This window comes from Sediminispirochaeta bajacaliforniensis DSM 16054, from assembly GCF_000378205.1.
In the GTDB taxonomy this organism is placed as follows: Bacteria; Spirochaetota; Spirochaetia; order DSM-16054; family Sediminispirochaetaceae; genus Sediminispirochaeta; species Sediminispirochaeta bajacaliforniensis.
Genome location: NZ_KB899409.1, coordinates 1 through 57,671, shown reverse-complemented (window position 1 = coordinate 57,671; position 57,671 = coordinate 1). Strand labels below are relative to the sequence as shown.

Below are 57,671 nucleotides of genomic sequence, written 5' to 3'. Positions count from 1 at the left end.
TCTTCAAACTCCAGGGTACAGATTGAATGGGTGATGCCCTCGATCGCGTCGGAAAGGGGATGGGTGAAGTCGTACATGGGGTAGATACACCACGCATCACCTGTCCGGTGGTGGTTGACCCTTCGAATTCTGTACAGTGCCGGATCACGCATATTCATGTTGCCGCTTGCCATGTCGATCTTTGCCCGCAGCAGCATACTTCCGTCGGGGAATTCCCCCTTTCGCATCCGCTCGAAAAGATCGAGGTTCTCTTCGATGCTGCGCGTTCTGTTCGGACTCTCTTTTCCCGGTTTCGTTAGGGTCCCCCGATATTCACGCATCTGCTCGGGGCTGAGATCGTCCACATAGGCCTTTCCCGCCTTGATGAGCCGTACCGCGCGTTTATACAGCTCTTCAAAATAGTCCGAGGCATAATACTCATGTGTTCCCCAGGAAAATCCCAACCACTGTACATCGCGCTTGATCGATTCGATATATTCCAGAGATTCTTTTTCCGGATTGGTATCGTCGAAACGAAGATGGCAACGTCCGCCATATTTCTTGGCAAGCCCAAAATTGAGGCAAATGGACTTTGCATGTCCGATATGTAAATAGCCGTTCGGCTCCGGCGGAAAACGGGTTACGACTTGAGAATGCTTCCCTCGGGCAAAATCATCTTCGATGATTCGTTCAATGAAATTGAGGGACGATTTTTCCGCATCAGCCATTGCATGTTCTCCTTAATAGTTCTACCAAGTATTTCCAGCTATTCTAGCAAAAAGAAAGCATTTGCGCCAGTATCCGCTTATGACTTCAATTGCTGGGCCTTATAAAGAAAGCCGGGATTATAGATTGTTATTTGGTTGCGGCCGTTGTTTTTCGAGATATAGAGGGCCTTATCCGCCTGTGCGATGAGTTCGTTTTCGCTCGCAAGGCGGCCGGCGTTGACATGGTTGACCCCAATGCTGATTGTCAGCTTCAGGATAAAATCCTCATACTCGATCCTCATCTTCTCCACCTCCGATCTGATTCTTTCGGAAACCTGGATTGCCCGTGTGAGGCTATTGTCGGTCAGAAGCACGAAAAACTCTTCTCCCCCGAAACGGGAAAGGACATCCTCTTCTCTCAGTGTGCGTTCCAGCGTTCTTGCAAGGGCAAAAAGTGCTTTATCGCCTGCCAAATGGCCATGCTTATCATTGATCACCTTGAAATGATCGACGTCGATGGCAAGTATGGAAAAGGCGCTGGCGTAGCGCTTCACCTTGGCAATCTCCTCCTGCAGACGCCGCATGAAATAGGCATGGTTGAAAAGTCGTGTTTTATAATCGGTTACCGAGCTTGTGTAATAAATTTTATTCTGAAGACTGATGGAGGCAAACTTCATCAGCTTGTCCAAAAGGATCATCTCTTCGGGACTATACTCTTCTCCCAAAACTTTTCTGCCGATGACGATTAAACCGAAAAGGCCATCCATGCCAATGAGGGGCACGATAATTGCCGGGTCGAGGATCTTTAAGCGATTTGCTATTGCTTTCTGTTCCACGGTATATTCGAAAAGATGGAAATCGATGGGGTTGGGATAGCGTGAGAAAAAATGACGATAGTCGTCCAGAGTTTTGAGAACAACCTTCGATTTTACAGGCCGCAGCTGCTCGAAACAAAGGGTCGTGATCGGATCATCATTTTTATGATTCTTGAAAAAAAAGGCGAGATGGGAAGGAATAAATTTATCAACGATACAGGAGATAAGGAAGTGAACCAATTCGTCGGGGCTTCGCTGATTGAAAATCTCGACCGCATTCGACAAAAGCTCTTCCAATTCGTGGATACGATGCTGCTGGGCGTTGATCTGTTGGAGTATCCCCGTTTCCTGGAGAATGTCGTAATGCTTAAGAAATAGTTCGTTTGCAGGGATTTCTTTCACCTTTTTGGCTCCGGCATCTTATACTATGTGGCTCTTCTTTCCTGGTCAAGCATAAAAGCCGTTTCAAGTAATCTTCTGGTGTACTCCTGTTGTGGTTCTTTCATGACCTGTTCGGCATCTCCCTGTTCGACAAGGACTCCCTGCTTCATGACGCCGAGAGAACGGCAAAGGGCGCGGACGACCTTGAGGTCGTGGCTGATGAAGAGATAGGTGAGTCCATGTTCGGCCTGGATGTTCAAAAGCAATTCAATAACCTGAAACTGAATGGACCTGTCGAGGCTTGAGGTGGGTTCATCAAGCACCAAAAGATCCGGCTTGAGAACAAGGGCTCTGGCAAGGGCGATGCGCTGCCGCTGTCCTCCGGAAAACTCGTGGGGGTATCGCTTCCCGATCCCTGGATCGAGCCCCACCTCTTCCAGGGCGGAGGCAACTCGTTCTTGTCGTTCCGGGATGCTCAGGTTTTCATGAACACGTAATCCTTCTCCGACAATATCGGTTACGCACATTCTGGGGGAGAGGGTTCCGAAGGGATCCTGAAAGACCGGCTGCATCCATCTGCGAAGAGGACGAAGTTCATCGTTTTTAAGGTTATGAACAGGCTGTCCCTTTAAGAATATCTCTCCATTACTGGGAATAAGGCGCAAAAGGGCTCTTCCCAGACTGGTCTTTCCCGAGCCGCTTTCTCCCACCAGACCGAAGCTTCCGCCTCGGGGAATCGAAAGAGAGACACCGTCCACCGCCTTGATATAATCGACGGTTCTTTTGAGAATTCCCCGCTGCACAGGGAAGTGGACCTTAAGATTCCTGATTTCCAAAAGCGTCTCGTCGGGGCCTGCGCTTCGTTCGGGCGGGGCTGTCGCTGGTTCCGATTCGATGAGGAGCCTGGTATAGGGATGGGCGGGGGTGGCGAAAAGCTTCTTTGTTTCCGCCTCTTCGACGATCTCCCCTTCTTTCATAACCACGACCCTGTCGGCAATCCTGCCGACTATGGAGAGGTCGTGCGTGATGAAAATCATTGCCATTCCCAGCTCACGCTTCAGATCAAGGAGCAAGTCGAGGATCTGGGCCTGTATCGTCACATCCAGGGCTGTTGTCGGCTCATCGGCAATCAAAAGCCTGGGTCTGTTGACAATGGCCATGGCGATCATCACCCGCTGACGTTCCCCACCCGAAAGCTGATGGGGAAAGGCCCCCAGCCGGGTTTCCGCATTTCTGAGGCCGACACGGCGGAGCATTTCGACAACCTTTGTGCGGTTTTGCCTGCTTTCGGTTCCCCCGTGGAGGAAGAGGCTTTCGGCAACCTGTCTACCGATATTCTGGAGGGGATTGAGGCTCGACATCGGCTCCTGGAAAATCATGCCGATCTCTTTTCCCCTGACTCCCAGCAGTGTCCGTTCCGATGCGCGGAGCAATTCCTGTTCCCTGAAATAGATTTCTCCGGAAGGATATTCGGCCGAAGGCCCCAAAAGACGAAGGATGGATGCTGCCGTAACCGTTTTTCCCGATCCGCTTTCCCCGACGATGGCGAGGCTCTCATGTTCCCCGAGCCGAAGATCGATGCCGTGGACCACCTGCCTAAGCCGCTCTTTCCGGCGAAAGGCGATTCGTACGTTTTCTATGCGCAGCAGCGAAGTCACAGATTCCTCCTCGGATCAAAGGCGTCGCGTACCGCTTCGCCGACGAAGACCAGCAGCGCCAGAATCAGAGCGAGAACAACAAAGGCGGAGATGCCGAGCCAGGGTGCCTGAAGGTTTGCCTTTCCTTGAGCCAGAAGCTCACCGAGGGAGGGGCTTCCCACAGGCAGCCCGAAACCGAGAAAGTCGAGGCTGGTGAGGGTGGTGATCGCTCCACTGAGAATGAAGGGGAGAAAGGTGAGGGTCGCCACCATCGCATTGGGAAGGATATGGCGGAACATGATGTGTCGGTCCTTTACCCCCAAGGCCCGGGCCGCCTCGACGTATTCGAGGTTCCTGCCCCGTAAGAATTCCGCCCGGACCACTCCCACGAGGCTCATCCAGCCGAAAAGGAGGGTGATCAAAAGGAGCCACCAGAAGTTCGGTTCCACCACGCTCGAAAGAATGATGAGGAGAAAGAGGGTCGGCATCCCGGACCACACCTCGATGAATCGCTGGCCGAGGATATCGAGTTTTCCGCCGTGATAACCCATGAGAGCCCCGACCGTAACCCCGATGACCGATGAGGTGATGGTGAGGGCAAGGCCGAAAAGGACCGATATCCGAAAACCGTAGATGAGCCTGGCCAGCACATCCCGTCCCTTATCGTCGGTGCCGAGGATATTCTCCCGGGTCGGAGGGCTCGGAGCCGGACTGGGAAGGTCGTAGTTGATGGTGTCGTAACTGTACCTGACCGGCGGCCAGAGAATCCAGCCCGCTTCCTCGATCAGGTCGACGACGAAAGGATCCTTGTAATCGGCTTCCAGTTCGAACTCGCCGCCGAAGGCCGTTTCCGGATATTCATGGGTCAAGGGAAAAAAGAGCCGTCCGGCGTACCAAACCAGAAGAGGCTTGTCGTTGGCAATGAACTCTGCAAAAAGTGAGAGAAGAAAGAGTATGAGAAAGATGCGCAGGGACCAAAGTCCCCGCTTGTTTGCCTTGAAGCTGCGAATCCGCTGTACCTGCATCTCGCTCATCATCACTGCTTCCTCGATTCAAAGTCGATCCTGGGATCGACGATGGTGTACGTGATATCGCTGATCAGATTGAGCACCAGTCCCAGGAGGGTGAACATGTAGAGGGTCCCGAACATCACGGGATAGTCCCGCTGCATGGTGGCCTCGAAGCCGAGGAGCCCCAATCCATTGAGACTGAAAATCACCTCGATCAGAAGGCTCCCGGTGAAAAACATTCCGATGAATGCCGAGGGAAAGCTTGCAATAATCAACAGCATGGCATTTCGGAAGACATGGCGAAAGAGTACTCGTTTCTCGGTACAGCCTTTTGCCCTGGCGGTTACCACGTACTGCTTGCCAATCTCGTCGAGAAAACTGTTTTTCGTCAGAAGGGTAAGGGTGGCAAAACCGCCTATCACCATGGCGAGGATGGGCAGGGTAATGTGATGGAAATAATCGAAGATCTTTCCCGCCGTCGAAAGCCGATCGAAGTTGTCGGACACCAGCCCCCTCAGAGGAAACCATTTGAGATAGCTTCCCCCTGCAAAAAAGATGATGAGTACGATGGCAAAGAGAAACGTAGGAATGGCGTTACCGAGAACAATTGCCGTGCTGGTCCAACTGTCGAAGCGGCTGCCGTTTCTCACGGCCTTGGCAATCCCCAGGGGGATGGATACCAGGTAGATGATGAGAGTGCTCCACAGCCCGAGGCTCAGGGAAACAGGCATACGTTCGATGATCAGTTCTACGACTCCCTTGCCCTTGAAGAGGCTTTCTCCGAAGTCGAAGACCAGATAGCGGCGAAGCATGGAGAAATAACGCACATGCAGGGGCTTATCGAAGCCGAATCGCTTTTCGATCTCCGCCACCACCTCCGGGTCAAGGCCCCTGGCTCCACGGTAGCTTTCTTCCCGGCTGCCGCCTTGGCCCTGTGGCTGCTCCCCTCCGCTGCTTCCCGCGATACGCTCCATTGCCATGTTGGTATCTCCTATCCCGTGCATGGAGGCAAGGGCCTGATCCACCGGTCCGCCCGGGGCGATCTGGACAATAAAAAAATTGAGCGTGATGATGGCAATGAGGGTGGGAATGATTAAAAGCACTCGTCGAAGGATGTAGGAGCCCATTGCTTATCGATGTTCTTCCGGCAACATAGCGGCCTTCTGTTCGTCGTACCACCAACAGTCGACACCCGTACTATATTTGGGCAACAATGGCGGTCGGGAAAATTTATTCCAGTAGGAAATCCAATATGCCGAGTTATGCCATTCCGGGACCAGATAGAAGTTCCAGCTTAGAACCCGATCCAGGGCCCTGCCCCAATAGATCAGCTGTTGACCGTTTTCCTGATTTCGGATAATCCCCTCGATCAGGTAGTCCACGGCGGGGTCGCTTACACCTGCGGTGTTATAGGTGGAGTCGAGATATGCGCTGTGCCACGGCAAAAGTAAGCCGCTGTCGGGATAGCGCCTTGCCCGGTACACGCTGCTTATCATATCGAAATCCCGTTCCCTCAGGCGGTTGGTAAACTGGCTGACGTCGACTACCCTGATATTCATGGTGATGCCCACCCGTTCGAGATTTTTCTGGAATGCAAGGGCGACGCGTTCTAATGATGCATCTGCCAAGAGGAGTTCAAACTCCATGGCCTTTCCTGTTGCGGCATTGACCAGCTTCCTGTTTCGTACCTCCCAGCCCGCCTCTTTGAAAAGGGCGAGGGCTGAACGCATCTGGCCTCTGATATTGCCCGAGCCGTCGGTTTTGGGAGGATCGTAGGCTTGGGTAAAGAGCTCCGGAGGGATCTGATCCCTGATCGGTTCGAGGATCTTCTTTTCCTCGGGAGAGGGCAGTCCCTTTGCCTCGTATTCGGTGTGCTGGAAAAAGCTGCGGGTACGGGCGTACTGGCCGTAGAAGAGGTTCTTGTTCATCCATTCGAAATCGAAGAGATAACCGATGGCCCGCCGTACCTTCGGGTCGGAAAAAATCGGCCGCTGAATATTAAAAACAAGGGCCTGCATATTGGCCGGCAGCTGGTGTTCGATGGTCTCTTTTTTAATGTAGCCCTTGTCGAAGGCTGGACCGGTATAGAGGGTCGCCCAATTTTTACTGGTATTTTCGAATCGCAGGTCGTACTCTCCCGCCTTGAAGGCCTCGAAGGCAACATTACTGTCCCGATAGTAGTCGTAGCGAATGTAGTCGAAGTTATCTCTTCCCCGGTTTACCGGCAGATCCCTCGCCCAGTAATCATCAAGCCGCTTGTAGACAATATACTGGCCGATCTTGTAATCCGAGATGGTGTAGGCCCCAGACCCCAAGGGAACCTCTGTCTGCGGCTCCGAGAAATCGTGGTCCTTCCACCACTGTCTCGGGATAATGGTCAGGCTTGCAAGGGAAAGGACCATCTCCCGGTCCCCCTTTTCAAGGGTGAACTTTATCCGCAGGCGGTCGAGTACCTCCACCTCCCTGACCGGTTTAAAGTATGAACGAAACTGGGGAACCCCCTTTTCCATGAAAGTGGTAAAACTATAGCGAACATCCTCGGCGGTAATGGGCTCGCCATCCTGGAATCGTGCCCTGGGATCGATATGGAAGATCACCCAAGTGAAGTCGTCGGGGTATTCGAGCTTTTCAGCAATCAGGGGATAGACGCTCTCGACCTCGTCGGCGCTATAGGTCATGAGGGTGTCGTAGAGTGCTGTGCTGGCCGAATCGGGCACACCGCGAAGGGCGTAGCGGTGAAAGTTATCGTAGGTTCCGATGTTGTACCGTCGTAAGGTCCCTCCCTGAGGAGCATCGGGGCGTACATAGTCGAAATGTTGGAAATCGGGACCGTATTTCGGGGTACCCCGAATGGAGAGGGCATGACTTATCGTTACCTCGCTCCAGGCCGTTAGGGTCAAAAGAAGCATAATACACGATAGTATGACTCTGCGCATCATGGACCTCCGGTGTTTCTCTTTCCAGTTACGTTTACCGTTACAGTAAGGCAAGAGTCCCTTATCGTCAATGACGAGGCTATCTATTAGTATGTGTTTAGCAATATTTTACTCTACTATGGGCGAGTAAAGACGCTTCCTGTCTGGTGAAAAATCGACTTTATCGTTTATACTTGATACGTGGAAAACAAGGTTTTTGATGAACGTTACAACGTATTATTTCACAATTCCGCCATCGCAATTTTGGAAGAGGATTTCGGCGAGGTAATCGAGGCGCTTCAGTTCTTGCCTGTTCACAGTGATACACAGCTATCAGCCTATCTGAATGAGCATCCGAAAATGGCACGGGAGCTTATGTCCAAGGTCCGAGTCGTGGATGTAAATCCTGCGGCCCTCAAGCTCTTCGAGGCGGAAAGTAAGAATCAATTTCTCGGCTCCCTTGGACGGATTTTAAGCAAAGAAACCTCCCGATTCCTGCAGGAAGAGCTTATAGCCATCTATCGAAAAAAAGAAACCGTCGAAGGAGAAACAATCAATCTGACGCTTGGAGGCAAGCCTGTTCATTTGCTTATTTCCGTATCGTTCTTCTGCGCGGAAGCATCTATCACCCGTGCACTTGTCTCCATGGTTGATATTACGGATCGAAAACAGAGGGAACGAGCGGCGGAAAAGCGTCGTTTTCTCTCCGAGACGATCCAGGAGATCACCATGGTCGTTACCGGGGAGGTTGATCGCGATAGGCTTTTGGATCTTGTTCTCGAACAGGTTCGACGGATTGTCGATTTTACCAGCGGAAGTGTAAAACTATTTCACGGCCGTATTCTCAAGGCCGAACGATCCCTCGGCTACAAGGAGCGTGATGCCTTTGAGTTTGTCATGAACCATGAAATAGACCCCCTGTACTATCCTGTCATACAACAAACCATCGAAACCGGCGAGCCCGTCGTGATCGGCGATGCTCATGCCTATTCCGGCTGGACGGTCTTCCCCGCCACGGCCTACATCAGATCGGTCATCTATCTTCCGCTTTTGGATGGTGAAGAGGTGATTGGAGAGATCGCACTCGAACATGAGCTTCCCAATATGTATACGACAGAGGATGCCGAGCATCTGAAGCCCTTTGCTGCGGCGGTTTCTCTCGCACTAAAAAACAGCACGCTTTACCGACAACTGTACGATGCCCTTCAGCAACGTGAGGTATTGCTTCGGGAGCTTCACCATCGAGTGAAAAATAATCTTGCCCTGGTCAATAGCCTTGTGAATCTGCAATACGCAAAAACAAAGGATCGGGAAACCGAAGAGATCCTTGCAAAAATTCAACGGAAGATTTCCTCCATTCTGCTTGTTCACGAGAAACTCTACATGGGAGACGACCTTAAGTACATCAAGCTATGTGATTACCTCCATGCACTGCTGCAGGAGCTTGCTGCTTCCGAAAGCGGTCACAGGCGCATCGCGGTCAATGAGGAGATCGAAAGCTCCCTTTTCTATTCGATTGAACGACTTATCCCTTTAGGGCTTATCATTGCGGAGCTCTTTACCAACAGCCTGAAGTATGCCGAAATTCCTGTTGAACAATTGCTTGAATTCGCGGTTACCGTCACCATCTCGGAAGGACGTGCTCTCTGCTTTGTTGCCGATAATGGAAAGGGTTTTTCTCCGGATGTCAGCTTCGGTAATCCTCTCAACGACAGCGAGGGAATAGGACTCTCGCTGGTGGAGAGCCTGGCCCGACAGATAGACGGAGATGCGGAGATCCTTCCGGGGCCTGGCGGCGGAGTCCGGTTTTCCTTCCCTCTTGAAAAGGCCTGAGAACGGATTGCAGTTTTTTCTTTGAATGTATAGCTTAAACCAATGAAAAATGATCTTCTTTTGTTGACCACAGCGGCCATCTGGGGTTTTGCCTTTGTTGCTCAGCGGAGCGGAATGGCCTTTATTGGTCCCCATACGTACAACGCCCTTCGCTTTTTTCTCGGTGCTCTTTCTCTTTTCCCGCTTTTTCTATATTCCGCCCATGGGAACCGGGTACATCGTCACCTCCGGCAGGGGAAATGGTTTGAGGTCCTCCTTGCGGGCCTTTTCCTTTTTGGCGGATCGGCCCTCCAGCAAATGGGAATTGTGTATACATCTGCGGGGAAAGCAGGTTTTATTACCGGTTTTTATGTTGTTCTGGTTCCCTTGCTGGGTGGGCTCTTCGGCCTTCGTAGCGGGAAACGAGGATGGACAGGGGCGATTCTGGCCCTATCCGGTCTCTATTTTCTAAGTGTACATGGAAGTCTTTCGATCGCTTTTGGGGATCTGCTGGTGATGATCTCCGCTCTTTTTTTCGCATCCCATGTGCTTTATCTTTCGCGAATCACTGTCCGTTTTGATCCTGTTTCCCTTTCGATTGGCCAATACCTCGTCTGTGCCGTACTTAGCCTTGCGGCGGCTCTGTTCTCCGGAGAAAGCATCGATTCCTCATCCCTTGCGGGAGCTTTTCCCTCCATTGCCTACGGTGGAATCATGTCCGTCGGCGTTGCCTATTCGCTCCAGATTGTTGCCCAGAGAAGGGCCCATCCAACCCATGCCGCCATCATTCTCTGCATGGAGAGTCTCTTTGCGGCCTTGGGAGGGGCCCTGCTCCTTTCCGAGCGCCTCAGTTCCCGGGAGCTTTTCGGCGCCGCATTAATGTTCGCCGGGATGCTCGTAAGCCAGGTCCGCAAGAGGGTGAGGGAGCGTGCAGAACGATGAATTCCGACAAGAGAGAAAATCGTCCCTTTTTAGGGGCTTTTTTGATGACCGCCTCGGCGGCCTCCTTCGCCCTGATGGGCGCGGCCGTTAAATATGCCCAAGGTATTCCTGTCTTTGAGAAGGTGCTGTTTCGTAACCTCATTATTCTCTTCATAGCCTTCATATCCCTTGCCGGCAGACGTATGTCTCCTTGGGGCGAGGCTGGGGATCGAAAGAAGTTGTTTTTACGTGCCCTTTTAGGTTATTTCGGCGTGGTCTGTACCTTTTATGCCCTTGGCAAACTTCCCCTCGCCGATGCCAACCTATTAAATAAGACCTCACCCTTTTTCGTAACTTTTTTTGCAGCGATTTTCTTGCACGAGCGATTACGTCGTGTCCATATTCCCGCCCTGGTCGCGGCCATGATCGGGGCTGTTCTCATCATTAAACCGGGTTTCGATGTAAACGCCTTTCCCGCCTTTATCGGTTTCCTTTCCGCTATTTTTGCAGGCGCCGCCTATACCCTTGTGCGTTCCCTCAACGCCAGAGAAGATCCCATGGTGATCATCTTCTATTTTTCGCTTCTTTCGGTCCTCGTCAGCCTGCCTCTGGCCATGCGCGGCTTTGTGATACCCAATCCACCGCTCCTGATTGCCCTGGTCGCAACCGGACTTTTCGGGGCCGGAGGGCAGTTTTTCATTACCTTAAGTTACCGTTACGGTAAGGCCGCCGATATCTCGATTTTCAACTATTCAAGCGTGATCTTCTCTCTTCTCATCGGTTATATAGGATGGAGAGAGCTCCCCGATTGGTTTTCATTGACCGGGGCTCTTCTTATCTTGGGAGCCGCCGGCCTTGTCTACTTTACCGCTCGAAGGGGTCGATGACCGGCACCGAAAATTCTTCGGCAAGGGCCCGTGCCTGATCGACTGAAGAGAAAAGATCGGAGGGTTTGTGGGCATCCGAGTTACAAACCGCCTGAATCTTTGTTCCTGAGGCAAGTTGCCAGAACTCATCGAGAGGGTAGGGGCGGCGTAACGCTCCCGCCGGGCTTGTGACTTTTTTCTTTCGAAGGCCATAGCCATTAATTTCAAGAGGAAGCGCACAGGCCTCGGCGGAAGCGATAATATCAAGGCTGCAGGCCCTTGCATTTTCGTCCCACTGATTGTAGCCCAGTCCAAAACCGTCGGGATGGGCGATAAAGGTGAAAAGTCCGCTTTCTATGGTCTTCGCCATGTGGCGTGCATAGGAAACAAGCCGTTGCGGAGTGTCTGCATCCCCGATATAGAGCCACTCTCCGTGGTGAGGAAACCAGTGGACGGCACCGATCAGATAGTCAAAAGAATGCTTGCCTATAAGTTCTTCCTGATAAAAGTTTATGTACTCCGGGGCCCATTCGCATTCCACCCCTTTAAGGATTTTCAATTCGGGCAGGGCTTCTGCGGCCTCTTCTATTTCCGCGATATACTCTTCAAGCTCGCTGAGGGCCATACGCATGTGTGGCCAGCGCCCGTCGGGGAGAGGCGTGTGGTCCGACATGCCGAGTACCGAACTCTTTTCTTTTTTTGCCTGGAGGGCGTAGTCCATGACCGAACCCTCTGCGTGTTGACAGCGTTGTGTGTGTGTATGATAGTTGTTCATCGGTAGGCAAGGGTACTCCGGAACCATCATCTCTTGCAAGTATGCAGGGCGATGGTTGACAGGAAGCCCAAGGATGGTACTATGTACGAATGGAAAACGACGAACATGTCTCCGAAGGTGCTCTGGCGGAACTCGCCCGTGCCCTTGCAAAATGTGAAGATCCAACGCTTATTCGCGATTTTCTCCTGAGCATATTCACACCGGCGGAAGCCGATGATATTGGAAAGCGCTGGGCGCTTGTTCGCCTCCTCGACGAGGGGAAAACACAACGCACCATTGCCGCCGAATTAGGCCTGAGCCTTTGCAAGATTACCCGAGGCTCCAGGGAGCTGAAAAAGTCCCATTCGGCGTTTAGGGCAATGATTAATCTTGCCGATCAAGCCAGCCGATAATCGCGTCGGCAACCCGTTCTTTTTCACAGTCGTTTACCACAACATGGGGGCTCTCTGCAAGGATCAGCTCTTCCTTAACCTGTGAGGCTACGGATGAAGAGACAAAGGAGGCAACCTTCGCTGGAACTGCCTTGTCCTTTTTGCTGGAGATGGTAAAAACGGGAACACTGATCTTTTTAAGCGCCTTTCGTCCGAATTTTTGCAGTTTGTAAAGCTCCGCCGCCGTGGAGGGGGTGTAGAATCGTCCATATTCATCGGCAAGGGGGGTGAGTTCCGGATCTTTACACGGCTTCTTTCTTTTCCGCTCCCATTTCCTGATGAACAGCTTGAGAAAAGGCGTTAAGGGAAGGATGGGATTGCTTGTCAAAAGGGCCGGTGCAGCCAGAATGGCACTTTTCGGGGAAAGATAGGCTGCCAGAATTGCGGTGAGAACCCCGCCCATCGAGAGCCCCGCAATATGTACGGGAAGCCCCTCGCTCTTAAGATCGAGAAAAGCATCAAGAGAGGCCCTGAGCCAATCGTGAGCATCGCTTTTCAGAAAATCCTCAAGAGAGGTACCGTGCCCCGGAAGGCGGGGAACAGATACCAGATACCCCGCCTCTTGCAATCGCTGGGCAAGATACCCCATATCGTGCGGGCCTCCTGTATAGCCATGGATCAGAAGGACGGCCCGTCCCTTTGCTGAAGAGGAATTCGGCATAAGCAGCCTTGGCTTTGCGATCTGCGCCACCGAGCTATGCTGCACCGCTGCCGCCATTTTTTGAAGATTGCTTGCTGACATGATCCCATCATAGCAATCACCGTGGTCGGTGAACAGTAGGAGAGGTCGTAATGTTCTCCCCATTATCTGCCGAAAAAAAAGATAGATACTGGTATATCCGGAATCGGGAGGTATGTTTGAAGCTGCTGCTGCTCCATCTTAGGGAAGATAAAGCCGTAGCAGAGGATTTTTGCCGACAATTGAAGGCCATCGGTGTGGATGCGGAACTTCACGAGTATCGTCGTGGCTGGGATTTTACCCTCCTTGGAGTGCTCGGAGAGACCACTCACCTTCTGATGCTTCTACGGCAGGAGAACCTCGAACGGAAAAGCTTCGCCTTTGTCCTTGGTTTTTCTCTTGGTCGGGAGATTCCTCTCTTTTTCTATCTATTGGAGCCCGTGGGCCTTCCCACTCTTCCCTCCCAGGTGTTTAAGGCTGATAAGCCTCAGGATGTACTTGCCTATTTCTCCGGTGAAAGGCGGATATGGGCACAGAAGCAAAAGAAGGAGCATGCAAAGGGGCAACTCATCGCCATGGGCCTCGGGGTGGGGGAGGAGACCCTTGCGAAGGTCACCACCGAAGGCGAGATTGTTCCGCTGAAGCTTTTTCTCGAGGCCGGTTTCTCACCCGATGTTCGGGATAAGAAGGGGGTCCCGCTTCTTTCTCTTGCCGTCAGGAGCGGACACCGGAATGTTGTTGAACTGCTGCTTGATGCCGGTGCGGATATCGATGCGGTGAGCCTTGACAGGGGAAATACCGCTCTCATGGATGCGGCTGCAGATCAGCAGCTTGAAATCCTTCGCCTGCTGCTTGGTGCCGGGGCCTCTCCTCATTTTCAGAGCAAAAACGGGCAAACAGCTCTTGTTCTTGCGGTGGGGCAAAAGCACGTAGAGGCGGCAAGTATTTTAATAGGTGCAGGTGCCGATGTCGAGATCAAGGATGCCCTTGGGATGTCGGCAAGGAAATATGCCCAACTTTTTGGTTTAACCGATATTATAAAGATGATGGATGAACGTGATGGAAGATAAAGATTCGTTTCGAAAAGCAGTGATTGTGGTGACCTTCTCCGCGCTCATCGCCGTTGTCGGGTTTCTGACGGAAATTCCGGCGGTTAGCGCCGGAGGTCTGTTTATGACGTACATATGTTGTTCCGGACTCCTTTTTCGGGAACATCGATTTTTGAACGGGGTCTGTGCCCTCGTTATCTTGGTTCTTTCCTCGGCCGAAACCCTTTCGGGAATCGGTACCTTGCTTCTTTTTATCCACGGGAAGGCCGTTTCCTCTCCCGGCTCTTGGACCGTTGCTCTCTTTCTCCTGTGCATGGTGGTCGGTGAAATCGTTCGAAAATCGGGAGAACAGCGGGCCGGCATAGCGGTCATTATTGCCTCCTGCTTTTTGCTTCTCGGTGCTTGTGCAGCGGTCATGCTCAAGGGGTCCTATATTATAGCCTCCGACGTTAGCGCCCTTGTTGTCGGACTTTTCCTTGTCGTCCGTTCCGGTCTCTTTGCCTACCGCTTTATCCTCGACTATGTCGAAAAGATAACATCTTGACGTGGAGGCGCTCGCCTACTATCTTTTTCTCGGAGGGGTTATGAAAACAGAGATTAACATCTTCCATTTGCAGAGGTTGGGGGGAGTTCCTCTCTTTCTCCATCCCTTTGATGATCCTGATACATTACTCAAGCTTGATGCCAATACGGTTATCGCGGGTCGTTATGGAAGAGAACCGCGTCCGGAAAGCGTGACACTGCTGAGAAACGAGCTTTATCGCTTAATTGAACTTGCGGTGAAAAACTGGATTTCGGAAAAGCGTTTTATCCCTCGTTTTTTGATTTCAAGTTTGCTTTTTCTTGTTGTCTACTTTTTCCTCTCCCTGGTTATCCGGGACCCCATCCCCATGATTGATGAGTTGGGAGGTTCCCTTGCGGCCTCTTTTTTTGTTTACTATCTGCTTTCCCGACGCGATTCCGGCTCCAAGGCTGCGACTGCCAAACGTATCGCCCTTCGTGAACGGGTCGACGAAATCTATTTCGAGCATGATTCTTTAGTCGAGGAAGCCGAGGAACTCCTTCTTCGCCTTGAGGCGGAAGATACCCGGCAACTTGCCGAATCCCTGGCCGATGCCGTGGAGTTTTCCGTTACGGGAGAGAAAGAGCGGCTCGATCAGCTGGTTTCCTATCTCCGCCGCCGTTTTGCCAGCCGCGCCTATCGGAAGCAGGAAAAGGCGTTGCGAAAACGCAAGCAGCGGCAATCGGTCAAATTAAACAATAAGTTGGATCTCCCTCTCTTCGGTGTGTATCGGGCCTTGAAGCGTTAATTATTCTACGGTATTGAGCTTTCGCATATTGAACAGCAGATCGAGGCTTCTTTGTGCCAAATCGAGGTTTTCATGAGCGGGTCTGTAGGTGGGATCGAGGTCGAGAACGGCTTCCCAATATTGGATTGCCCGCTCAAAATCGCCCTGGGCATAGGCTTCGAGACCGGCGATGTAGTACTCGTCGATGCGTTGGGCTGTCATTTGTCGCCCATCATCGCCTAATGCCATTGTCGCCTGAAGACTGAAGCGGTCGAGAGAGCTGAGCTGGGTGGTAAGATCGAGGGTGTAGTTTGCAATAATGGTCAAATCATTCAGATCCACCGAGCCCCCGAGGGTGAATCGCGGATTTGATCCCCTGTGGGTAAAGCCTGTTTGCATGGCAAAATTATCGGTGACGGCGACTTTCGCTCCGGTCGCAAAGTAGGGATGTTCCCACTGTTCGGCCGGAAGGGTCAGAGAAAAAGGAAAGGTGTAATCAAAGCTTACGAGAAGCGGCCTGAGGGGAGAATAGGCAAAGCCGAGGCTGGCGTTAGACGGAAGATTATCGTCGAGGCTGGCGAAACCGATGTTTCGTACCGCAAGGCCGAGAGAAAAGTTTTTGTCCCGCGATGGATACGGCTTCAAAAAGTTAAATCTGGTGAGGGCTCCAAGGTCGATCATCCCCGCAAAGGCCGACTGACCCGAGGCTACCGATTCCGGTACATTTCTGTATGCCCCCTTGAGCGTGGCTCCCACGGAAAGGCCCGAGAAATCATAGGAGCGGAAGGCATTGTAGGAAGCGTTTGCGTAGAGTACCGTTTCCGAATAGTAGCCGCTTCCGGCCCGGTCTCCCCAGTCGTTGTAGGCGGTGAAGGGGACGTAGAGAAATTTCCCTCCGAAGCCGAACCCAAAGTTATCCTTTCTGGAGGTAAAGGCGGCTGATTCGATATTGGTATCCGCGATCCAGTCGTTGTGCATAAGGGATAGCTGTGTAACATCGATACGACTGCTGCCTGCAGGATTTGCCTCCAGGAAACCGACATCGCTGGCAACGGCGGTGAAGGCAGTTCCCATCCCCTCATAGAGTCCTCCGAAAGGGATAAGAAGGGTGGTGAAGGCACTCTGGCCGGTGTTGGAATCGGTGATGAAATCCGAATCGGCAAAGGAGGAATAGCCGCTGTAGAATTCCGAAAGATCGGCGAAAAGAATCGCCGGTACAAACAGAATGAGTAGTAAAAATAACGGTCTATTCCGAATATTCATCATCTTATACTATACTATCTTCCTTCTGGTTTATCCAGTAATTATCCTGCCGATAATGTGATACAGTGGGATAGAAACAGAGTAGCGGAGCAAATGGAGCCAGTACGTACGCGGCCTTTGAAAACATATATTTTTCTCATCTTTTTCCTTTTGCTGCCGGTTTGGCTCTTTGGTGGAGGGCAACGGGAGGACCCTGTCGATACGGCTCGTCAGCTTATGGCCGAGCAGCGCTACAACGATGCCATCCTGGTCCTTACCCAGATGATGAAGGAGGATCCTGATCGTTTTGATCAGGCTGAAGAACTCCTCCAGCAGGTGAGGGCCATTCGTGACCAGTACAACCGCTATTATGCCGAGTTGATAGAGGTTCTGGATCCTCCGGATGGCGGTGAGATCGATGAAGATCATGCGTATGATTTGATTACAAAGATGGAGGCTCTCGACAGTGATCCCAATCCGGCTGCAGTCCAGGCCTTTGCTCAAATGCGTGCTTCGATTGTGTTTGCCGTCAACGATAGAAAGTTCCGTCGGATTATCGAGGAGGCATGGCAACTCCTGGAAAAAAAGGAGTACGATCAGGCCGTTGCGCTCTACCGATCGGGTTTCGATCTTCATCAAAAACTTTTTTTGGAGAAGGATTACGGTGCCGATGTTTTTGAGCACGTTCGCACGCTTCGTCAGAGCCTGGAGAATCTTTCCGATGCCTTCCTTCTTGATCGTCCCGAGGCATCATCCTTTTACGATCATGTTATGGAAGCTCTTCGGCAGGAAAATAAAGTGGATCTTACCAATACCATCGACACGTTCGGAGCGGCTATGCTGGCTGTAGACGAGCAGCGAAGGGGGATCCTCTACGCTGCTGAGGAGCTCGAAAAACTCAAAGCCTCGGTGCAGAGCGAAGATGAAAACGATGTTCCTTATCTTTCCACATTGAGGGTTCTTGCAAGAGGGAGGGCCGATGCCGAAGCCCCCGAAGGAATTGCCGGAACCATTCTGCGCTTTTCCGACGGTTCCTACACCTCTCTCTTCGAAGGAATCGGTGACCTTGCCGAAAGGGAGTACCAGTCGGGGGTAGCCGCATACCATCAAGGAAGAGAGGATGTGGCTGCCCGCTTTTTTCGATCTGCAGGTGAATATACACAGATGGTGGAGCAGCTGATTGCTTTTGAAAACGGAGGGACCGCTCCTGCCATGGAGAATCTGGCGGAGAGCGGTAGGGAGATCACGGAGCAATTTCTTTTTTCTCGGATTCTGGAAAGCGCCAGTGGTCAGTTTACGGAACTTGCTGCTTTGAAGGCTGAGCTGGGAGGCGAAAACGAAGCATGGGAAAGCCTTGATACCGAGGCCCTGGCCCTGCGCAGAGACCGCATCCTCGATCTTCAGACAAGGATCGAAGCCGTTGGCGATCCCGTGAAAAGCCTCTCTTCCTCCCTTGATGGGTACGAAGCCCCCATCACCGTGGACCGCCCCAAGGCCCTTGCCGGGCAGTTTTTGAGCGCCGTGGACGAGGCATTCGGCCAGAGTTCATCCATGGAACTTGAGGCGGTTTCGCGTCGCGCTTCGATTCTCATTGCTCAACTGAGCAGCCGTCTTTCGGAGAGGCAAAACAGCATTGAAAAAGCACAGGCTCTTATCGAGGGCAGCCAGGAGACAATTGTCGAGGGGACCGACCCCATAGTAGTGCGGCGCCCTGATCAGGGGATCAAAATCATTGAAGAGACCCTGCCGACCCTGGACGCCCTTGATCGGGATATCGCCTCCATCTCCGCCTCCCTTTCCGCCGAAAGCGATGCGATTGTCGCTTCTCCTGCGATTAAAGAATCGCTCTCTTCGACAGATACGATGCGTGCCGATATCATTTCGCTTCGCAACACCGGAACAACGCTCCTTACAGAGGGGGAAGCGTTAAACCGACAGGCCGATCTTGCCCTTGCCGAGGGAGAGCTTCGCTTCAGTGAAGCGGAGAGCCGCCTCGACGACGAGAGCTTTGAGCAGGCAAGGGACAAGTTGGAGCAGGCAGGCACGGCTTTGGCCCAAAGTCTTACCTATCGTGAAGATCAGCAGGTCAGGAGTCGCATCGATAAGGACATTCCGGATCTTGCAGACCGGATCATTGCGGCACAGAATCGGCAGATTGTTCGGCAGGTACGTGCGTTAATCAACCAGGGGCGGGATCTCTTCTTTCAGGAAAAATTTATCGAGGCCCAGCAGACCTTTCAAAGGGCCCAGGCGCGCTGGCTGCAAACCAATACCGAAGAGGAACCTGAAGTCAACAGCTGGCTCGAACGGGTCAAGCGTGCTCTGGATACCACAAGTGGTGTGGAACTTGTGGTTGCCGATCCCCTTTATCCCGAAATGACTCAGATGCTCAATCTCGCCCGCAAGGATTTTCTCGATGGCAAGCGACTTTTCACCTCCGGCGACCGAGATAAAGCGCTTGCGCGATTTTCCGAGGCCGAACGGAAGATCGAATACGTGAAGGAGCCCTTTCCAAACAACAAAGATGCCAGTATTCTCTATCTTCAGATCTTGCAGTACACCGAGCCTGATGACTTTGATGCTATTTTTTCCAGTCGGTTCAACAATGCAAGGCGCCAATTGAATTCGACGCCGGAAGATGCGTATCGGGAACTCAAGGTCCTTGAAGCAATTCGGCCCGATTTCCCCGGAATGGAAAAGGCCCTATACGATGCGGAAATTGCAACGGGTATCAGGCAACCTCCTCCTGATCGGGCGAAGCTTGCCAGGGCCAGGGACCTTTACGGCGATGCCGAGAAGATTGTGGAAAACGATGTACGGGCGCAATTTCCTGTGGCTCTTGCCTATTTGAACGAGGCGATTAAGCTTAATCCCGATTATAATGATGCCATTGTTCTCAAGGACAGGATACAAGCCGGAAGCGGCGGGGCTGTTACCGTTGTTCTTTCCAGTATCGCGCAGCAACAGCTTAAGCAGGCGGAGGATCTCTTCATAGAAGGGCGCTATTTTGAGGCAAGCGTTATTGTGGAGCAGTTGATGAACAACACGAAGAACAGGAATAATCCGAAACTCCTCGATCTTCAGAAGCGAATAGAGGCACGCCTGTGATGTGCCGCCGAGCCCCTTTGCTCTTTTGCCTGGTGCTTGTGCTCTTCGCTGCCCTTCAGGTAGAGGCTCAGCAATTCTACTGGGAACGTCCCGAGATTTTGGTTGATGCGAACGCCTCCTTTGTCCGAAGTAGTTCAAATGGCGAACTTTCTGCCTTTCTCTGGCATGAATATGGTGAGCCCTCCGATGGTTATCGTGATCTCTATATTTCGCTGATGAGCTACAGGAATACGTGGGAACGCCACGAGCGGGTGCTCGGACCCTTTCGCTACGTAGGAGAAAAGGTTCCCGTTGCTTCGATGGTGATCGATAAGGCCGGACATATCTTTATCGCTCTTGCCACCTCCGGCAATACCATCGCGATCTACCGTTCCGGTGACGACGGAGCAAGCTTTGTAAAGGTTGCCGAGCCTGGAATCGGATCGGAAGAGGGGACTGTTGTTGCTCCCCGCCTCTTTTTATCTTCTACAGGTTCCCTCTTTTTATTCGTTACCAGCCCTCTCATCTCAGAAGGGCTCCAAGCCCTTACCAGTGAGGTGAGTCTTGGGGCCGCTTTTTCCGTGAGTCGGGATGGACGAAATTGGAGTGAGTTCACGTCCCTTGCAAAAGGAAGCAATCTTGCATACGTCTATTTGCCCTCGCTTGCCCATTACGGAGGAAAGGATTATGTAGCCTTTCAGGCCTCTCCTCAGGAAAGCCGTTTTTATCAGCTCTATCTCGTATCAAGTAGCGACGGAGGGGCGAGCTGGAGTTCGCCTCGGCTGATAAGCGATTTTGAGGATCGATCCATTTCCGACAATGGCGATCCCAGCCTCTACGATAATCAACGCCCCTACCTGTACGGTAATGGGAAGGGGCTTGCTGTGGCATGGGAGCGCAGATACTCGGGAAGCTCCCCTCCCCAGATCTTCTACGCCGAATTGAGCCCCGAAGGGGCTGTGGTGGGGGTACCCGAGCGAATTTCCCAGGGCAGCAACGTCTGTAGGAATCCGGTCATTACCGAGACGGCGGGAGAAAGGGTCCTCTTCTGGTTCGACGATAGCAAGGGGGATAACCGTATCTTTTTCGCCCTCAAACGAGGCGTTTCCTGGGATGCGGAAGATGTGAGCGTCATGAACGGTGTCAGCGCCTTTCCCGTTCCCATGTTCCGTTCCGGAGAGCTCTCCCTGCTCTGGGAGAACAGCTTTGCAAACAGATCGCGTATCGCCTTCCTTGCCCCGGATAAAAGCGCTTCACCTCCCCAAGTCCGTCCCCTCAATTTCCGGCAGGGGCGTCCCACCAAACAAGATAGTTTCATCGTATCCTGGAACCTTCCCGATGACTCTTCGGGTATTAGCGGTTTCAGCTATTCCGTCGACCGAGATCCGGAGGGTGATCCACCCCATAGGTTGATGTTGTTGCGCAGGGAAGAACGTCGTTTTTCAGCCTCTTTGAAGGAGGACGGACCCTGGTTTTTTCATATTGCGGCAAGAGATTACGCTGGCAACTGGTCGAAAAGCATGACCATTGAGGCTGTTCGTGATACCACACCCCCCTCTCCCGTTCGCTTTATTGATCCCGAGCTCGACGGCGACGGTTTCCTTCCTTCCAATACCGGAAGCATCGCTTGGGAGCCTCCTGCAGAAACGGATGTTGCGGGTTACGCATACCGACTTCAGTATCTTGCGTCTGCCGATTATGCAGGGGCTCCCGGGGCCCTGTCTGCCCGTACCCCTTCAGACAGTATCCGGCTGCGGGTTCCTTCCCTAAGCTTTCGAAATATCGATAACGGTTTGTGGGCCGTTACCGTGGCGCCTGTGGATCAGGTAGGAAATGTCGGTGAGGCTGTTTCCTTTCGGATGAGATTGAATAAGTATATTCCGGTCACCTATGTTACGGATATCTCCCTTCGGGAAGATGACCTGGGCCGCTATCTCATATCGATTGTAGGTCGTGGCTTCTCGGTAGGGGGCAATATCGGAACCGTTTTCCTTGATAGAGACGGAAAACCGCCCTACGATTACAGCTTTGATGCGGAAAGCGCCGCGTATCGAGTGGTTTCGGATCGACGAATCGAGGGACCGGTGATCGAGGATATCGACGGTGGCGAGTATCACCTCGGGGTCATCCACCCGACCAGGGGCTTATACCTTACCCGAAGAACGCTAAGCTTCTCCGACACCGGTACCGTAAAGTTTGGAGATTTTACGATTCTCCAGCGTCCCGCTCTGCATCTTATCCGGCTTCCTTTTTCCACCCTATCGGGGGGAACCGCAGCCTTTGTCCTTGTGATGGTTCTTTTAGGAGCAAGTTTTCTCTTCGTTTCCTGGCGTATCCTTCGCCTGGTCCAGGAGGGTAACCTGCTCCGGAACGAAGCCGTCGCCTTGCTGGAGCAGCGCCGCCTGCCGCATGAAGAACGAAAAGAGAGGATTATCACCATGGCTAAAGAGCGAAAGGGGTTAAGAAGAAAATTTGCCCTGCTTGTTACATCTCTGGTCCTGATTGTTGTTTTGCTTGTCGCCCTGCCGATGGGCCGCTTTATGATTGATACGCAGCAGAGGAGTCTTGCCGACGGCCTTTTACAAAGTACCAGGGTTTTGGTGGAGAGCCTTGCATCGGGTGCGGGAAAATATCTTCCCGAGGAGAATACCATAGAGCTTGGTCGACTTCCGGCACAGAGTCGGGCGGCCGAGGATGCGCTTTATGCCACCATTACAGGGGTACGCAGTTCGCAGGTTCCCGATACCGATAATGATTATTTCGATTACCTGTGGGCGACGAACGACCCCTCTATTGCCGAAAAATTGACCGATGAAGATACCGGAGGAGGGCAGAACTCCTTTCGGCGCGGGGCTGCCCGGATCAAAGATGGTGTTTCTCCCTTTATCGACGAACTTAGAGATCGTATCGATGACAGAGCGGAGGCCGAGGTTGGGGCCCTTAGCCAGGAATTGGCAGAGTTGCAGGAAAAGGCCAGAGATGCAGCCACCAGATTGGTCACGCGGCGGGACGAGGATACGGCCCAGCTGCTCCAGGAGCTGCAGGATTCCATAGCTTCGGTTAGTGAGGAGATAGAGGCAAAGCTGCAAGATATCGGGAGCGAGGTCTCTTCTGTGCCCACTTTCGATCCCGAAACCATCCTTTCCGGACCCAGCGAATATACCTTTTATCGACCCATTGTCTATCAGGATTCGAATCGTCCGGGAGTTTACTACCACGGCCTGGTCCGGCTCGGTATCACCACCGAACGCATTCGCGGTGAAATCATTGCCAGCCGCGACAGATTGGTTCGGCAGACTGCCGTTATTGCCCTCGGTGCCGTTCTTCTCGGGATTCTGGGTTCCCTGCTTCTTGCTGCCATCATCATTATCCCGATTCGAACCTTAGTCCGGGGCGTCGAGGTCATCAGCGAAACCGACGATAAGGAAAAACTGAAGGACCATGTCATTGTTGTAAAAACCCGGGACGAGCTTTTCCAACTTGCGGAGACCATCAATGAGATGACCCGCGGACTGGTAAAGGCGGAGAGTGCGAAAAAGGACCTCACCATTGGAAAAGAGGTCCAGAAAATGTTTATTCCCCTGGAACAGGACTCCAGAGGCAATAAAAAAACCACGGCCTCGGACAACTATCCCGGACTCAACTTTTTTGGATACTATGAGGGGGCAAAGGGTGTTTCCGGCGATTACTTCGACTATATGCAGCTACCCGGAAATCTTTACGCCGTCATCAAGTGTGATATAGCGGGAAAGGGTGTTCCCGCCTCTTTGATCATGGTCGAGGTTGCGACGATTTTCAGGAACTTTCTCAACGAGTGGAAACGGGCGCAGGAGAGGATTCTATCCGTCGCCTCCTCGAAGGGAATCGCTCCCCGTAAGCAGGAACCGGCCATCGATCAGCTGGTGGCCAGTATTAATAGTCTTGTGCAGGAGCGGGGCTTCCAGGGACGGTTTGCGGCCTTGATCGTCGTACTTATCGACGGGGCGACGGGAAAAACCGTTTTCTGCAATGCCGGGGATAATCAGGTTCACCTTTATCAGGGAAAAAAGGAGTCCATGGAGATGATGACCCTTCCCGCCGCGCCTGCGGCAGGGGTTTTCCCGAATGATCTGATCGATATGAAAGGCGGTTTTTCCAAGGTACCCCATGTCCTAAGATCAGGAGACAAGCTTTTTCTCTTTACCGACGGTCTTGAAGAGGCACAGAGAAAGTTTCGGAATGAACGATTCGAAGTCGTCACCTGCAAAGAACCAGGGCTGGAGCAGGGGCAGCTGCATGATACCCACCCGGTCGGCAACGATAACGAGGAGTTGGGAATCCCCCGGATCCATGAAATCATCAATACCTTCTACCGGAATGGACGTTACCGACTGGAGAAGTATCACAACCCAATTCCCGGCGAGGTACTCGAATTCGATTTTGCCTCCTGCGGTTCCGGCATAGAGGATGCCGTACTTGCCCTGGTCGCGGTTGAAAAAATCTTCAGGCTCAATCCCGATCCGAAGGCAGGCGAGAGTGATGTTGTCAATGTCGATATCAAAATCGATGATTTCCTGCAATGTTGTTTCGTGCAATTCGAACACTATTTCGGCGGGAAGGAAATCGGCCGAAACGATACCTATGTCACCTACGGCGCTTTGAAAGAGGATGAGCAGTACGACGACCTGACTGTCCTTGGTATTGAAAAGGTGTGAAGCAATGACGAAAAAGGCGAAGTTCTACTGTGAAAGTTGTGGAGCCGAGGTGGATGCGGGAAGCAGCCGCTGCCCATCCTGCGGCAGTCGTTTCTATGGGGTCCAGTGTCCCCGCTGCGGTTATGCAGGGCCTTCCTCTCTCTTTGTAAAGGGCTGCCCATCCTGCGGCTATCTTGCCCCGTCCCAAAAAGGTAGAGAGTCTTCGCTTGAGCAGGTTTCGCAGGGCTCGTCTCCCCGTTCGCTTCCTGCCTGGTTTTATCTTCTTATTACCATCATACTTTTGGGAGCCTTGGGCTTATTGACCTTTCTCTATTACCGGCTGTGATTCGGGGCGGGGACAAATGGAATGGTTTCCCGTATCACTCTGGCTATCCCCTCCTCATCGGTCTGGAAAAGCGGTATTCTTATATCGATCAGATTCCTGGCACGGCAGAGGGCTTTGGCGAAATCGGGGTCGGTTTCTGCATTTGGAGAGAATGTTTCGGCATCGGCATGGAAGACTGCGATAATCACCTTAGGCCGATATTCCTTCCCCGTCCCATCCCTGCAAGCGGCGAGGGCCGTCAACTCTTCCACATGCCGCCTTCCCCGTTGCGTCGGCGCATCGGGAAAGCTTGCCTGTTTAAAGGGTTTTAAGAGGGTGCAGGCCTTGACCTCGATAGGATAGAGGGCCTGTTCCGTTTTCACGAGAAAGTCGAAACGGCTGCCCGGCTGCTGAGGAAGGGTTTTTTCCGCTTCAATGGAAAGGGCGCGGGGAAAGAGCCTCGGAAGGCAGAGGCTCCGCACCGCCAGGTTAGCCCTGGCGCTGATTAACGGGATGATCTTTCCCTGGAACCGGACGGCGGCCAGACTCCATTTGGTCTTTCGTTTCGCCCCTCCCTTTGCCCTTTCGAGGATGAGTTGGGCACCGGGATAAAGAAGCTCCTTGAGCCTGCCGGGGTTTGCACAGTGAACCGCCACCTTGCTGTCCGCACCTCTCTCCCGCAGCTCCGCCTCAACCGTAAAGCGGTTGGGGCGGGCTAAAAAGCGTGCATCGGCATCTGCCGAAAAGAGACGAACGCTATCTGAAGAGGGAATCGATTTCATGTCGGTAAAGCTTGTAGACCACGCTTCTCCTGATCTTCAGGGTGTGAGTCAGCTCCTTTCCTACCTCGAAGGGCTTCGGCAGGAGCGTGAATCGGTAGATGCGTTCGAAGTGTTTAAAACCGTTTTTGGGGTTCACCTGTTCCTGTATCCTGTCGTGGACGTACTCCTGAATTTCGGGGTTCGTCAGTAATTCTTCCGCCTGAATATAGCTGATCCCCTTTTCCTGGGCATAGTGTTGCAGCTTTTCCATCTCCGGGACAATGAGCGCGGCGAGAAATTTCTTATCCTGGCCGACAACCATGGCTTGTGCGATTGCGTCGCTGGCACAGAGGTGCTCCTCGATCGGAACCGGTTCGATGTTTTCACCACCAAGCAGGACGATGGTCTCTTTTGCCCGTCCAAGAATCTTGAACTCACCCTGACGGGTAAAGAGCGTGATATCGCCTGTGTTGAGCCAACCATCGTGAAGCACCGCTTCGGTGGCCTCCTCTCGTTTATAGTAACCGTCCATCACCTGGGGACTTTTTACGTAGAGGACCCCCTTTCTGCCCGGTGGAAGCACAACTCCCTCCCTGTTGACCACACGGTGTTCGATGTCGGCTAAAAGCGGCCCTACTGTTCCATGTACCGGATGCTTCTGCTTGCGTACCGCAAGTACTGGGCCTGTTTCCGTCAGTCCGTAGCCCTCCAGCAACAGAATACCGGCGGCCTGAAAGAAGCGATCCACGTAGGGGGGAAGGGCGCCTCCCCCTGAGATACCGGCAATAAACTTTCCTCCCAAACGGGCTTTCAGCTTTCCAAAGACCAGGAGACTGCCAAGGAGCTGAAGGGGCGTTAGGAGAATCAGGGGGATAATCGCAAGAAGGATGTCGAGCCAGCGATGTCGACCGACAAAGTCCGGTTTTCTGTCGGTTACCATGTTAAACATGGCGCTGTGCAGTTCTCCTACGGCAACAAAGAAGGAAAACAGAAGCTGTTTTGCCTTTCCCTCTTTTGCGATATTTTTGAAGATGGCAGCCCTGACCCCCTCCCAAATCCTCGGTACCGAGGCAAGCCACTGAGGTTTAACCTTCTGCATATCCGGAAGCATCACCGCACCAATCGGTTTCGAATAGGCGATGGCGGCGCCGCGGGCAAGCATGATATACTCCACCGCCCGCTCAAAGCTATGCCAAACCGGAAGAACACTTAAAAGAATTTGACCGGGCACGATCGGAATGTGGTCGTACACACGATCGAGTTGAAAGATAAAACTGCGATGGGGGAGCATCACCCCTTTGGGCTCTCCTGTGGTACCAGATGTATAGATGATGGTTGCAAGATCGTTGAGCGAACCCTTATCGATCTCTTTGTCGAAGAAATCCTGTTTCTGCGGAAGCAGTTCGCTTCCCCGTTTCATCATTTCATCGAAAGACGACAGCTCGAGGGAGGTCGGAAGCTTTTTCGAGGGACTCCGGCCGGCATCGAAGAGGATGATTCGCTTTAAGAGGGGAAGATCATGGGCGTTCGCAATAATCTTATCCGCCTGAGCTCCGTTTTCCGCAAAAGCAATCTCGCACTCGGCATGGCCGAGGATATAGGCAATCTCGTCGGCGGTGGAATCAGAGCCTCTGGGCACATCAACCACACCGAGGCCAAGCATGGCAAGGTCCGCAATGATCCACTCTCTTCGATTATCGCTGATGATACCGACATGTGCACCTCGCTCCACGCCGATATCGTTCAGGGCACAGGAAAAAGCCGCGCAAAGATCCATCATCTCCCGGAAGCTTGCCGCTTCGAATTCTCCTTCCTTCCCTTTTGCCAGTAAGGCCGTCATATCGGGGTGTTTCCGTGCAGTTTCTCTGATTCGTTTCGGTACGGTGTCAAGGGGGGCCATCTCTACCTCCTTTTGGCATATGGTGCCGTCGGGAGATTAGAAAAAAAGGGCATCTCCCAGCGGCTGAGCGGTCGGAGTTTCTCCGGTTTCCGCCTCATGGTCTGCCTTCGAGAAAAGTTCCTCGAGTTTCTCGAAGGTAAGTAGTTCCGGCAGCAGAATAGGTTTGTCGGCCGCCGGCCGATAAAAAGCATACACCGGAACGCCGGCTCTGCCAAGGTCTTTTATCGCTTCGCCTATCACAGGATCGGCATTGGTGTAATCTCCGTAGACCATCTGGATACCGTAGCGTTGAAAAAGCTCTTTTCCCCGTTCGGTGGCAAAAATCCGACGGTCGTTTAGCTTGCAGACGCTGCACCACTGGGCGGAGAAGACAAGGAGAAAGGGCTGCCGGGAACGAATCATCGTTTCCACCCTTTCGGATGAATAGGCAATACGTTCGACCCCTTCGCCGCCATGCTCCGCCATTGCTGTTTCACTTGCGTTTCCTTCCTGGGACTTCCAGGAGGATGGATCGATGAAGATCGTAGCGGCCGCTGAGGAAAGTATAACGAACAAAAGAAGCGAAAGCCAACGTTGCCGTTTCGATGAGGTCGGTTTTGCAAGTTTTCCGTAGAGCCAGGCTGCCGATGCAAGGGAAAGGAGAAAGGCAAGGGCCCCGATCATTGCCTGCGCTCCTGTCTGACGTCCGAAGATAGCAAAGAAGTAGAGAGCGGTGGCAATCAGTACCAGACCCATCGTTTCTTTGAAGAGCTCCATCCATGCCCCCGGTTTCGGTATCCGATGGATGATCCGGGGAATGAAACCGAGCAAAACAAATGGGAGGGCAAAGCCTATCCCAATGGTGAGAAAAAAGAAGATGATTAAAAGCGGCGGCTGGCTAAAGGCAAAGCCCAGAGCGCTGCCAAGAAATGGTGCGGTGCAGGGGGTTGCAAGGATTACGGCAACGAGCCCGTTTACAAAGGAACCGACAAGTCCCCTCGATCCGGCGGCGGCCAGTTTCGACCCGAATATCGGCGGCTGAAAGAGGTAGAGGTCGAATAAGCTGAGGGCAAATACCAGAAGAATAGCGCTGAGAGCCAGCACAAAAGCCGGATTCTGAAACTGAAAGCCCCAGCCGACTAGTTCTCCCGACTGTTTCAGGATGATGACCACCAGAGCGAGGAGCAAAAACGAGGCCAGGACTCCGGCACCGTAGAGCAGGGAGCCGAAACGCAACAGCTTCTTGTCATTACTGCTCTGTTTGACAAGGTTGAGGGCCCTGATCGAGAGAATGGGAAAGACGCAGGGCATTATGTTGAGGAGAATCCCACCGAGCAAGGCGAAGGCGAGCATGAGCCAGATGCCCTTCTCTCCCTTGAACCCTCCGATGCTGCTTGAAAAAGAGCCCGTGTCGGGTGCAGGTATGGAAAAGGATGCTTCGACGGTGCCGGGCAGGAAACAGGTGCCGGCCTCGTCACAAAGCTGATAATGGAGCCTGATTTTTCCCGTCTGTGCAGAAGTGGACCGGAATTTTTCGGGGGGCAGTGGAGCGCTTAGGGATATCGTTCCGTAGTAGGCAGGTCCTGTTTCGGTATCGGTCCCCTTCGGATAATCGATCCTACCGAGATCCGCCCCCGCTGGATCGACCAGTTCAAAAAAGAAGAAATCTTCGTTGAAGCTTTGATGATACCCTTCGGGAATCTCCAGCGAGAGGGTGATGCGCTGCGAATCTCTCTGCCCAAAGACCCCCACATCGACGATTCGGGGCTTGGCGGCGGCAAGGGGAAGCAGCACGACAAGCAGGAACAACAACAGGGCCGGAACTCTTCTTAGTCGGTACACCGCCGCCTCCTTTCCTATGGAATGAGCATCTCAAGAGCCCCGATGATCTCAGGTGATGACCAATCGGTTGCACCTACCAGCCTGGCGATGATGTTTCCCTTTTCATCGATGATCCAGGTAGTGGGAATGCTCCCCGTTCCGTATATTGAATTGACCTGGTATTCGCTGTCGATGGGAACGGGGAAGGTGAATCCGTTATCGGCAACATGTGCTGTAATCAGTTCGAGGGTTTCCCTCGGGGGAGTAGGGGCTGCGACGGCGTACATTTCAAAGTTTTTTCCGGCAAAACGCTCATAGATTTTTTGCATGGAGGGCATCTCCTGGCGACAGGGGGGACACCATGTCGCCCAAAGATTGAGGAGCAGCAGCTTTCCCTTTGCTGCCGAAAGGCTTGCCGTCTCGCCGTCGATGGTCGTCAGGGAAAAGGGCGGTGCGGCCAGGCTGCCCCTGGGGATATCAAAACCGAGTTGATAAAGGGCGGCTTGCCCCTTTGACATGGAATAACTCTCGTCACCGCTTTCTTGAGCGAAAAGTCCGGGGGTAAGAGCAAAAACCGACAAAAGAAGCATGGGATACAAAGAACTTATATGCTTTTTCATATATGAAAATTACTATAAAGCGAAGGGATAGGCAAGAGGCTTCGGTTCTTTAATAAGAGCCAAAAGAGATCATGATCAGGGCGACGCTGTTGTAGAGTGAATGGGCGATTGCGACCTCGTGGAGGCTCTTTTTTCGTGAGTAGCGGAAGCCGAGAACCATTGCGATCAGCAGGGTCGTAAGCGCTCCTCCCCATCCTTGGTAGAGGTGGCCTGCTGCAAAGAGCAGCGAAGAGGTCGTAACCTCCCGCCAGCCCGGCCGCTGTTCCTCACCGCCAAGGAATGTGCTCAGCTCTCTGAGCAGGTAGGCTCGAAAAAAAAGCTCTTCCCGATAACCCGTGATAACCATTGCGACGATCGCCGGCAAAAGCAGCGTTCGTTTTTCCATACCCCAGCTCTCCTGCAAGCCGAAAGGAAAGAGGAGAGCGATCAAAAAAGAGATTGCCAGGAGGAGGGGAAGCAGGAGCAGGGCCCCCGGAATATCCCGCCGTTTGATCCTTGTAATACCGTATCGTTCGGGCCAACCCGGCCCCTTTTTTGAAATCATGAAAAGGAGAAGCAGAATCTGGGGGAGTGCCACTGCCGCATAGCGAAAGAGGAAGCCGAGGTTTGCGAAATCTATCTTCTGACCTGAATCGGTGCCGGAGAGGTAACCGGGAAAGAACAGAACAAAGAAAAGCAAAATCGGTTCGAGTAAAGATTTCGGGTCGTTGCCGCTTTTTTCGTTTCTCTCTTCCGGGAAAATTGTCATCCGTTACTCCTTATGGTATGATGTATCATGAGAAGCTGTTTATAGTGAAGCCTGAGAAAAGGAATTTTGATGAATTGGACAATTTTAGCGGTAGTATGTGGTCTTATTTTTCTTCTCATCGCTCTTATACGAAGGGCGGGCGGAGGAAGTTTCCCCTGGATACATTTTTACGTGAAGGGGAAAGAGGCCGGTTTTAGTTTTCGTGAGGTGAATCTGCTCCGCAGAATCGCAGTTGAGGCTCGTCTCAAAAATCCCACAAGCCTTTTCTGGTCGATTGGTCAACTCGATCGATCCATTCGAGGTGTGGTTACGAAATTCCGTTCGCAGAATCTCATGGATGATTTCAATGCTTCTCAGTTTCTTCTGAAACTTTTCAATTTTCGGCGTCAGGTAGAACTCAATCTTCCCAAATATAAACTAGGTCTAAAATCCAGCAGGAAGATCATGCAGCGGCAGCGAATAAAGATATCTTTACCTGGTGCCGGTACCTTTGATTCCCAGGTGGTGGAAAACCTTCGCCGCTATCTTGCCGTCTCGTATCCCGAGGGGCCAAAGCTCGCTCCCGGTTTTCTATGGAAGGGGCAGCTTATTCAGGTCTATTTTTGGCGGGTCGATGATGCCGGATATACCTTTGAATCAAGGGTTCTCGAAGACTATTCCGAAAAACAGTATCCGATTCTCCACATCTCCCATTCCGACAGCCTTATCAGGAGTCAGAAAAGGAATTCCGTTCGAGTCGAAGTCCGTAAGCCCGCATGGATTTACCCTCTCTCCTCTCTTGATCATGCCGATGAGGTTGCCGAGGCCAGAAAAGGGCTCCGGGCCAGGCTTGAGGATCTCTCCGAAGACGGGGCGGCCGTTCGTATAGGCGGGAAGGGAAAGGTCGGCATGAATGTCAAGATTCAGTTCTCCCTGGCAGATCGAACCATCGTCATGAACGGTACGGTCAGGGGGGTGAACTATAATACGAAGACAAATCAGTCTTTGCTCCATATTCAGGCACTCCCGCTATCTCCTCCGGCACGCAACAGGGTCCTTGTTTTCGTGTATAATCTTTTTGGAGAAAGGGATATGGATTCCAAACAACAAACTACAGCCCGGCGGGCGACAGCGTTATCGTGAGGAGGCATCTCAACATGAATCGGACAACAGGTTTCTACCGGCTTTTTACACTCATTTTCGCGGTTTTGCTTGTGACATCGCTTTCCGTCGTTTCGGCTCAGGATGCTTCCGAGGAAGATCCCATGCTGCTTGCCTTTCAAAAGAGTTTTGCACGAGGAAGCCTTTCGACGAAAATTCAGGTGCTTCAGGATGCCTCTGAGATGAACGGCCCCGAAATGGGTCCCCTCTATCGACAGGCCATTGAGTTTATTCTTGATAATATCCGAACCCTCCGGGATGATACCGCAGCCCAGGAGCTTGCCGTGTTGGCTGTCAATCTTATCGGTATGCATGAATACACCCCTGCAGCCGATATTATCTGGAGGCTTTTCGAACAGAGCAGTTCTGTCCGTATTCAGATTGCGGTTATGAGCGCCCTTGGGTCTGTAGCCGGGGATAATCCGGAGCTGATAAGTAAACTCAATACCTGGATGGCGTCTCAGAACAACGCTATGCGGTCCGGCGGCAATGTCGATCGTCAGGTTCTCGCGGAGTGTGTCGTTACTCTCGGTAAAATCGGTAATGAAAATTCCTACGGACTCCTATTTAGTGCTTCCTATTTGAAATACTCGGACGAGATTACCTATAAAGCCGATGGGGCTCTTGAACAGCTCGGAGGCGACTATGTTGCCAACATCTCCCGAGTTATCGAACAAAATCCGCCGGTGGAAAAGTTAGAAGCTCTCAAACGCGCGGACTCCCGGGAGGCGTTGAGTGTCGAGCAGAAGGCTACAATAGCCATGAAGGCGCTTTCATATGGCCTCGATTCCCGGGTTGTAGCCGAAGAAGAGAAACCTGTACTTCGGGAACTTCGATATGAAGCGGTTCGGGCTTTGACCGAATATCGCTGGGCCGAAGCGACCGAGTTGGTGATCGACCATTTTGACCAAACAACCGTCGAGGTCGATCGGGGGGAAACCAGTACCTCAAGCTTACTCGAGGCTATCGCAGGCCTCGGTGCCATGGGTACCCATGAAGCAGCTGTGCGTTTATCGCTGTATTTAGAAGTGATGAATGCATATGTTGAAAATGGGCAGCCTGTAGATACCCAGGTGGCTCTTGCGGTGGTAAATAATCTTGGGGCCCTTGGAGACCGTGTCGCCTTCGACTACCTTCTCTATACCGGTTACCTTGATTATGCACCTCCCGTGAAGCGGGCCGCCCGGGAGGCGCTCGATAATCTCAAAAACTGAAGCCATAGTACGAAGAAGAGGACGGAACGAGTCATGGGAATTCCTTTGCGATCTTGCTGCAATCGCTTCGGCCGTCCTGTTCCTCCTCGTATCTCATGTTTTCCGGCCCTTTTTTCTTCTCTTTCCCTTTTTGTGTGCCGCTTTTTCCGTTGTTCTACGTTCTTTTGCCTCCGATAAGGCATACCGGATAGGAAGGGTTTTTCTTTTCCTTTTTTTGGGGTCGGGGGCCGCACTTCTCTCTGTACGTACCCGAACATCCTTGATGCCTTCTTGGGGGATTGATCCGACACGGCTTCGATCGGTTGAGGGATACCTTTACCGGGACCCCGTTCTTACCGCTTCCGATGGTGCCCTCCTTCAATTTCATATCGATTCTGTGCGGGGCAGGGACGGTACGATCGCCTCGGGGAGGGGCATCTGTACTCTTTTTGTGCCGGACTGCCGCGATATGGCCAGGCAGGCCTTGACAGGATGTGAGATATCCCTCGATCTCTCCTTCGATGAGACAGACCGGCCCCTTGCCCGATCTTCAACGCTACGTTTGACGCGCCACTGCGGCCTCGGCAGGCGTATACGATATACATTTTTCCGGTCGGCTTCGAGGCTTTTTTCAGACTCGCCGAGGGCCTCTCTCCTTTTGGAGGCCCTGCTTCTGGGGCGAAAAAGTGATCCCTCGAGCCCTGTCTTTACGCTTTTCCGCAGGGCCGGGGCAAGCCATATCCTTGCCCTATCGGGTATGCACATCGGGATTCTTGCGTCCTTGGTCTTTTCTCTCCTCAGGCCCATTGTGGGAAGGCGATACGCGAAAGTTCTGTTGCTTCTCTTCTTGCCGTTCTATCTGTTTCTTGTTGGCTTACGCCCATCCCTTGTGCGGGCCCTCTTCTTTTTTATCCTTGCGGGAACAATCTTCTGGAGCAAAAGCTCTTCGTTTCGTGCCCTCACGCTTACCTTTCTTATGCAGATTGTCATTTTCCCCTTAAGCCCGGCAGAACTTTCTTTTCAACTCTCCTACCTTGCGCTTTTTGGAATCCTCACCCTTGCTGCTCCTATCGATAACATTCTGAGGGGCCTTTTGCTGCCTTCGGCCCTTTCTTCTCTTCTTGCCGCCTCTATAGCGGCGATTCTTGCCTCTGCTCCGCTCCTCTTTTTCTACTTTGGGGAGCTGCGTCCTGCCTCTCTTGCGGCTTCTGTGCTCCTTTCCCTTCCTGTTCTTCTTCTTATTTGGAGCGGCCTGGTTCAGCTTTTCTTACACATTACCAAGCTTTCCGCACTTCTGGCATGCTGTTCGGTGTTCTCAGACCACCTTGCGGCTTTTGTGCTCTCACTTGCACAATTGTGTGCCTCGCTTCCTGCAGTGTTTCCCAAAGATCCCAACACTGCCGCGATCTTTGCCACACTTCTGTTGACCATCACACTGTCGCTACGCTATCTTTTTAATAATGGTGGAATACCCTTTCGATTACGATTCGCCCGCGTCTCTTGCCGCTTTCCTGGAAGTCCGGGGATTGAGCATGCAGAAACGCTTCGGACAGAATTTCCTCGTTGCGCCGGGGGTTCGTTCAAAAATCGTAAAGCTTCTTGAACTTTCGAAGAATGATCATGTATGGGAAATAGGGCCTGGTCTCGGTGCCATGACCCATATGATTCTGGGGCTGTGTCGCACTATAACGGTGTTTGAGATTGACCGAGGCTTCATCTCCTTTCTTCGAGAACGTTTCTCCATGGTAGACGGTTTCGAATTAGTAGAGGGGGATGTCATGAAAAATTGGCAGCCGGCCTATAAGCGTTTGGGTCCTCCTTCTCTCATCTTCGGTAATCTTCCCTACAACTGTGCCGCCTCGTTTATCGGTGATCTTATCGAAGCGGAGGCAAAACCGAGAAAAATGGTTTTTACCATTCAAAAAGAGGTAGCCGAAAGAATGTCTGCTTCCCCCGGAAGTAAACGTTACGGCGCTTTTTCCATGATCTGTGCCTTTTCATGGGATGTTCGTATCGCTGGCGTAATAAAACCCGGATCATTCTTTCCCGTTCCCGAGGTCACCTCAGCCATTATCGAGATGGTTCCTCATCATCGTTTTTCCGGTTTATCGGCTGGTTTGGCTTCGACGTTTGCCAAGGATCTTTTTGCAAATAGAAGAAAAACCGTCAGAAATTCACTTTCCGGCGGAATTCTTGCCGCAAGGTTGGGGAAAAATGCTATTCTCAATGCGGCGGAGGAGGCTGGTATCGGTTTAGGGCAAAGAGGGGAGGAGGTGAGTGTCGAAATGGTTGCCAAGGCCTGTAGCCATTTGACCGGTAAATTCGCTTCGAATATACTGTGATTGAGAAAGGTAATTCTAAGTTTACGCGGAGGGACGTAGGAATGAAAAGAAGATCAATTCGGCAGCTTGTTTTTGGTTCGGCAGCCATAATGTTTGTCATGGTGTTTGCAGCATGTGCAACCGCTCCTGAGGCTGACGTTTCACAACCGGAGCCAATAAAAGAAGAGAAAGCGCAGAAACCTGCCGTTGTTACCGAAACGGTCTACTTGGCAAGCGAGGAACAATCGTGGTTTGCCGATGGGGTGGCCGATGAACGGCGGGTAAACAGGTACGATGAAACGACAACTAATAAGCTTGAGTCCCTGCTCTATGATGCGGAGCAGAAGCTTCAGGAACGTACAATCTATGAATGGAAAGAGGGGTTGCTGCTCTCTGAACGAACCGAAAATGGTGCGGGGGAAGTGACTTCAACTCACCGTTATGCGTATGACAACTCTCTCCTTGTTGAGGACCGGCTCTTTGATCAAAATGACGAGTTGCAGACTCGTCTCCACTGGGATTACGATGCGGAAGGAAGAAAAACACGGTGGGAGGTCTACAACGGCAGCGGTGCACTGCTTGCCTATACACTCTTTCACTATGAAGGCGGCAGACTCAGCAGCACCGAGAATTACAATCCTGCAGGCGGTCTTGAAGAGCTGTTCGAAAGTGAATATGAAAATGGCCTTCTTGTAAAACGTTCTCAGTATGACAAGGATAAAAAGCTTGAATCATATACGAGCTACCGATATGAAAATGCTCTTTTGGTAGAGGAGATCGAACACAGAAAAAACGGCACCGTAATCCGGAAAACCCTTTATCGGAACAACGAAGAGGGGATGCCTGTTGAGATTACCTATCTGGATGCATCCGATAATGTCTTGGAGCGGATCACGAAAACATACATTGCAAGAAGCGTAACCAGGACAGTAGGAGAGGAGTAAAGTAGGAATGAACGTCAAAGTTTTTCGAGGATTAGCTGTTTTGTTTGTTCTGTCGGCCGTCTTGCCGCTGAGTGCGAACGAAGTTACCGCGGTGTGGGGACGTCTGTACGGACGAGCATCGACGGTCGACCATAAGTTGGCAATCATGCAAAGCATCGTGGAACAGCACGATCGAGACATGATTCCTGTTCTCACTTCGGCCCTGGATGAGCAGGTTAGAAACCTCAGCAATCAAAGATCGGCCACGGAAGAGACGCAAGCCTATGAGCTAATCAAGATGATTGTAAAAGAGCTCGGCCGCCTTAAGGCATCCCAAGCCGCAACCTACACCTGGGAGGTTGTTGAGGCCGTCGATGATCCTTTTCTCAAAGGGGAAGCGGTTATTGCGCTTGGCAAGATGGGTGCACGTCAGTATGCCGGGCAGATGGCAACCATGCTGCGCAACCTCAATTTTAATTATGATGAACTTGAGAATCAGCGGGCGAATGAGGTCTTTGCCTATGCACTTGTACTCGCCTTGGAGCGTCTGAAGGCAGAAGAGGGATACGAGCCTATCTTCTTTGCATCCATGGGCTGGTATTCATCCCTCAGCGGTGTGAAGGAACGTGCAAAGCAGGCGTTGGCGGTCATTGTGGAGGACCCCACACAGCAGCTGCATTCCATCATGGAAAATAACGAACGGTATTCGGTAAAAACGGCTGCCCTTGATGCCGGCCTTGCTTCTCAGGCTCCTGATGAGGCGAAGGCTTCGCTGGCGACTTTTGCGCTGCAGGAAGGGCTTCGCTATACGGCAAAGGACGGAATAGAGAAGCGGGAGCTCAAGAGCCTCAGGCTGTCGGCACTCCGTGCCATCGGAACACTTCAGACGAAGGACCCTGCTGCGGCCGAGCCTATGGAATCGATGCTCATCGGATATCAGACCAATAGAATCTTCGAAGAAGATACGATGCTTACGCTTCTCGATGCGATGGGCGGCTTTCAGGATGATGAGGTTGCTAAGGCCCTTGCTTCTTTTCTCAGTTACCAAACCGAGCGACGGCAATATGGGGCGAGCGATTCTCTTCGGATTGCCAAGGCAACCATCCAGGCCTTGGGATCGACCGGCAGTTCTGCCGGATTTGAAGCTCTTACCATGGTGACCGTTTCGGAATTTTGGGAAGGGTCCGTGCGAAGAGAGGCAAAGGCTGCTCTTCAGAAGCTCAATCTTTAGCTGTTATTAGGGCATAACAAAAAAGGGGCTGTTGTGTGGGCCCCTTTTTTATTGCATTAATGAAAACGTTTAATGAAAACATGCATTAGTTTTCGTAACGCCGCCTAGGCAACAAGCGTTATTCGTAGGTCTTGCCATACCGACTTGTAGCGCTTCAAAGGAGAGGTAGTGTAGTCGATTGTGTTGCGGTAGGCGATGATAAACGAACCGCCTATCATGGCCGCAATATTCTCCGTCGCCAGATCTTTTCGGATGATTCCCTGGCTCTGCCCCTCTCCTATTGCTTTTATGATTCCCGTGTAATCGTTTTTTCTGAGTTCCCCAACGCGTTTTCTTAGATCCCCATAGGCTTGGAAAACCAGTTCGCTGTTTGTAATCAGAAAGCCCAAATGAGGATGCTCGCTGAATACCTTACTTCGGAGGATAAAGGCGCTTCCGATGATATCCAGAGGCGATCCCTGAATTGTATCGATTTGATTTTCAAAGTCATGATAATATTCTTCCACTACGTCGCACATTCCTTCGAAAATTGCCTTTTTATTGGCAAAGTGTCGGTAGAGACTCGGCTCTTTGATCTGGAGTTTTGCAGCAATATTTCGTGTTGTTGCGGCAACCAGACCCTGCTCTTGAATCAGGTTCATGGTAACTTCGATGATCTGTCGCTGTCTTTTGGAAAAAGATTTTTTCATTGTGTAGTTATCCCGTCTAAACTCTCTATTGGGCAATGACGTCATTGCTTACGCCGCCCGAAGGCGGGCCGTAAGCATACACCTAAAGATATCAAATAATGGCGAACCAAGATCCCGAGCAGTGAAGCCCGGATTGTGAACGAGTCTTTGTTCGCCGGCCTCCTCTCTTATTTTGCCTGAGCCAGGGTAATAGCACTGGTGGTGACAATATCCTCCACACTGCATCCCCTTGAGAGATCGCTAACCGGCTTCGCAAAGCCCTGAAGTGCGGGACCGAATGCTTCGGCTCCTGCCAAACGTTGTACCAGTTTGTAACCGATATTTCCCGCCTGGAGATCGGGAAAAACCAGGACATTGGCTTTTCCTCCGACCTTGGATCCCGGGGCCTTTTTCTCTGCAACCGACTGAACCAATGCTGCGTCCGCCTGTAATTCACCATCGATGTTCAGATCGGGGCGTTTTTCTTTAACAATCTTCAGCGCTTCTCGGACCTTGTCGACGTTGGGATGTTCTGCCGAACCCTTGGTCGAAAAACTCAGCAATGCCACCACCGGTTCGGCATCCAGGAATGTTCGACAACTTTCACTACTGGCAATGGCAATCTCCGCCAGCTGTTCGGCACTGGGATCAGGAATTGTCGCGCAGTCGGCAAAAATCAGATTACCATCGACGCCCCAGCTCTTATCCTGCATCGACATGACGAAACAGCTGCTGGCATATGTGACTCCCGGCTTTGTTTTTATGATGGTAAAGGCCGATCGTAGTACATTCCCTGTGGAGTTTTCCGCACCTGCAACCATGGCATCCGCCTTTCCTTTGCGGACCATCATTGCGCCCCAGTTCAGCGGCAAAAGGATCTGCTTTTTCGCCTCTTCTTCAGTCATGCCTTTATGTTTGCGCAGTTGAAAAAGTTCTGCGGAAAAATCATCAAAATAGGAAGAACTCGATGGATCGAGAATAGTGACCCCGGAGAGATCGGCTCCTGCATGTTGTGCCGCTTTTGTTACCTCTGCTTCCTTCCCCAATACCGTTACTGCGGAAGCAATGCCCTGTTTGAGAATCTCTCCCGCCGCCTTAAGAGTCCTTAGCTCGGTCCCCTCGGGGAGAACCAGGCTTTTTTTCATGCTCTTTGCTTTTCCCTTCATCTTTTCGGCAAACGTCATATTATTTTTGCTCCTTGCAATGATTGATCTTCTGATACGACCATTATCATACCAAAGATACAACGAGGTGAACAGTCTGTTTTCCTTCTTGGTTTTTCCTTCTGATGCTTGTGCGATGCGATTCAACTGGGTAGTATGCCTGGTATGGTAGAACACACCGTAGGCATATATGGCCTGGGTCGCTTCGGTTCTTTTTGGGCGAAAAGCCTTGCCGCAAGCGGCTTGAAGGTCATTGGATACAACAGAAGTAAACGTGCTCTTCCCGAAGGTGTCGTTTCGGGGTCGGAAGCTGAGGTGCTTTCCTGTAATACCCTTTTTTATTGCGTTGCCATAAGCTCTTTTGAAGAGGTCTTATCGCATACGGCTGCCAAAATCGGAAAACATACCCTTGTCTTCGATACCTGTTCCGTGAAAGTCGAACCTTTGCGGACTATGGAACGCCTCCTGCCTCGAGGCTGTACTTTCGCAGGTTCCCATCCTATGTTCGGCCCAGACTCCGCATCTGAAGGAATGGACGGCCTTCCCGTGGTTCTTTGCCCCGGCCGCGACGATGAGGGAAAAGTCGATTTTTGGAGGCATCACTTTTCGAAGATGGGACTTCGTGTTATTGAAATCACTGCCGATCGGCATGACAAGGAAGCGGCCTATACCCAAGGTATTACCCATGTTGTCGGGAGAATACTTGGCGAATTGGATCTTCATGAAAGCGAGATAGCGACCAGCGGCTATAAAAGACTTTTGCAGGTGCGTGAACAGACCTGCAACGACCCGCTGCAGCTTTTTATTGATCTGCAACGTTACAACCCCTACACTCATGGCATGCGAATGGAGTTGACCAGTGCTCTCGAGCAGATCATGACGCTTTTCGCTCAGGCCGATTTACCACCGGATCGCCCTTGACAGCCCCGCAGGGCCGCCTATAGGATAGGTGTATTATTTCGAGGAGTATGCTGATGTCCGACGTCTATATCAGAGACATCGATGAAAATGATATTGTAACTATTCTTGCTGAGGATATTGATTTTTCCGGTACCTTAAGCTTTCCGGACAGCCTCATGATCAAGGGTCGTCTGAAGGGCGAGATCGCAGCTACCGGAGATCTCTATATTGATGAGAAGGCTTATGTAGAGGCCCGGGTAGAGGCCAATATCGTCTCTGTCAAAGGCTATGTAAAGGGTGATGTGTTTGCCCACACCAAGGTTGAGCTTTTTTCCACAGCCATGGTGGATGGTGATATCACCGCACCGGACGTTATCATGGAAAGCGGTTGCCGTTTCAACGGGATCTGCCGTATGGAGGCTCCGCCGGAACGCTCCGAAGCGAAGGAGTAGGGTGGTAATGATAAGCAAAAGAGGGATACGATTACTCTTTATTCCGCTCTTGATGGCTGCGTCTGTGACGTTTTCCTCGGCTCAGGAACGTCCCGATGCACTAAAGCTCTATCGTGCCGGTAACTATGACCAGGCGGTTGAGGTTTGTAAACAGGAACTTGAAGCGACACCGGAAAACATGGATTCCTATTCGGTACTCTGCTGGAGTCTTCTTCGAGGCGGTAAGTACGACGAGGCCCTCGAGTGGGCCAGAAAGGGAATGCAGGTCAGCCGCTACGATGCCCGCATGGTCGAGGTGATGGGCGAGGGGTATTACTACAAGGGAAACAACCTCGACGCTTTGAAATGGTTCGAAGAATATGCGACGATTGCTCCCACAGGTATGCGGATCGATTCCGTTTATTATCTTATGGGGGAGATTTTTATACGGATGGGTGAATACAACCATGCCGATATCGCCCTTACCACTGCGGTATATCACACCGATTCGGTGGCGAGATGGTGGGCACGGCTTGGCTATGCACGGGAGATGGCCGAGGACTACCGGTATGCGCTTGCCGCATACAACAAGGCCCTCGAGTTAAACTCACGACTTTCCGACGCTGTCCGTGGAAAAGAGCGGGTGGAAACAAAGTTGAGGGGTTGATGCGGGTCTCTTTCTTTACCCTCGGCTGTAAACTCAATCAGAGTGAGAGTGAGGCCCTGGCGACCGCCTTCGGACGCCGGGGTTTTTCTTTGGTCCCTCCTTCCGCAAAAGGAAAGGCCGAAGTCTTTGTGGTGAATAGCTGTACCGTCACCAGTAAGGCCGAACAGAAGGCCCGGAGAATGATACGCTCCTTTGCCAGAAACAATCCCCTGTCGGTGGTTCTCGTCACCGGCTGCTATGCCCAAATGGATCCCGACCAGGTTGCCGCCCTCGGCGAGAATGTGGTTGTGTTACCCCTCTCTGCGAAGGCCTCGATCCTTGATCTTCCCGAATTCCTCGAAGGTGCCGCCGGCGGCTATACCCTCCTGGATGCGGTGCGAAGCTTTGCCCGGGAAAAAAGTGCTGCGGCATTCGCCGGCGATCCTTCGGCCTCCGATCGCTTTCGTTTTGAGATCTCCGGAAACGAAAAATCGGGACGGAGCAGGGGCTTTCTCAAAATCCAGGATGGCTGCGACAATGCATGTACCTATTGTCGGGTGCGCCTCGCCCGGGGGCCCTCGGTTTCGCTATCTGCTTCCGAGGTCATGCGGCGTGCAGCAGCCCTTGCAGACGAAGGCTTCGGCGAAATTGTACTGACCGGTGTTAATCTTACTGCCTGGCAGGAGGGAGATCTCCGCTTTGCCGATCTTCTTGCCCTCATGGCATCCGATTCCCGTGCTTATCGCATCCGTCTCTCCAGTATCGAACCCGATGCCGTTGACCGGAAGCTTGTCTCGGCCGCGTCTTCTCCCAGGGTACGCTCCCACTTTCATCTTCCCGTTCAAAGCGGATCCGATGCCGTTCTTGCTTCCGTGGGAAGGCACTACACCGCAGACGATGTTCTGCGCGCCGTATCGCTGCTTCGAAAAGCCAAGGAAGATCCCTTCCTTGCTGCCGACATCATCGTCGGTCTTCCCGGAGAGCGGGATGTCGACTTTGAGGCAACCCTTTCTCTTGTCGAACGCTGCGGATTCGCCCACATCCACGCCTTTCCCTTTAGCCCTCGTCCGGGAACACCCCTCTATACGGCCCGGGGGAGGGTGCCTGAGCGAATTGCCGCCGAGAGAATGGTGGAAATCGGCCGACTTTCTTCCCGGCTTCACACATCTTTTCTTGCAAGACGGGCAGGAACCAGTGAAGAGGCCGTCATCGAGCGGCTGCCCGAGAATGGACAGGCCCTGGTGCTGACCGACCGCTATCTTCACCTTCCCTGCAATGCCATTCCTCCATCCGAAAAACGGGGCGATCTCTGTCGTGTACTTCTCGACTATGAGCCTGATTCGGAATCGTTGAGGGCAACATTTATTCAGGAAATCAAATAACTCTAAAAAGCTTTTTTTGTCATTTTGGTATTGTTTTTTGGAATTCCAGGTGTTACACTTCGTTACAAAAGCTCATGTAAACTATGTAAAGTATATAAATGAAATATGAATGGTAACTGCCAAATACAAGGAGGAACCTATGGAAAAAAGGCTCCCGTTTTTTATCGTTGCCTTGTCGCTCATCTTGCTCGGCAGCTGCAGTGGTAATCTTTTTATGGATGCAGGGCTTGAGAAAGGCCCGGATTTCGATGCCGATGTGACCATCACCGATTCCAACGTCATGTCCTATAGTGAGGATCTTTTCGACGGTGAGATCTCCGAGTCCCTGAGTTCGTCCGAAGCCCAGACGGCCTATGACAATTTACTTGACTATGCAACAGACGGCGGCACTGCGGATGCGGATACTCCCAAAAAACAGGCGGCTGCTGCTGCGGCCGGCAAGGTGATGATCGAAAGCAACGACGACGCCAAGGAGCTTGTCAACAGCCTTCCGGACATCATCAGTGAGCTGACCGCTGACGACTCTGATCCCGATCCCGAGGACCTGATCGCCACCTTTGTTCCCAGCGATCTGAAGAACGACAAAACGGCATTTACCGAGGCAATCAATGATTTGCTTGCCGCTGCGGATGCCTTCAATGCCCTTGGCAGTGGTTTGTCCGATACCGATGATCCCGGTGATATCGGCCTCAGCGACGGGGACGCAGGTGGAATCGCCCAGATGGCCATCGTCGCCATCGTGGTGAGTACTGCAGTCGATACTCTGGGAAGTGGTGACAGTGATGCCGGAATAGAGGATCTTTGGACCCTCGTGCAGGATCCGACGGATCCGAGTGTTCAGTTTTCCGATGATGACGACCCCTTCGACCAGTTGGATGATGCAGGTAGCCTTTTCAACATCCTCTCCTGGGCGGGATACGATACTACGTTCTAAGGAGGTACGTGAATGAAACGACTAGTATTAATATGTGCCGTTTTGGCGGCTTTTTCAGCCTCCCTGTTTGCTCATGATTTCGACAGTCCCGTCTTTTCTCCTGTTACCGCGGAGGTTTTGGGCCAGGGCGGCTCGTTTACGGCTGTGGCCCACGGTTATAACGCGCTTTTTACCAACCCTGCAGGCTTTGCTCGAAAGGGCGGCTCGTTTACCCTTCTCTCGGCATCGGTGACCCCTTATTTTGTTCCTTCTGACGGGGATCTCGACAATCTTGGTGAGCTTGTGGGGGATAAACCCGAAGACGGTATTTCTCTTCTCAGTGATCTCATTACTGGCAACGGCATCGGCGGCAACGTCTCAACGGGCATCGGTATCGTGGGGAAGGGCCTTGGACTGGGTCTTGTCGGCGGATTCGATTTCTACGGCCGCGGCGACTATGCCATGGCAACGGAGATCGATGCGTCCTACACCTGGGCGGCGATCGCAGGATACGCGGTCCCCATAGAGATCGGCTTTTCCACCCTCTATATCGGGGGTGATCTTCGCTACATGCTCAGGGCGGAGGCCCAGGATGTTGCGATCGTCGATTTCTTCGATGCTGCCAACGGCGATGAGGATGTTAGCTTTCCCGTCTATTACGGAAGTGGGCTTGCAGTGGATGCCGGCATTATAGCCGAGCTGGGCCCCTTTAATCTTGGCGTTTCGGTCAGGGATATCGGCGGTACAAAGATGGATTATTCCCTGGACGACTCAGGAGACTTTTCCGCGATTCTTACCTTCGATGATTCCGGGGCTTCGTCGGTTGACGGCGATACCTTTACCATTCCCATGACCATTGCCTACGGTCTGTCGTATCATCCCAATTTTGGCTCTCTTGCCTGGCTGCTTGATCCGACCTTTCATATGGAGTATCGCAATACCTATTACCAGGAATCAGACCCCAGCGGCTGGACCAAAGTCCATGCCGGTACCGAGGTCAAGGTGCTGAGATTCCTGAAACTGAGGGGCGGAATCAACCAGGGCTACTTTACCGCAGGGTTTGGTATGAAGTTGCTGTTTCTCGATGTCAATCTCGCCTATTTTACAAGAGAAATGGGTAATTATGCGGGGTCGCGGCCGAACGAAGGCTTCTCCGTGGAGGCTGCCATTCGTTTCTGATACGAAGTCATGGAGGCTTGTATGAATCGCCGTTTATGGACATTGCTTTATATTGTGGCTCTTGCCCTGTTGCTGGCCGGTTGCGAACAAATGTTCACGTACAGTCCCCTTTCCTGGGCTGCCCGGGATCCGTCCAAGCTGTCGGATGATCAGCAGGTTGCATATGCCCAGATGGCTCTTTCCAGCGGCGATGCAGAGACCCTTCAAAAGGCCTACGACGCCATAGCGGACAACAGTGATCCCGATGTCCAGCTTCTTGCAAGCCAGGTTGCTCTTGGAGCTTCGGGCCTTAACGAAGCGGTAGAAAACATCGTTGATGAACTTGATGCCGGTATCGATGAGGCAGATATCGATGCCGGTGATATCCTTGGCAGTCTCGACCAAACCTACCTCCAGGCTGCAGGAACGAGCCTTGCCGCTGCCGAAGCGGGAGGTGCGGATATCTCCGATACCGATTACCTGTTGGCCGCCGCATCGCTTGTTCTTTCTGAGGCTATTACCGGAGGAGGTACTCAGAGCGACTTGGAGGACGTTATTGATACTATTGATACATTGCCTTCCACCCCATCCTCCTACAGCGCCTCTCAAAGTGATGCGGAAAATGCCGCCTACTTTCTTAGTCAGGCATCCATGGATATCGACGATATCGACTCTCTGCTCGATATGCTTAATCCCTAAATGTAAGGAGACGACGTAATGCGGAAAATTTTTCTACGCATGATGATTTCTTACCTTTTGGTTTTTCCCGTTTCGTCGTTGCTTTATGCCTCCGATTATTACGAGGATCCGATGGTCGGTCTCTCTTCCCGTTTGACGGGGATGGGAGGCCTCCATGCCGCCTATGCCGACGGTTTTACCACCATCTATACAAATCCCGCCGGATTTTTTGAAAGTGGTGAAGAGGTTTCATGGGGTGAGATTACCCTTGGACTGAAAGGGCCCATTTTTTCCATCGCCGATGCTATTATCGGCGGGGATACCGATCTTACCTCGATCGGTGATCTTTTGACAGGTATCTACGCAGGCCTCGGGCTCAGCGGGCCTCTTTCTTTCGGCTATGTCGGAAACGGCCTTGGGCTCGGTATTATCGGGACCTCGGATGTGCTTTTGTCCAGTTATACTCCGTTGGCTGCGACCGCCAGGGTTCGGCAGGACCTGCTTCTTGTAGGAGGCTACTCCTTTCCCATTAATATAATGCCGGAGGGGCACAGGCTCGACGGAGGTGTCCTGCTCAAGGGGGGCTTTCGTGGCGAGCTGGAGGCGGAGGTCACCGCTGTCGATATTCAGGATTTTGATCCCTCACAGTTTACCGACGACGAGCCATTTGCTTTTATCAACCTAATCGGCATGGATCTTGGGCTGCTCTATAGTTGGCAAGATCGTTTGTTCGTCGGCCTTACGGGAAAGGATGTGTATACACCGACAAGTAAAAAAAACTACGCAAGCCTCCAGGCCTTCCTTGATGGTGATGCGGAGCTCTCGCAGGAGTATGGGGTGGTCCCCTTTACTTTGAACATAGGTACACGCTATCTTCTCGATCTATCGGAAAAAAATCTCTTTATAAGCACAGTAAATTTCTATCTTGATTATGCTGATCTGCTGGATTTTTGGTTGTATCCGACGTTGGCTGTCAACCCTGTTCTTCACGTAAGCTTGGGGGCGGAATTGACCATGCTTCGGATCCTTGCGGTTCGCCTTGGGTTTTCCGAAGGGCTGCCTGCTGCCGGAATAGGCGTCAACCTTAAGTGGTTTACCTTAAATGCCTCGATGTTTGGAACCGAGCGATCGACCGAGCCTGGAATGAGCCCTGTGTATAATCTGCAGCTGGGCTTTGAGTTTCGTTATTAAAAACCGAAAGCAGGTTGACATTTTTTTTGACCACTGGTATAGTGCCACCGCACAAGCAATTGGGCCGCTAGCTCAGTAGGTAGAGCAACGCCCTTTTAAGGCGTGGGTCACAGGTTCGAACCCTGTGCGGCTCAGAAAAGAAGGTTCTTGTGATATGCTTGAGCCATCTTGACAGAAGGTTTTTCGGTGGATATTATCCACTCTACATCGTGTCTCCTTCGTCTAGTGGTTAGGACACCGGGTTTTCATCCCGGCAACGGGGGTTCAACTCCCCCAGGAGATGCCTTAAAGGCCGTCCGGTTTTTACCGGACGGCCTTTTTTTGAGCCCTTATAGTGTTCCGAATCCTGGTGATTATACGCTATGTATCACCAATTTTCAGAACACTACCTTTTGTTAAGGTCAGGTTGACAGCTCATCAGACCTATTGTATTATAATCAAAACTGATCATAAGGGTTTTTGTTATGCAGAAGAAGATTTTAGGGATAGTCGGGAGTCCCAGAAAGGCTGCAACGTATGAGAGCCTGCAGGTTGCCCTGGAAGGGGCGCGGACATTTTCCCCCGATGATTTGAATGTTGAACTTGTCTCTTTTAAAGGAAAAAAGATAGCCCCCTGCAATCACTGCAACGCTTGCAAGCGAAACGGAGGTCGTTGTGTCATAGAGGATGACATGACGCCGTTATATGAATCTTTGCTTGAAGCAGATTCTTTTATCTTTGCTTCTCCTGTATATGCGATGAATATGACTCCGCAGCTGTCGGCATTTTTTAGCCGTATGCGGGCGTTGCATGATCGGGACGGAGGTAAGCTCCGAAACAAGCTTGCTACCGCCATTGCCGTGGGAGGAAGACGCAACGGCGGGCAGGAGCTTACGATCAGTAATATTGTTCATGCCTGCTTGACACGTGGAATTGTTTATGTCGGCGGAGAGCCGGGCTTTTATTCCGGGGCGATGGTTTGGAGTGGTGATAAGGGAAAGGATGTCCTTTCTTTTGATGAAGAGGCGGAAAATTCGCTGCTATCTCTGGGCCGGCGTCTTGCCTACTGGACTCTGCTTATTGCCGCCGGAAAATCATTGGTCGGTGCAGGGGAGGTGCAAATGAGCAAATACATGTTTTAGCGGACCAAGAAAACAACAACTAAAAGGAGTTAAGGATATGAAATCCAGAAAAAACAAGATTTTGGTGGGTATTGTACTGTGTGCACTACTTGTAAGCTTTCCTCTTTTTGCCTCTGGACAGAAAGATGGTGAACGAAGGAATATCATCATAGGGGCCGGAGGCGCAGGCGGTTCGTGGTATCTGTTGGCTGCCCAGATCAGCGAAATCCTGAAAACGGAAATGCCCGATGTCTCCGTTTCGGTTATTGAAGGAGGCGCAATCAGTAATGTTCGGCTCACGAATGAAGGTCGTGACCTGGATGTCGGTATGGCCAGTCTCCCGAATGTTATAGATGCCCTTGATGCAAAAGGGGTATTTGCCGAAGACGGAATAGATAATATTTCGGCTATCATGAACTTTGCCGTCGACTATGTTCAGTTTACCGTTCTTGCAGATAGTGGTATTACCGAATTCGGTCAGCTTGGTGACAAGCGGATTCTTCCGGGGCCAAAGGGATGGGGGATTGAAGCCTTGACCGGAGCGGTTTGCAATCTCTACGGTTTTTCCTACGATTCAATCAAGGCGAATGGTGGATCGGTAAGCTTCGTCAGTTGGGGGGAGGCTCCAAGCCTGCTCAAAGACGGTCATGCGGATATGGCCGCTTTCAAAGGGGCCGTGCCGAATTCCAACGTCATGGAGATTGATGCCACCAATAAGGCACGGATCATAGGCCTGAGTAAGGAACAGCTGGACCAGTTTCTTGCAGAAAATCTCGGTTATTTCAAAGGCACGATCAAGGCTGGAACCTACAGAGGGCAGGATAGCGACGCTTTGACCATCGGCCATACTTCCGTCTTTTTTGCCAACAATGATCTTCCTGAGGAGCTTGTATATCAGCTGACAAAGGCGATCCTTGAAAATAAGGACAAGCTTAATCAGATTGAAGGTGTCGAGATCGGAGATGATGCTCTCTTGGGGATTGATCAGAGTATCCTTCATCCCGGAGCCAGACGATATTACAAAGAAATCGGACTCATCCAGTAAAAACCTGTGATTCCGGTTCGTTGTTGAGGCGGACCGGAATTGCTGTTTAGAAGGACACAACTATGACTGAAGAGCTAAGTTCTGGCGATACGATAGTCGAGAAACTCCGCTCGGGTGGAATCCGAAAGATAAGGGTGGGAGAGGTTCTGCTTTGTCTTTTTGCCTTGGCCCTGAGCGGCTTTAGCCTTTATACCGGCTTTACGGGTCTACTCGAAAGCTGGCTTCACCGAATGATACATCTTGTTTGTATCTTAATGATTGCGTTCTTGACCGACCTGAATATGCCTCAGGCGGGAAAGATAAAAAAAGTGATTTCTGTTCTTTTCCTTATCCTCGTGGCCGCGATTGCGTTGTATTCATTTCTCGATTATGAACACATTATTCTGAGAATGGGCAGACCGAACCACGGCGATATCGTTATCGGCATTTTGCTGGTTTTGGTGACGTTGATGGCAAGCAAAAGAAAGCTGGGATGGGCAGTGACGATCATCGCCGCCTGTTTTCTTTTTTATGCCTTTTTCGGTTTTCTTTTCCCTTCGTCGCTTTATCACCGGGGAATGAGTATAAGCCGCTTTGTCGATTTTATTTACAACCAAACGAAAGGCATATTGGGTATTCCGATAAAGGTTGCTGCAGAATATGTCATCATGTTTATTCTTTTTGCTGCCTTCCTCAATAAAAGTGGTGCGGGAAATTTCTTTATTGATCTTGCATTCGGTTTGACAGGGAAGATGTGGGGAGGGCCTGCAAAGGCTGCCGTGGTTGCCAGTGCCATGATGGCTACAATCAACGGAAGCGGTGTGGGAAATGCCGTCGCTACCGGTAGTATCACCATTCCCCTTATGAAACGTGTGGGGTACAAGCCTCATTTCGCGGCTGCGATAGAGGCGGCTGCAAGCAATGGCGGTATGATCACTCCACCGATTATGGCAAGTGTTGCATTTCTTATCGCGGAGTTTACCAATACACCCTATTCAAAGATCATGCTGGTGGGAATCTTCCCTGCCTTCCTTTATTTTTCTGCTGTGTTGGCAATGGTCCATTTTGAGGCTAAACGGCTCGGTCTTGGGCCTATGCGTGATGAAGATATTCCGTCCAAAAGAGAGGTCCTGAAAAAAGGCTGGTATTATCTCCTGCCGATTATCATTTTGGCTGCCATGCTGATTATGGGCTATAGCCCGATGCTTGCCGCCAGTGTCGGAATCGTTGCCATGGTTCTTTTGAGCTTTATTCGGAAAGAGACCCGCATGGGCATCTGGGATATTCTGGCGGCAATGGAAGAGGGGGCGAAAAACACCGTCATGGTCTCCGTTGCCTGCGCCGTTGCCGGAATAGTAGTCGGTGTCATTACCGGGACGGGACTCGGGATCAAATTCAGCTCGATGATTCTTGCTGTTTCGCGAAACAGTCTCTTTGTCGTATTGTTGCTGACCATGGTGAGTTCCATCGTTCTCGGCATGGGAATGACTGCAGCTGCCGTTTATGTCATTGTATCGGCCCTGACGGTACCTGCACTGCTTGATATGGGGGTTGCGGTACTACCAGCACACTTTTTCGTCTATTACTACGGTATCGCGTCCGCGCTGACGCCTCCTGTTGCCCTTGCTGCCTATGGAGCTGCAGGGATTGCCGGTGCGGATCATAATAAAACGGCTTTGACCGCCTGTCGACTGGCCATTGTGGCCTTCCTTGTTCCCTTTGCCTTTGTATACAACCCCGCCCTTATGGCAATAGGCACTCCGCTTTCGATCGTTCTTTCTGTGGGCTCCGCCTTTTTCGGCGTGCTGTTTCTCTCTGCCGGTTTCAGTCGTTTCCTTTTTATGAAACTTGATCGGATTGCCCAGCTGCTTTTATTAGTGGGTGGTCTCGGCTTATTAAGCCACCTCATTCTGGTAAATGTCATCAGTCTTGCAGTGTGTTTATTCATTGCTGTGTATCTTTTTCGTACATCAAAGAGAAAGGGGGTTGTGGCCGCATGAGGCATTCGGTACAAGTGACGGTTGAATCGATCTTTGGCCACTGTTCGGCGGGCCTGAAAAAAGGCGACTCGTTCATCATAAGGGACCATGGCTGCATGAAATTGGAGAACAGCGATGGTTTTTGTCCGGAACTCTTTTTTGTCGCTTTCCCAACCTGTATGTCATTTGCCGCCGGCGGAAGTTTGCGCTGGGAACAGGACGGCGTTGCGCTTGTCGCATGCCCCGATCCGGAAGCGCGAGTCGTGGCACGGATCGAACGGGTGTAGTATTTTCGGCATGCGTGGCCGGATTTTCCTATTGGAAGGTCCGGTCACTATTTTCCGTTTCGTTGAGAATCCATTCGGGATCAAGGATGAGCACCAGTTCTTCTCCGCCGAGCCTTTTGCCTATCACCGCATTTCTGCTCAGGGAAGAGGCCTTGTCTTGGGCAAAGACAAATTCTGCCGAAGCCGCTTTTTCCAGGGGTTCCACTGAGACTACCGTATCTACGCAAATCGCACTTGGATGAGTCTCTGAATCGATGATGATTGCGATTTCTCTCAAGGTTGAAAAAAGCGTTGCCTTTAGACTCTCGAAAAGCTCAATCATCTTTGCAAGTTCGCCTTCCCTTCGCTGTCTGATCAACGTAATTGCTTCTTCTTTTTTGCCTTTTTGTTTTAGCGATAAAACCTGATGTGCCGTTTCGTGAATAAGCTGATGGGGTGCTTCGAACTTCTTTAATTCGATTGTTACGTTCACGTTGTCGGATTTGTAGTGGTCGTACCAACGGCCGAAGCCGCATTGGTGCGGATTCTCTTCACCTGTAAACTCTGACCCATTGGCAAGAGACTCTTCAAGTGCTTTGAGCCACTGCTTATGTTCTGCCTCTCGCTTATCAAGCTCTTCTGCCAGATCACTGATTTCTTCTCGGCTTCCCTTCATGCCAATCCGTTTCCTGAAATCTATGACCCGATATGTTTTTTCCCGCAAGCTCATGATACCTCGTACCCACGGCGCCTGTTCCGGGACCGGAACGGTCTCAGGAAGCTTAACCATCTCTCGAGTTTGGAGGGCTTCGACTGCAAAGAGTCTTTTCCCCACGGAAAAGAGCAGGTAAGGTGTCTCTGCCTCTTCTTCAAGATCGTCGAAAAGATCGAATTCATCGCTCATAGCACTATTGTAGAGAATGGCGGCGGAAAAGGCAAAGGAAATAAAAAGACCGCCCGCAGGCTAAACGCGGACGGCCGGAACGGATGCAATAATAGTTTTAGTATCAGTTGAACCAGAAACGAAAACCAAGCGCCGACTGGAAGCCGAGATCGATTTCTGGAACAAAGCTAAAAGCAGGAGCTACCTCGAGGAACAGCTCGAGAAAATCAACGGGAAAGATGTAAAGAGCCACGGGGATTCTGAGTCCGAGCTGGACCGCATCATCGGAAACATCGGTATAGCTGAAGAAGAAACCGGGACCTGCATAAATATTTACAAAATTAACGAGGGGCTGCCGAACCATCTGCCAATCACCATAAAGACCAAAGGAAAAAGGATCGTCAAGATTATATGAAAGCCCGAGCACCATAGGAAGCTGGTCAAGTTTTGCGCTGAGCATGATATTGCCGCCGGTGTTTTCATCTCCGATTCCGTTTAGTCCGAAGGCCGCACCGATTCCGAGGGAGAAAACACTTGCACTTGTCGTAAACAAGAGAAGTAGGCCGACCACAAAAATTCGCTTTTTCATGCACTAAAACTCCTTTATATTCTTTTCCTTCATTAGTATATCTCCCAATTTCGAAAAGTCAATCTGTCGGCAAAAAAAGCGGAAAAAAGCGAGAATTGACGGTGTCCCGGAGATGGGGTAGAGTGGTGCTGCATACATAGCAGGAGAAGAAGAATGAGTAAGATTGTCCTAAAAGCGACAGATTTGGATGGATATCTCACGGACAGTGATAAACAGCAATTATCGGAGATGGATCGTCTCTATCATGAGGCTCAGCAAATTTTCGAGGTTCTGAACAAGGCCGCTAATGAGCGCCGTCTCAGTGATGCAAAGCAACGCCTTATCGATGTCTACGACCGAATGGGAAAAAAGATGCAGGATATTGTCCAGGGGGAGGATCATGTCCATGTCTATTGTTTCGACACTCCCGATGAGGTGCATGGTGAGGCCTCTCGTCTGATTGCCAAGCTCCGAACGGTAGATACCCCTCATGATGAGTTTGTTTACTATATTCAGCGTGCCTATGAGATGCTCTTTAATCTCTCGTTTGTTGAGTCTCATAGTCCGAAAAAAAATTATCTCATTGCCGAAACTCCTGTCGTTCTTCCTGTACAGAACTTTGCCGTTCACAAAATTCCCGATGTCGATGAAGCCATTGAAAACACGGTCATGTGCGTTATGCTTCGCGGCGCCTTGCTTCCTTCGATGATCGTCAGCAAGGAGATCCAGGAATATAGTTCGACCAATTATGTTACCCCTTTTGCCCTTTTTAAGATTAAACGTGACGATGCAAAGAAAGAGTACAACATGGAGTATATTCTCGATCTGGAGCGTTCCTATTTTTCCCTGGAGGAGCTTCAGGGAAAGGATCTCGTGTTTGCCGATCCCATGAATGCCACCGGCGGCAGTTTTGTTACCATCGTGAAATATATTCTCAGCCAAGGGGTGCAGCCCCGATCTATCAAGTGTATCAATGTAATATCGGCTCTTAAGGGAGCACTTCGCATTGTTCGGGCCCTTGATAATGTCGAGGTTTATACGCTCTGGATGGATCCCGTTCTCAATGAGGATGCCTATATTCTTCCCGGTCTGGGGGATGCCGGAGACCGGATCAACGGCATTGATGAGGATGACCGACCCCGGAATATTATCCAGCTTATTGCCGATTACGGAGCGAATATCGCCAGTCTTTATCGTTCCCAGGTGCAGGAAATTGAGGAAACAGTGCTTGGCTGACGGTCGTATGAGACGGCGGCTGTTTATTTCTTGTGCCCTGTTTCTCTTGCTTTTTTCCGGCTGTATGAGCGATGCCGTTCTATCTCGTCGACTGGCGGAAAGCGAGTCCGGACGCGGGATGCTGCTTGAAGAGGATGGCCGCTATGCAGAGGCCTTTGACGCCTTTCGAGCGGCTCTTGAGCTTGAACCTGGTTCCCTGCGCTATCAGTATGAATCATCACGCCTCGCTTTTTTAGCTGGCGATATTCGATATGGCAGTCGTCAGGCAGAAGACCTTCATCGACGTTACCCTGAGAATGTGCTTGTCTCTGAACTGTTTGCCTATGGCTGCATGTTGGAAGGTCGGGATGATGAATCGGAGCGCCTCTATCGGGAGCTTCTTGAAAAACATGAGCGCTATGGCCCTGCTGCACTCAACCTTTCTCTGCTCCTTGAACGCCGGGGAGCTTATCGTGAAGCCTTCGATATCCTCAGGCCGTCGGCCGACGAATGGAAGGATGAAACGGTTGCCGGATTTGGCAAGCGTAAGCTTTACCTCAGGCTTGCCGATCTTGCTTCCGGGGCCTTTATGCCGGGGGATGAGCTTATCTGGCTTACAAAAGCCCTGAAGACAAAGGGTGAGCCGGAGGGCGGGGCAGGGGCCGCTTCTTCGGGCACGAGACCTTCCGAAGAGGCCGAAAAACAAGACGATGAATTGGCTCTCAAACTACGGCTCGCTACTCTTCTTGCCGATCAGGGAAGGCCTGAAGAGGCCGTCACGTATTATCAGGAACTATCCGATGCCGGCACACTTACGGCTGAAGCTACATTTGATTTTGCCCGTATACTTCTCGTCGATCTGGAACGTTATCAGGAAGGGCTTGAAGAGCTTCGCCTCGCCCTTGATGCCGGATTCACGGATGATGCTGCAATAGAGAAGCTCCTTTCCGAGCCGGACCTCCTCGATCCGGATGCAATCCGGCAGGTTCTGGATGCCTCGAAAAAAGGAGCCTCTCCCTGATCCCTGCTATGAGAGCTTCGAAAGGGCCGTTCGTACCAATTCGAACACCTCTTCGGGGGAGGGGGCTGCATCGATATCGACGAGACTTCCCTCTTTTTGGTAGTAATCGATAAGCGGTGCCGTCTGCTTCGCATAGACCCGTAGTCGGTTTTTGATTGCTTCCGGTTTATCGTCCGGGCGCTGGATCAAGGGCTCTCCGCTTTCGTCGCAGATTCCTTCTTTTGCCGGAGGATTATACTTTACGTGATACACCCTGCCGGATTTTTTTGCTATTCGCCTGCCGGAAAGGCGTTCGACAATCTTCTCTTCACTCAGCACAAAGTTGATCACCATGTCCACGGATGCAAAGGCCTTGAGTGCATCCGCCTGTCCCGTTGTTCTGGGAAATCCGTCGAGGATAAATCCACCCTTTACATCCGAACGAGATAAGCGTTCCTTTACCATCTCCACCGTCACCTCATCAGGCACCAACTCTCCGCTGTCGAGAATAGCCTTGACCTTTTTTCCTAGAGGAGTCTGATTGGCAATGGCCTCTCGAAAAAGGTCGCCGGTTGATATGTGGGGAATCTGATACGCCTCTTTCACTTTTACCGCTATGGTTCCCTTACCGGCTCCCGGAGGGCCGAGAAAAATGAGTCTCATACTATGTTCCTCCCTCTTCGTTCTGTTCCTGACGATATCCGCACACCGGACATACCGTCTCACCCTTGTCGCCTGCGGCGTGATAATAAGCTCCGCAGTTCCCGCAACGCTTGTAGCGAAGTGAGCATTCGATGCTGCAAAATCTATCGGCAATACGTGAACCCTCTTCGATCCATGCTCCGCAATTGATGCAGCGACGATAAAAGGGTGTGTGCGATTCATCCATTAAAACCCAGTATACACAAGAGTGGCATGGTTTGTCTCTTGATTTTGCCATGATATCTTCTTACCTTTTATATATGAAGGATTGGAAGAAAAGGGTTGAAAAAGGGCTGAAAAGCGGAGTGGATTCTTCCAGGCGGCTCTTTGATCGGGCCAAAGAACGGGCCAGGGATATCGGTGATTATAGTGTCCTTTCATTGGAAATTCGGCAGCTTCAGGCTCGACATGACGATCTTGTCAGCAGTCTTGGTTCTTCTGTATTTCATCTTCTTGTAGAGGAGGGGCGCGGTTCTGTATCTTCGCGCACCACAGAGCTACGGGATATACTTGCAGAGCTTGAAGATGTATCGACTCGGCTGGCCGAGAAGCGGGAAGCTTTACAGCATCTTGATGCCGCAGAAGGCGAAGAGCATGCACCAATGGATGAGTAAGCGTTTTTTTATCGTAAGTTTTGCAAATTTGGTTGACACAAGATGTTCTGTTGATATAATACGCTTCACTGATTGAGCAACGGTTTGACCGTGGTTCGGTTGGTAAGAGCCGGTTGAAAATAAACCGCAAAAAGCGTCTGAATCTGCTTGACAAGGTTGAGGGGATTTGGTACAACTGGCGTCACGCTCATGAAGGTGAGGAGCTTTTGTGAGTGAGAAAGGATCTTTGTCAGAGGAAATAGGGAAGGGAAGAAAAGTATCCGACGCGAGCGAAAACGGGTTGGGATAAGGACTTTTTATAAGTAAGAACTCAACATCTTCGGATGTTGAACATACTATAATGGAGAGTTTGATCCTGGCTCAGAACGAACGCTGGCGGCGCGTTTTAAGCATGCAAGTCGAGGGGTAGAAAGTCTTCGGACTTTTGAGACCGGCGAACGGGTGAGTAACACGTAGATAATCTGTCTTGGGATGGGGGATAGCCCATGGAAACATGGGGTAATACCGCATAAGCTCTTTTATTCATAAGAGTGATAGAGGAAAGGCGCTTAGGCGTCGACCTAAGAGGAGTCTGCGGTCCATTATGTTAGTTGGTGGGGTAAAGGCCTACCAAGGCGACGATGGATAGCCGGCCTGAGAGGGTGAACGGCCACACTGGGACTGAGACACGGCCCAGACTCCTACGGGAGGCAGCAGCTAAGAATCTTCCGCAATGGGCGAAAGCCTGACGGAGCGACGCCGCGTGAACGAAGAAGGCCGAAAGGTTGTAAAGTTCTTTTCTTGGAGAGGAATAAGCCTATCAGGAAATGGATGGGTGATGACGTTAACCGAGGAAAAAGCCCCGGCTAATTACGTGCCAGCAGCCGCGGTAACACGTAAGGGGCGAGCGTTGTTCGGAATTATTGGGCGTAAAGGGCGCGTAGGCGGTATGGCAAGTCAGGTGTGAAAGGCTCCAGCTCAACTGGAGAAACGCGCTTGAAACTGCTGTACTAGAGTTTAGGAGGGGAAGCTGGAATTCCTAGTGTAGGGGTGAAATCTGTAGATATTAGGAAGAACACCGGTGGCGAAGGCGAGCTTCTGGCCATAGACTGACGCTGAGGCGCGAAAGCGTGGGGAGCGAACAGGATTAGATACCCTGGTAGTCCACGCCGTAAACGATGTGCACTGGGTGTCGGCCCGTTGGGGTCGGTGCCGAAGCAAACGCGATAAGTGCACCGCCTGGGGAGTATGCTCGCAAGGGTGAAACTCAAAGGAATTGACGGGGGCCCGCACAAGCGGTGGAGCATGTGGTTTAATTCGATGATACGCGAGAAACCTTACCAGGGCTTGACATATGGTGGACGGTGGTAGAGATACCGCTTCCCTTCGGGGCCGCTATACAGGTGCTGCATGGCTGTCGTCAGCTCGTGCTGTGAAGTGTTGGGTTAAGTCCCGCAACGAGCGCAACCCCTGCTATCTGTTGCCATCATTAAGTTGGGGACTCAGATGGAACTGCCGGTGACAAACCGGAGGAAGGTGGGGACGACGTCAAGTCATCATGGCCCTTATGTCCTGGGCTACACACGTGCTACAATGAACGGTACAGAGCGTCGCGAGACCGCGAGGTCAAGCAAATCGCAAAAAGCCGTTCTCAGTACAGATTGGAGTCTGAAACCCGACTCCATGAAGGTGGAATCGCTAGTAATCGCGCATCAGCATGGCGCGGTGAATACGTTCCCGGGCCTTGTACACACCGCCCGTCACACCACCCGAGTTGGGGGTACCCGAAGTCGCTAGTCTAACCGGTAACGGAGGACGGTGCCGAAGGTATGCCTAGTAAGGGGGGTGAAGTCGTAACAAGGTAGCCGTACCGGAAGGTGCGGCTGGATCACCTCCTTTCTGATAAGAAAGATAAGATCATTCTGATCCTTTGAGCTAACGCGTCGGTACTTCTTCCTTTCCCTCTTTTCTCTGATTGGGC

51 protein-coding genes, 2 tRNA genes and 1 rRNA gene (1 of these 54 running past the window's edge) are annotated in these 57,671 nt (G+C 51.6%); 34 read left to right on the top strand and 20 right to left on the bottom strand.

Annotated elements, in window-relative coordinates:
- The 6 genes from F459_RS0104715 to F459_RS0104690 all read right to left on the bottom strand — a co-directional run.
- A protein-coding gene (locus F459_RS0104715; RefSeq protein ID WP_020611581.1) for a glutamine--tRNA ligase/YqeY domain fusion protein crosses the window boundary here: on the bottom strand, positions 1–707 show its 5' portion. It extends 976 nt beyond the left edge of the window; only the first 707 of its 1,683 coding nucleotides appear in the window; the start codon lies at positions 705–707; the stop codon falls past the left edge of the window.
- 77 nt (positions 708–784) lie between these two features.
- Positions 785–1,903 (bottom strand): GGDEF domain-containing protein, encoded by a 1,119-nt coding sequence (locus F459_RS0104710; RefSeq protein WP_020611580.1) that lies wholly within the window; start codon positions 1,901–1,903, stop codon positions 785–787.
- A gap of 23 nt (positions 1,904–1,926) precedes the next feature.
- Positions 1,927–3,540: an ABC transporter ATP-binding protein gene (locus F459_RS0104705; protein WP_020611579.1), complete on the bottom strand. Its 1,614-nt coding sequence runs from the start codon at positions 3,538–3,540 to the stop codon at positions 1,927–1,929.
- Positions 3,537–4,556 (bottom strand): ABC transporter permease, encoded by a 1,020-nt coding sequence (locus F459_RS0104700; protein ID WP_020611578.1) that lies wholly within the window; start codon positions 4,554–4,556, stop codon positions 3,537–3,539. Before F459_RS0104700 ends, F459_RS0104705 begins: the two co-directional genes overlap by 4 nt.
- Positions 4,556–5,656: a microcin C ABC transporter permease YejB gene (locus F459_RS0104695; protein WP_020611577.1), complete on the bottom strand. Its 1,101-nt coding sequence runs from the start codon at positions 5,654–5,656 to the stop codon at positions 4,556–4,558. The genes F459_RS0104700 and F459_RS0104695 overlap by 1 nt, the downstream gene beginning before the upstream one ends.
- A 3-nt stretch (positions 5,657–5,659) precedes the next feature.
- The gene (locus F459_RS0104690) at positions 5,660–7,465 is read right to left on the bottom strand and encodes an extracellular solute-binding protein (protein WP_026294898.1); all 1,806 of its coding nucleotides are present in this window, start codon (positions 7,463–7,465) and stop codon (positions 5,660–5,662) included.
- 180 nt (positions 7,466–7,645) lie between these two features.
- On the opposite strand from F459_RS0104690, the gene F459_RS0104685 reads away from it, so the two are divergent.
- Genes F459_RS0104685 through F459_RS0104675 form a run of 3 tightly spaced genes read left to right on the top strand, consistent with a single transcriptional unit; the run spans position 7,646 to position 11,064 of the window.
- On the top strand, positions 7,646–9,277 hold the full coding sequence (locus F459_RS0104685) for a PAS domain-containing sensor histidine kinase (protein ID WP_020611575.1): 1,632 nt from the start codon (positions 7,646–7,648) through the stop codon (positions 9,275–9,277).
- A 42-nt stretch (positions 9,278–9,319) separates the two neighbouring features.
- Positions 9,320–10,198, top strand: a complete 879-nt coding sequence (locus F459_RS0104680; protein ID WP_020611574.1) for a DMT family transporter — start codon at positions 9,320–9,322, stop codon at positions 10,196–10,198.
- On the top strand, positions 10,195–11,064 hold the full coding sequence (locus F459_RS0104675; protein ID WP_020611573.1) for a DMT family transporter: 870 nt from the start codon (positions 10,195–10,197) through the stop codon (positions 11,062–11,064). The genes F459_RS0104680 and F459_RS0104675 overlap by 4 nt, the downstream gene beginning before the upstream one ends.
- On the opposite strand, the gene F459_RS0104670 is transcribed toward F459_RS0104675, so the two are convergent.
- Positions 11,042–11,818 (bottom strand): PHP domain-containing protein, encoded by a 777-nt coding sequence (locus F459_RS0104670; protein ID WP_026294896.1) that lies wholly within the window; start codon positions 11,816–11,818, stop codon positions 11,042–11,044. The genes F459_RS0104675 and F459_RS0104670 overlap by 23 nt on opposite strands.
- An 89-nt stretch (positions 11,819–11,907) precedes the next feature.
- On the opposite strand from F459_RS0104670, the gene F459_RS0104665 reads away from it, so the two are divergent.
- Entirely contained in the window at positions 11,908–12,210 is a 303-nt protein-coding gene (locus F459_RS0104665) for a Trp family transcriptional regulator (RefSeq protein ID WP_020611571.1), read from the top strand.
- Here the strand turns inward: F459_RS0104665 and F459_RS0104660 are convergent.
- A complete protein-coding gene (locus F459_RS0104660; RefSeq protein ID WP_020611570.1) occupies positions 12,182–12,991 on the bottom strand; it encodes an alpha/beta hydrolase in 810 nt (269 codons plus the stop codon). The genes F459_RS0104665 and F459_RS0104660 overlap by 29 nt on opposite strands.
- Positions 12,992–13,107: 116 nt before the next feature.
- On the opposite strand from F459_RS0104660, the gene F459_RS0104655 reads away from it, so the two are divergent.
- From F459_RS0104655 to F459_RS0104645, 3 genes are read left to right on the top strand one after another with little or no spacing between them, the layout of a single operon-like run.
- A complete protein-coding gene (locus tag F459_RS0104655) occupies positions 13,108–13,998 on the top strand; it encodes an ankyrin repeat domain-containing protein (RefSeq protein ID WP_033301286.1) in 891 nt (296 codons plus the stop codon).
- Positions 13,988–14,521, top strand: a complete 534-nt coding sequence (locus F459_RS0104650; protein WP_020611568.1) for a hypothetical protein — start codon at positions 13,988–13,990, stop codon at positions 14,519–14,521. Before F459_RS0104655 ends, F459_RS0104650 begins: the two co-directional genes overlap by 11 nt.
- 40 nt (positions 14,522–14,561) lie before the next feature.
- Positions 14,562–15,287, top strand: coding sequence for a hypothetical protein (locus tag F459_RS0104645; RefSeq protein ID WP_051086153.1), 726 nt, complete (start codon positions 14,562–14,564; stop codon positions 15,285–15,287).
- Here the strand turns inward: F459_RS0104645 and F459_RS0104640 are convergent, their stop codons facing one another.
- Positions 15,288–16,532 (bottom strand): UPF0164 family protein, encoded by a 1,245-nt coding sequence (locus F459_RS0104640; RefSeq protein WP_020611566.1) that lies wholly within the window; start codon positions 16,530–16,532, stop codon positions 15,288–15,290.
- A 114-nt stretch (positions 16,533–16,646) separates the two neighbouring features.
- Between F459_RS0104640 and F459_RS0104635 the strand changes: the two genes are divergently transcribed.
- Genes F459_RS0104635 through F459_RS0104625 form a run of 3 tightly spaced genes read left to right on the top strand, consistent with a single transcriptional unit; the run spans position 16,647 to position 24,614 of the window.
- Entirely contained in the window at positions 16,647–19,616 is a 2,970-nt protein-coding gene (locus F459_RS0104635; RefSeq protein ID WP_020611565.1) for a hypothetical protein, read from the top strand.
- Entirely contained in the window at positions 19,616–24,289 is a 4,674-nt protein-coding gene (locus F459_RS0104630; RefSeq protein WP_020611564.1) for a SpoIIE family protein phosphatase, read from the top strand. Before F459_RS0104635 ends, F459_RS0104630 begins: the two co-directional genes overlap by 1 nt.
- 4 nt (positions 24,290–24,293) lie before the next feature.
- Positions 24,294–24,614: a double zinc ribbon domain-containing protein gene (locus F459_RS0104625; RefSeq protein ID WP_020611563.1), complete on the top strand. Its 321-nt coding sequence runs from the start codon at positions 24,294–24,296 to the stop codon at positions 24,612–24,614.
- Here F459_RS0104625 and F459_RS0104620 read toward each other — a convergent pair.
- The 5 genes from F459_RS0104620 to F459_RS0104600 are packed head-to-tail and all read right to left on the bottom strand — an operon-like array spanning position 24,602 to position 30,422.
- Positions 24,602–25,375 (bottom strand): DNA/RNA nuclease SfsA, encoded by a 774-nt coding sequence (locus tag F459_RS0104620; protein ID WP_020611562.1) that lies wholly within the window; start codon positions 25,373–25,375, stop codon positions 24,602–24,604. The two genes, F459_RS0104625 and F459_RS0104620, sit on opposite strands and share 13 nt — an antisense overlap.
- Positions 25,350–27,254 (bottom strand): AMP-dependent synthetase/ligase, encoded by a 1,905-nt coding sequence (locus F459_RS0104615; protein WP_020611561.1) that lies wholly within the window; start codon positions 27,252–27,254, stop codon positions 25,350–25,352. The genes F459_RS0104620 and F459_RS0104615 overlap by 26 nt, the downstream gene beginning before the upstream one ends.
- A 36-nt stretch (positions 27,255–27,290) precedes the next feature.
- On the bottom strand, positions 27,291–29,075 hold the full coding sequence (locus F459_RS0104610) for a protein-disulfide reductase DsbD family protein (RefSeq protein ID WP_020611560.1): 1,785 nt from the start codon (positions 29,073–29,075) through the stop codon (positions 27,291–27,293).
- Positions 29,076–29,089: 14 nt separating this feature from the next.
- On the bottom strand, positions 29,090–29,674 hold the full coding sequence (locus F459_RS0104605) for a TlpA disulfide reductase family protein (RefSeq protein ID WP_020611559.1): 585 nt from the start codon (positions 29,672–29,674) through the stop codon (positions 29,090–29,092).
- Between the two features lie 49 nt (positions 29,675–29,723).
- Positions 29,724–30,422 (bottom strand): CPBP family intramembrane glutamic endopeptidase, encoded by a 699-nt coding sequence (locus F459_RS0104600; RefSeq protein ID WP_020611558.1) that lies wholly within the window; start codon positions 30,420–30,422, stop codon positions 29,724–29,726.
- Positions 30,423–30,491: 69 nt separating this feature from the next.
- Here F459_RS0104600 and F459_RS0104595 point away from each other — a divergent pair, with 69 nt between their 5' ends.
- From F459_RS0104595 to F459_RS0104570, 6 genes are all read left to right on the top strand, one after another.
- The gene (locus tag F459_RS0104595; protein ID WP_020611557.1) at positions 30,492–31,544 is read left to right on the top strand and encodes a flagellar brake protein; all 1,053 of its coding nucleotides are present in this window, start codon (positions 30,492–30,494) and stop codon (positions 31,542–31,544) included.
- A gap of 14 nt (positions 31,545–31,558) precedes the next feature.
- Positions 31,559–32,776 carry a hypothetical protein gene (locus F459_RS0104590; RefSeq protein ID WP_020611556.1) on the top strand — a complete coding sequence of 406 codons (1,218 nt, stop codon included), beginning with the start codon at positions 31,559–31,561 and terminating at the stop codon, positions 32,774–32,776.
- Between the two features lie 262 nt (positions 32,777–33,038).
- Positions 33,039–34,358, top strand: coding sequence for a ComEC/Rec2 family competence protein (locus tag F459_RS24370; protein WP_245540091.1), 1,320 nt, complete (start codon positions 33,039–33,041; stop codon positions 34,356–34,358).
- Complete coding sequence (gene rsmA / locus F459_RS0104580) at positions 34,288–35,097, top strand: 16S rRNA (adenine(1518)-N(6)/adenine(1519)-N(6))-dimethyltransferase RsmA (RefSeq protein ID WP_020611554.1); 810 nt, start codon at positions 34,288–34,290, stop codon at positions 35,095–35,097. The genes F459_RS24370 and rsmA overlap by 71 nt, the downstream gene beginning before the upstream one ends.
- Positions 35,098–35,138: 41 nt before the next feature.
- Positions 35,139–36,020, top strand: a complete 882-nt coding sequence (locus tag F459_RS0104575; protein ID WP_020611553.1) for a hypothetical protein — start codon at positions 35,139–35,141, stop codon at positions 36,018–36,020.
- A gap of 7 nt (positions 36,021–36,027) precedes the next feature.
- Positions 36,028–37,230 (top strand): hypothetical protein, encoded by a 1,203-nt coding sequence (locus F459_RS0104570; protein WP_020611552.1) that lies wholly within the window; start codon positions 36,028–36,030, stop codon positions 37,228–37,230.
- Between the two features lie 104 nt (positions 37,231–37,334).
- On the opposite strand, the gene F459_RS0104565 is transcribed toward F459_RS0104570, so the two are convergent.
- Both F459_RS0104565 and pta read right to left on the bottom strand, forming a co-directional pair.
- On the bottom strand, positions 37,335–37,919 hold the full coding sequence (locus F459_RS0104565; RefSeq protein ID WP_020611551.1) for a TetR/AcrR family transcriptional regulator: 585 nt from the start codon (positions 37,917–37,919) through the stop codon (positions 37,335–37,337).
- A gap of 167 nt (positions 37,920–38,086) precedes the next feature.
- Complete coding sequence (gene pta / locus F459_RS0104560; protein ID WP_020611550.1) at positions 38,087–39,082, bottom strand: phosphate acetyltransferase; 996 nt, start codon at positions 39,080–39,082, stop codon at positions 38,087–38,089.
- 144 nt (positions 39,083–39,226) lie between these two features.
- On the opposite strand from pta, the gene F459_RS0104555 reads away from it, so the two are divergent.
- The 14 genes from F459_RS0104555 to F459_RS0104490 all read left to right on the top strand — a co-directional run bounded on the left by F459_RS0104555 (position 39,227) and on the right by F459_RS0104490 (position 50,750).
- A complete protein-coding gene (locus F459_RS0104555) occupies positions 39,227–39,982 on the top strand; it encodes a prephenate dehydrogenase/arogenate dehydrogenase family protein (protein ID WP_154651625.1) in 756 nt (251 codons plus the stop codon).
- A gap of 53 nt (positions 39,983–40,035) precedes the next feature.
- The gene (locus F459_RS0104550; protein WP_013254105.1) at positions 40,036–40,413 is read left to right on the top strand and encodes a bactofilin family protein; all 378 of its coding nucleotides are present in this window, start codon (positions 40,036–40,038) and stop codon (positions 40,411–40,413) included.
- Positions 40,414–40,420: 7 nt separating this feature from the next.
- Positions 40,421–41,059 (top strand): tetratricopeptide repeat protein, encoded by a 639-nt coding sequence (locus tag F459_RS0104545; protein ID WP_020611548.1) that lies wholly within the window; start codon positions 40,421–40,423, stop codon positions 41,057–41,059.
- Complete coding sequence (gene mtaB, locus F459_RS0104540; RefSeq protein ID WP_020611547.1) at positions 41,059–42,420, top strand: tRNA (N(6)-L-threonylcarbamoyladenosine(37)-C(2))-methylthiotransferase MtaB; 1,362 nt, start codon at positions 41,059–41,061, stop codon at positions 42,418–42,420. Before F459_RS0104545 ends, mtaB begins: the two co-directional genes overlap by 1 nt.
- 139 nt (positions 42,421–42,559) lie before the next feature.
- Positions 42,560–43,354: a hypothetical protein gene (locus F459_RS0104535; protein WP_020611546.1), complete on the top strand. Its 795-nt coding sequence runs from the start codon at positions 42,560–42,562 to the stop codon at positions 43,352–43,354.
- A 12-nt stretch (positions 43,355–43,366) separates the two neighbouring features.
- Positions 43,367–44,512 (top strand): PorV/PorQ family protein, encoded by a 1,146-nt coding sequence (locus tag F459_RS0104530; RefSeq protein ID WP_020611545.1) that lies wholly within the window; start codon positions 43,367–43,369, stop codon positions 44,510–44,512.
- Between the two features lie 21 nt (positions 44,513–44,533).
- The gene (locus F459_RS0104525; RefSeq protein WP_020611544.1) at positions 44,534–45,190 is read left to right on the top strand and encodes a hypothetical protein; all 657 of its coding nucleotides are present in this window, start codon (positions 44,534–44,536) and stop codon (positions 45,188–45,190) included.
- Between the two features lie 18 nt (positions 45,191–45,208).
- Positions 45,209–46,360 (top strand): hypothetical protein, encoded by a 1,152-nt coding sequence (locus F459_RS0104520; RefSeq protein ID WP_020611543.1) that lies wholly within the window; start codon positions 45,209–45,211, stop codon positions 46,358–46,360.
- A gap of 61 nt (positions 46,361–46,421) precedes the next feature.
- Positions 46,422–46,494: transfer RNA gene (locus F459_RS0104515), tRNA-Lys, on the top strand.
- Positions 46,495–46,571: 77 nt separating this feature from the next.
- Positions 46,572–46,643, top strand: a tRNA-Glu gene (locus F459_RS0104510).
- A 181-nt stretch (positions 46,644–46,824) separates the two neighbouring features.
- A complete protein-coding gene (locus F459_RS0104505; protein ID WP_020611542.1) occupies positions 46,825–47,481 on the top strand; it encodes a flavodoxin family protein in 657 nt (218 codons plus the stop codon).
- A gap of 37 nt (positions 47,482–47,518) precedes the next feature.
- Positions 47,519–48,505 carry a TAXI family TRAP transporter solute-binding subunit gene (locus F459_RS0104500; protein WP_020611541.1) on the top strand — a complete coding sequence of 329 codons (987 nt, stop codon included), beginning with the start codon at positions 47,519–47,521 and terminating at the stop codon, positions 48,503–48,505.
- Between the two features lie 62 nt (positions 48,506–48,567).
- Positions 48,568–50,484 (top strand): TRAP transporter permease, encoded by a 1,917-nt coding sequence (locus tag F459_RS0104495; protein WP_020611540.1) that lies wholly within the window; start codon positions 48,568–48,570, stop codon positions 50,482–50,484.
- On the top strand, positions 50,481–50,750 hold the full coding sequence (locus tag F459_RS0104490) for a TIGR04076 family protein (protein WP_020611539.1): 270 nt from the start codon (positions 50,481–50,483) through the stop codon (positions 50,748–50,750). Before F459_RS0104495 ends, F459_RS0104490 begins: the two co-directional genes overlap by 4 nt.
- Positions 50,751–50,778: 28 nt before the next feature.
- Here the strand turns inward: F459_RS0104490 and F459_RS0104485 are convergent, their stop codons facing one another.
- Positions 50,779–51,633, bottom strand: coding sequence for a chemotaxis protein CheW (locus tag F459_RS0104485; protein ID WP_020611538.1), 855 nt, complete (start codon positions 51,631–51,633; stop codon positions 50,779–50,781).
- A gap of 103 nt (positions 51,634–51,736) precedes the next feature.
- On the bottom strand, positions 51,737–52,201 hold the full coding sequence (locus F459_RS0104480) for a hypothetical protein (RefSeq protein WP_020611537.1): 465 nt from the start codon (positions 52,199–52,201) through the stop codon (positions 51,737–51,739).
- Between the two features lie 153 nt (positions 52,202–52,354).
- Here F459_RS0104480 and F459_RS0104475 point away from each other — a divergent pair, with 153 nt between their 5' ends.
- Positions 52,355–53,416, top strand: a complete 1,062-nt coding sequence (locus F459_RS0104475; RefSeq protein WP_013254118.1) for a uracil phosphoribosyltransferase — start codon at positions 52,355–52,357, stop codon at positions 53,414–53,416.
- Entirely contained in the window at positions 53,409–54,416 is a 1,008-nt protein-coding gene (locus tag F459_RS0104470) for a tetratricopeptide repeat protein (RefSeq protein ID WP_245540080.1), read from the top strand. The genes F459_RS0104475 and F459_RS0104470 overlap by 8 nt, the downstream gene beginning before the upstream one ends.
- A 6-nt stretch (positions 54,417–54,422) precedes the next feature.
- Here F459_RS0104470 and F459_RS0104465 read toward each other — a convergent pair whose 3' ends face one another.
- Positions 54,423–55,058, bottom strand: coding sequence for an adenylate kinase (locus F459_RS0104465; protein ID WP_020611535.1), 636 nt, complete (start codon positions 55,056–55,058; stop codon positions 54,423–54,425).
- A gap of 1 nt (position 55,059) precedes the next feature.
- Positions 55,060–55,284, bottom strand: a complete 225-nt coding sequence (locus tag F459_RS23905) for a hypothetical protein (RefSeq protein ID WP_154651624.1) — start codon at positions 55,282–55,284, stop codon at positions 55,060–55,062.
- A gap of 73 nt (positions 55,285–55,357) precedes the next feature.
- Between F459_RS23905 and F459_RS0104460 the strand changes: the two genes are divergently transcribed.
- Together F459_RS0104460 and F459_RS0104455 are read left to right on the top strand one after the other, a co-directional pair.
- Positions 55,358–55,711: a hypothetical protein gene (locus F459_RS0104460; protein ID WP_051086152.1), complete on the top strand. Its 354-nt coding sequence runs from the start codon at positions 55,358–55,360 to the stop codon at positions 55,709–55,711.
- 337 nt (positions 55,712–56,048) lie between these two features.
- Positions 56,049–57,589, top strand: a 16S ribosomal RNA gene (locus tag F459_RS0104455).
- The last annotated feature ends 82 nt before the right edge of the window (positions 57,590–57,671 follow it).

Coding starts and splice junctions, on each gene's coding strand:
- F459_RS23905 (WP_154651624.1), bottom strand. CDS start 55,284: ATGGATGAATCGCACACACCCTTTTATCGTCGCTGCATCAATTGCGGA.
- F459_RS0104460 (WP_051086152.1), top strand. CDS start 55,358: ATGAAGGATTGGAAGAAAAGGGTTGAAAAAGGGCTGAAAAGCGGAGTG.
- F459_RS0104625 (WP_020611563.1), top strand. CDS start 24,294: ATGACGAAAAAGGCGAAGTTCTACTGTGAAAGTTGTGGAGCCGAGGTG.
- F459_RS0104475 (WP_013254118.1), top strand. CDS start 52,355: ATGAGTAAGATTGTCCTAAAAGCGACAGATTTGGATGGATATCTCACG.
- F459_RS0104570 (WP_020611552.1), top strand. CDS start 36,028: ATGAACGTCAAAGTTTTTCGAGGATTAGCTGTTTTGTTTGTTCTGTCG.
- F459_RS0104480 (WP_020611537.1), bottom strand. CDS start 52,201: ATGAAAAAGCGAATTTTTGTGGTCGGCCTACTTCTCTTGTTTACGACA.
- F459_RS0104565 (WP_020611551.1), bottom strand. CDS start 37,919: ATGAAAAAATCTTTTTCCAAAAGACAGCGACAGATCATCGAAGTTACC.
- F459_RS0104530 (WP_020611545.1), top strand. CDS start 43,367: ATGAAACGACTAGTATTAATATGTGCCGTTTTGGCGGCTTTTTCAGCC.
- F459_RS0104680 (WP_020611574.1), top strand. CDS start 9,320: ATGAAAAATGATCTTCTTTTGTTGACCACAGCGGCCATCTGGGGTTTT.
- F459_RS0104690 (WP_026294898.1), bottom strand. CDS start 7,465: ATGCGCAGAGTCATACTATCGTGTATTATGCTTCTTTTGACCCTAACG.
- pta (WP_020611550.1), bottom strand. CDS start 39,082: ATGACGTTTGCCGAAAAGATGAAGGGAAAAGCAAAGAGCATGAAAAAA.
- F459_RS0104575 (WP_020611553.1), top strand. CDS start 35,139: ATGAAAAGAAGATCAATTCGGCAGCTTGTTTTTGGTTCGGCAGCCATA.
- F459_RS0104550 (WP_013254105.1), top strand. CDS start 40,036: ATGTCCGACGTCTATATCAGAGACATCGATGAAAATGATATTGTAACT.
- mtaB (WP_020611547.1), top strand. CDS start 41,059: ATGCGGGTCTCTTTCTTTACCCTCGGCTGTAAACTCAATCAGAGTGAG.
- F459_RS0104485 (WP_020611538.1), bottom strand. CDS start 51,633: ATGAGCGATGAATTCGATCTTTTCGACGATCTTGAAGAAGAGGCAGAG.
- F459_RS0104605 (WP_020611559.1), bottom strand. CDS start 29,674: ATGAAAAAGCATATAAGTTCTTTGTATCCCATGCTTCTTTTGTCGGTT.
- F459_RS0104495 (WP_020611540.1), top strand. CDS start 48,568: ATGACTGAAGAGCTAAGTTCTGGCGATACGATAGTCGAGAAACTCCGC.
- F459_RS0104645 (WP_051086153.1), top strand. CDS start 14,562: ATGAAAACAGAGATTAACATCTTCCATTTGCAGAGGTTGGGGGGAGTT.
- F459_RS0104535 (WP_020611546.1), top strand. CDS start 42,560: ATGGAAAAAAGGCTCCCGTTTTTTATCGTTGCCTTGTCGCTCATCTTG.
- F459_RS0104640 (WP_020611566.1), bottom strand. CDS start 16,532: ATGATGAATATTCGGAATAGACCGTTATTTTTACTACTCATTCTGTTT.
- F459_RS24370 (WP_245540091.1), top strand. CDS start 33,039: ATGCCTTCTTGGGGGATTGATCCGACACGGCTTCGATCGGTTGAGGGA.
- F459_RS0104665 (WP_020611571.1), top strand. CDS start 11,908: ATGGAAAACGACGAACATGTCTCCGAAGGTGCTCTGGCGGAACTCGCC.
- F459_RS0104660 (WP_020611570.1), bottom strand. CDS start 12,991: ATGTCAGCAAGCAATCTTCAAAAAATGGCGGCAGCGGTGCAGCATAGC.
- F459_RS0104615 (WP_020611561.1), bottom strand. CDS start 27,254: ATGGCCCCCCTTGACACCGTACCGAAACGAATCAGAGAAACTGCACGG.
- F459_RS0104465 (WP_020611535.1), bottom strand. CDS start 55,058: ATGAGACTCATTTTTCTCGGCCCTCCGGGAGCCGGTAAGGGAACCATA.
- F459_RS0104675 (WP_020611573.1), top strand. CDS start 10,195: ATGAATTCCGACAAGAGAGAAAATCGTCCCTTTTTAGGGGCTTTTTTG.
- F459_RS0104525 (WP_020611544.1), top strand. CDS start 44,534: ATGAATCGCCGTTTATGGACATTGCTTTATATTGTGGCTCTTGCCCTG.
- F459_RS0104505 (WP_020611542.1), top strand. CDS start 46,825: ATGCAGAAGAAGATTTTAGGGATAGTCGGGAGTCCCAGAAAGGCTGCA.
- F459_RS0104670 (WP_026294896.1), bottom strand. CDS start 11,818: ATGAACAACTATCATACACACACACAACGCTGTCAACACGCAGAGGGT.
- F459_RS0104500 (WP_020611541.1), top strand. CDS start 47,519: ATGAAATCCAGAAAAAACAAGATTTTGGTGGGTATTGTACTGTGTGCA.
- rsmA (WP_020611554.1), top strand. CDS start 34,288: ATGCAGAAACGCTTCGGACAGAATTTCCTCGTTGCGCCGGGGGTTCGT.
- F459_RS0104520 (WP_020611543.1), top strand. CDS start 45,209: ATGCGGAAAATTTTTCTACGCATGATGATTTCTTACCTTTTGGTTTTT.
- F459_RS0104555 (WP_154651625.1), top strand. CDS start 39,227: ATGGTAGAACACACCGTAGGCATATATGGCCTGGGTCGCTTCGGTTCT.
- F459_RS0104630 (WP_020611564.1), top strand. CDS start 19,616: ATGTGCCGCCGAGCCCCTTTGCTCTTTTGCCTGGTGCTTGTGCTCTTC.
- F459_RS0104490 (WP_020611539.1), top strand. CDS start 50,481: ATGAGGCATTCGGTACAAGTGACGGTTGAATCGATCTTTGGCCACTGT.
- F459_RS0104600 (WP_020611558.1), bottom strand. CDS start 30,422: ATGACAATTTTCCCGGAAGAGAGAAACGAAAAAAGCGGCAACGACCCG.
- F459_RS0104700 (WP_020611578.1), bottom strand. CDS start 4,556: ATGATGAGCGAGATGCAGGTACAGCGGATTCGCAGCTTCAAGGCAAAC.
- F459_RS0104650 (WP_020611568.1), top strand. CDS start 13,988: ATGGAAGATAAAGATTCGTTTCGAAAAGCAGTGATTGTGGTGACCTTC.
- F459_RS0104620 (WP_020611562.1), bottom strand. CDS start 25,375: ATGAAATCGATTCCCTCTTCAGATAGCGTTCGTCTCTTTTCGGCAGAT.
- F459_RS0104595 (WP_020611557.1), top strand. CDS start 30,492: ATGAATTGGACAATTTTAGCGGTAGTATGTGGTCTTATTTTTCTTCTC.
- F459_RS0104695 (WP_020611577.1), bottom strand. CDS start 5,656: ATGGGCTCCTACATCCTTCGACGAGTGCTTTTAATCATTCCCACCCTC.
- F459_RS0104545 (WP_020611548.1), top strand. CDS start 40,421: ATGATAAGCAAAAGAGGGATACGATTACTCTTTATTCCGCTCTTGATG.
- F459_RS0104590 (WP_020611556.1), top strand. CDS start 31,559: ATGAATCGGACAACAGGTTTCTACCGGCTTTTTACACTCATTTTCGCG.